This is a genomic window from Hallerella porci, assembly GCF_003148885.1.
In the GTDB taxonomy this organism is placed as follows: Bacteria; Fibrobacterota; Fibrobacteria; order Fibrobacterales; family Fibrobacteraceae; genus Hallerella; species Hallerella porci.
The window spans coordinates 1-55,616 of sequence record NZ_QGHD01000015.1 but is presented as its reverse complement, the minus strand read 5'-3'; the positions used below and the strand labels follow the sequence as shown (position 1 = coordinate 55,616).

The following is a 55,616-nucleotide window of genomic DNA, read 5'->3' as shown; positions in this document are numbered from 1 at the left end:
GTCACGCTTTCTTAATCAATTCTATTGACTAGAGCATCACTCAAGCACATCTCCAAATCCTTCAATAAGCCAGTCCGAATCTCGTTCGGAGTGTTGCTCAACTTCTCGTTGAGTGGTGCCAATTATAGAAAATTCAAATGTGGCGTCAAGGGCTTTTTTCGAGATTTCTTCTTTTTTTTGCTTATTTTTTATTTGCAACGACTATTTTAGGGGTGTTAACGGAGAAATTTCCGACTTTTAACCGTTTATTCACAAATTGTTTACTTTACCACTTGCGGGCTAATTAGAAATGAGAAATTAGTACGCACGGCTGCGCCGTGCTCCGCCTGCGGCAGAAATGGAATGGCGCGCCGTAGGCGCGCGGGGGAGAAGAGAACTTAGAGCTGAGAACTTTGATCTTAGAAAACTCTAAGCTCTAAAATCTAAGTTCTAAGATCTTGCATTTCCTCGCGCGAAGCGCTTAACTCTCTAATTATGCATTGAATCCACGCGGGCTTTCTCTTCTGCGAAAGTAAAAGGGAATCACTTTTCTCATTATAAAAGCTTCTCCGACGCTCCGATGAAGGTAGCGACGACCGTTTCTAAGTTCTCCGAGACTTCGATGAAGGTAGAGACGGAAATAGTTAGGAATTAGGTAGTACGCTCCTAACACTAAAATCGCTAAAGCGATTAGTGTTAAGGCATATTGCATTATTCGACGATCAAGCGAACATTTAAAAATGTTCAATTAAAAAGAATGGCGCCTTTGGCGCGAGGTTAGAACTTAAAGTCTAGTTAGAATCCTTTAAGCAACGGATAGAAATTGCATTGTCCTTGTCGTCATCATCATCAAATCTCGTGCGTATATCGCTGTTTTCCAAGTACATGCAGTAGGCGCTCCAATCCTCTTTTTCATTACTAGACCAAAAGCTAGTAAAACTGACATTGTAGAATCTACCACCGCTATAACTCCGGCGGGGATCGCAGAAAAACCATAATCGTCCGTTCCATTACCACTCTTCTCAAAATAGTTGCTCCAACCGCTCCTTGACTTGAGTGCTTTGCTAGCTTTATCTTCTCCACCCACAGCGACAAACAAATCTTCCCATTCATTTTTGGATGGCAAATGCCAACCTTCTGGGCAAATACCCCGCACCGTTTTAGGGAGAGTACATTCTACACGATCCCCACATGTCTGTGGATTATTTGCATCATTTGCCAAGGCTACAGAGTCAATCGCTGCCGCCCAAGTGTAAAGGCGTCCTGTTACATCGCATTTTGCAGAGTCATTATAAAAGCACCAAGATTTTCCTTTTAGACTTGTTGTTTGTATGCTGTCGGCGTAATTCAAATTTTCCGCCATCCACATTTGAGTCCCAATTTTTATTGTCTTGTATACTTTATTATCACGCTTGTCTATCATCGTGCCATAGGAAATATTCGGGTTTAAGCGAGATTCCTTTGGAACATCCCAACTCCAGCCATCTGTTGAACTAGAACTCTGTTCTATATTGATGCTAGAGCTAGAAAATTTTTCACTCGATGATGATACTTTTACAATGCTGCTTGAACTTTCTTGACTTGACGAACTCAATTTTTCGGCATCGCTGCTTGAACTTTTTTCACTTGAAGAGCTGACGATTTGTGCGCTGGAACTTGGCGCGTTTTCGCTAGAACTGGAAATGTCTGCGCTCGAAAGATTTGCGCTTGACGAACTTTCACTTTGGCTCGAGCTTATGTTCCATTCTGACGAGGAAATTTCTATAAACGGATTATCCGAAGACGATGAAATTTCGGGGAGAATTAAGGACGATGAACTAACTCCGTTTGGCGCTGCCCAAATTTCGTCTGCGCAAACGTAAATGCGATTTTCTGTTTTTACAAAAATAGAGTCGCCCGTATTTTCAAAAGAACACGGTTTTGCATCGTTCAAAGTTTCGATGACGTCAAAACCAAAAATATTCGAACCATTTGAATTATCCGGGCTGCTGCTCGAATCGTCGCATGCGGTAAACGCCAACATTCCCAGTGCAATCGCTGCTTGAAATCCTAATTGAAAATGTTTCATACAATCTCCCGTTTTAAGATTTGTAGAATTTAATGTAAGAAAAAAACAGGTTCGTCAAAAAATTAGAATAGACTCATCTCGAATTTCGTTCGGCTGTGTTAAGCGTCAAAAGTAAATTTGAAAAAAAATTGTCTTATAAACTTTGAAAATGTTTTTTGCGTTAGCGACTGACGCCCGGAGGGTTCGGATTTTGCGGCGCGAAGCGGCGCAAAAGCTGAACGGAAATTTTCGCCGCAAATCGCGGCGAAAATTATACCGCTAAGGAGCGACGGCGCGTGCGCCGGAACGCCCGCTTTTTCTTTTTAAAACATTTGAGCGATTAAGTCTTTGATTAAAATCGCAGCCATGACGAGGCTTGCGCACGAGATGAAGCGTTTGATGAATTTGTTGCCTTTTTTGCGTTGAAGGCGACTGCCGCAAAGGCCGCCGAGACAAGCGCCCGCTGCGGTGCACAAGGCGAGTCCCCATTCGACTTTGCCGATGATGATGAGGCCGATTGTGCTTACGAAAAGGAAGGTGGATGTGAGCGCATTTTTGAGTGCGTTGACGTGCAAAAGGTCGAGACCCGTGTAACGCGAGAGCGCAAAAATTTGTAAGAAGCCGACGCCGACTTGAACGATGCAGCCGTAAATGGCTACGAGGAAAAATCCGAGAAAGGCGAGGACGCTCATTTTTTCGGGTGGCGTTTCGGGTGGCTTTCCGAAGATGTCGCGTTTGAGATTGCTCATGATGACGACGAGTAATATGGCGAGAGAAAGAATGCCTTGAAATAAACGGTCGTCAATTTTGACGAGGAATAAAATGCCGAGAAGTGAGCCGATGAGAGTTGGCCAAAATAAGCGGAAATAAATTTTGCGGTTTAAAAGTCCGTGTTTGAATAAATTCACGGCGGAGGTGGAATTGCCGACGAATAAGCCGATGCGATTTGTGCCGTTCGCTATCGTTGGCGGAAGCCCGAGAAATATCATGACCGGAAGGCTGATGGTGCTGCCGCCGCCAGCGATGCTGTTGATTGCGCTCGCGAGTAATCCGACGCCGAAGAAGGCGATGTATTGATACCATTCATAGCCGAAAATCATTTGATTTCTGCCTGCAAAAAGTTTTTGTTTTCGAGGACCGTTTTGCGGTCTTTAAAATCGGGGGCGAATTCTAAGCACGCATCGAGTTCGGCGATTGCTTTTTGCAATTTTTCTTGGGCGTTTGATTTTTTGTTCCGCGATTCGGCGAAAAGTTGTGTGGCTTTTTGACGTTTTTCTTGGCAATAAGCGTTTTCAATTTCTTCGATGCCGCGTAATGCATCGCCGCGGAGATTGCTCGTTTTGAGTTTTTGATATGCGGATTTGGCTTCGTTCCACTTTTTATTTTGGGCGAATTTTTTGGCTTCGGCGAGAATTTTTTGCGGGTCGTGAGTTTTCCAATAATCGGCGGAAACGGAAGCGTTTTCTTGGCGCATGGCCGCGATTTTGAGAATTGCATTTTGCAAATTTAATGTGTCGATGTAATCGGGATAACGGCGAATGAGTTCGGAAATTTTTTGTTCGGCGAAATCAAAGTTTGCTTTTTCTTTGGCGAGGGCAAGGGCAGAATCCCGCTCCGATTTGACTTTTTGAAATGTGCGCGCATAGGCTAATTGTAATAGGGAATCAGCGAAATTTTTGAGGGAATCATTCGGCGAAGATTCGGCAATGGCGTCGGTGATGATTTTTACATCGGCGTAATCGGCGCGGCGCGCATTGGCGTTGACGAGATCGATGAAGGTGCGTTCTAATTCGCTCGCTTTAGCGGTGCGGTTTGTTTGAATTTTTTCGGAAAGCGATTGCGCTTGATGTTGCCATTCGTTCCAAAGCGGATTTAAGACGGAAAATTTTTCGACGATGACTGCGGCAGAATCGAGATTGCCCGCGACGTAGAAAGAATCGGCCCGCGACAGAGCTTCTTGGGCGAGGCGCGGAATTTCGACGTAAATATCGGCGACATTTTGCACGCGGACATTTTCATTTTCTTCGGGCAATTTCTCGGTAGAAATATTTTGCGTTTTAGATGAATCCATCGGCTGCGATTTTTTTGGTTCTGGAATTTTTTCTGCAGAATCAAACCCCACGACGGAACTCGACGAAGATTTTTCCATTTCCGAAGAAGATGAAATTTCTGTTTTTGATTTTTCGATGTCAATTTTTTCGCTGTCGTTTTCCGCAGAAATTTTTTCTGCCGAAGCGGAAACTTCGTCGGAAATGGCATTCGGATTTGTAGCCGTTTTCGTCCCCGCGCAAGCGGTGAAAAAGAAAATTCCGAGAAGAATTCCCAAGTGAATGTACTTCATCATCACCTCAAAAATTTATAATCCTTCGCCCGGTTCAATCGGAACGAATGCGTTGTCGCCCGTAAAGTCTGCGGGAAGTTCAAAATCGTCTTCGATTTTTTTCGAAGGAAGAATGGGTGCAAATGCCGACGAATCCGGAGCAAAGGCGGGCATCGAAAGCGACGTGACGATTCCAGTGTTTGCTGCACTTGCCGCTGCCGTTTCCATTTGCGCGGGAGATGTGTAACCCGGCACATCTAACAGCGGAATATTTCGAACCGTTTCGGATGCTGCATAAACCGGAAGCCCTGTCATCGGATTCACTTGAATTTCTCCGCGTTCCGTTTCTAAGCGCAGCGGAATTTTTCCTTTGGCGAGCATGGAAATGTCGAGGAAATCGACGCGCAAATTTTCTTTTCGAGTTGCGATGACCGCTTTTGCAAAATCCGCCCATTGCGGAAGACCACCCGAAGAGCCCGCGATGCGTGTTCTGCCCGATTTCAGCGGGCGATTATCGTCGAAACCGACGTAACTTCCGATGGCGATGACCGAGTCCAATCCGAAGCCGTTTTTCGTCGGAACGAATGTGGGAATGGCACCGAGGAAGGCGACGTTTTTATAATCGTTCGTCGTTCCTGTTTTTCCGAATGCGGGGAAGATGAGCGAAGTTTTTCCGGAGTCGGCTTGCATTTTAATTTTGTCGTATTGGCTGCGGGCAGTGCCGTATTGGAAAACGGAATGCAACATAACAGCCATCTGTTCTGTCACGGTATCCGAGAGAATTTTTTTCTCTTCGATGGTGTTTGTGAAAATTTCACGTCCATCGCGATTGAGAATTTTTTGCACTAAGCACGGTTCATTCCATTCGCCGTCTGCGCACTTGTAAATTTTTCCCGTGAGAAGTGTTTGATACGCAATCGTCATATCCGAAAGCGGGATTTCGTTTACGCCGAGAGGCATACTCATGACTTCGCGCAGTTTTCCGTGAATGCCGATTTCGCCCGCAAATTTGGCGAACGCAGCCATTGCCACGGTGCGTTTGAAATCAGGCCAATAGCGCAATTCTTCGGCAGAAGAATAATCGGTATCTTCGCGCGGAATTTCCATGAGTCCGTTTAAGCGGCGAATGTCCGAGAGATTTAAATTCGGATAAATTTCTTCGTCGGCGAGCGCTTCGGAGGCGTTTGCCAATTCCGGATTTGTCGCTTGCAAATCGCGCGCTTTGAGAATCGATAAATAACGCAAGAAATTGTGATCGAATTCTGCGAAATAATTTTTGTCCAATTTGCGATATTTCTTTTTGCCTGATTCGACGTTGCGACCGTAGAACATATTGCGCAGAGCACGTGCCGCAGCAGGACGATTTTCGTACAAGAATTGATCGACCAATTTTTTCTGCGCTTTGGAAAATTCAATTTCTTGTTTTGCGGTTTCATTTAAGTATAAACCGAATTTATCGCGTAAGCGTTTGCGGTAATCGTCGAAAGTTTCGTCTTCGCGTTTGAGGAATCCGTTTTCGCCAGCAACGCCTGCAAATTCTTCGTCCGAAAGTTTGTCTAAGAGATGATCCAAAAGCCAAATGCTCGCGATATTTTCGGAGCGCACCGCTGCCCATAAAATGCTCACGGTTTCGCCTTTATTTTTGTGATCCGGACGAGGGAAATAAAATTCATTTTCGTATTGGAATAAATTGAAATCGTTTTCGAGTTCATCTAAATAATGCCAATGATAATTGAGCGCAGCCCCGAAAAGGAGCGGTTTCCAGCTCGAGCCCAGTTGGCGTTTCGCTTTGAAAGAACGGTCGTAGCCCGTATTGTGAAATCCCGCTTGGCTTGCGACGACAGCGCCATTTTGAAGCGCAACTAATGCGCCTTGTAAAACCGGTTCCGTTTCAATGGCGCAAGGAACGGCACCGTTAACTTTTACCGAATCTTTGACGCTTACGAGAAGAACGGAGCCTTTGCCGAGACGCGGCGCTAAAACTTTTTTGATGTCGGCGTTCATCTGCGTCGCTAAACTTTGTAGCGATTCTTGATTCACGTGGCCTTGCAACTGCCCGAAGGAAAGATAAATGTCCGAGAGATTTCCTTTGGCATCGTAGAGAACAGAATCCACAGCGCCGTAAAGATAATCGCCCGTCCGCGCAAAGGCGGCGCGGTTCGGCTGATCTGATTTGGGGAGAGCGAAGCCGCCGAGTTTCACTTGCAAATTGGAAATGTTATTTTGCACGGCGCGTTTTGCTGCCATTTGATAATCCGCATCGACGGTCGTCACAATTTGCAGCTGCGCTTTGCGCCAATCCGAGATGCCTTCTTTTTCAAAAAGTTCTTGATAAAATTCCGAATCGAATTTTTCTTCTAAGCGAGAAAGTTGCGTCGAAAGAGAAAAGCGGAAATTGCCGTGATTAAATTCTAGCGGTTTTGCTAATGCCGAATCCATTTGCTCTTGCGAAATATATTCTTCGGAAACCATGCGTCCGAGGACATAACGCAACCGTTCTTGTCCGCGTTTAATGGCGCGGTCGCGACGTTCTTTTGTCCGCTGAATAAACGGGTCATAGTTGAATGGGCCTTTGACCGAGCCCGCGATGAACGCACATTCGGCGAGAGTTAAATCTTTGAGGTCTTTGTTGAAGAAATATTGCGCGGCGATGGCAACGCCTTTGCCCGTTCCCGAAACGTGAAATTGATTCAAATAAAATTCGAGAATTTCTTCTTTGGTAAAGAAATTTTCCATGCGAAGCGCATTGATCAATTCTTTCCATTTTGCTTTGATGCTGCGCTCTTCGCGCCCGTAAATATTTTTGACGGTTTGTTGCGTTAAAGTAGAACCGCCTTGTTGCATTCTGCCCGCGCGGATATTGTTAACCATCGCTCGCGTAAAGCCAGAAAAATCAAAACCGCCGTGTTGAAAAAATGCTGCATCTTCGGCGGCGACGAGAGCGTTTACAATGTTCTCAGGGATTTCGCCAAAGGGCACATAAATGCGGTGATTGACATCGAAGAATGAGCCGAGAAGGCGTTCGCCGTCGCGGTAATAAACCCGCGATTCGCCAGAAAGTTCCGAAAGGATATATTCGCGATTAAAAATGCCGTCGGGATCTTGCTTCGGCATGTATTTGAAGACAATCAAATAAGCGGGAATCAGGCAAAGCAGCCCTACGATAACGGCAGCGACTGCGATCTTTAAAAGCGTTTTTAGCAATTTCTTCATGTTTTTTGACCCAAAAAGCGTATAAAAAATAGATAAATGCAGTTTTTTCCCGATTTGAACTTGAAATTTTCGCAAAAAATAGCTAGAATTGTAGTCCCCCGAATTAGGGGAGGTGGCCGAGTTGGCCGAAGGCGCGTCCCTGCTAAGGACGTATAGGGGTAACCCTATCGCGAGTTCGAATCTCGCCCTCCCCGCTCTTAAAGGTCTCTGCTTTTCGCAGAGACCTTTAAGCTTTTAAAATTTTCCACTATTTTGTTCACGCAAAAACGGAGCCCCTTTCGGAGCTCCGTCGCTGGAGGATACGAAATCACCCGGAATTAACCGATAGCAACTTCGCCACGTTCTTCGGTGCGAATGCGAATCGTATCTTCAATCGGGATGATGAAAATTTTTCCATCGCCGATCTGATTCGTTTTCGCTGCCCGGATGATTGCATTCACAGTCTTTTCCACATAGGGTTCCGTGACCGCAATTTCAATCCGAACTTTCTTTAACAGGTTGACTTCGTTCAAAACGTTACGATACGTTTCGGTGTAACCGCCCTGATGACCGCAGCCGAGGGCATTCGTTACTGAAATCTTGTAGATTTCTTCTTTGTAAAGTTCCTGCTTCACCGCATTCAGCTTATCGGGTTGAATGTATGCAATAATCAACTTCATCATTTTTCTATCCTCCTACATATTTGTGAAGATTTGGAATCCGTTATAGGCTTCAGAACCGTGTTCGCCGATATCGAGACCGCGGAGTTCTTCCTTCTCGGTCACGCGGAGACCCATTGTCTTCTTGATGATGAGGAACATAATGCCGCTTGTAATCGTCACCCAGAGGAATACAGCGAGAACGCCGAGAGATTGGACGCCGATTTGTCCCAAGCGAGAATTTACGTTGCCGAGAGTTTCCAAGTTGCCGAAGATACCGACTGCGATTGTGCCCCATGCACCGTTAATAGCGTGGACAGAAATTGCACCGACCGGATCATCGATATGGAGAACTTGTTCAAAGAACATCACCGAGAGAACGACGAGGACGCCTGCGACGCAACCGATAACGATTGCAGCACCCGGAGAAACGACGTCGCAAGGAGCCGTAATCGCTACAAGGCCTGCCAAAGTTCCGTTGAGAGTCATGGAAACATCAGGCTTCTTACCGATTACCCAAGAAGTCGCCATCGCAACAATCGTCGAAGCTGCAGTTGCCAAAATTGTCGTCATCGCAACCAAAGACATCGATTCGTGAGCAGTGCCGTCCAAGGTAGAACCGCAGTTAAATCCAAACCATGCGAACCACAAGATGAACACACCGAGGCAAACGAGCGGCATATTGTGACCTTGAATAGCGCGAACGTGAATCTTACCGTCTTCGCCCTTCACATACTTACCGATACGCGGTCCAAGAATGATTGCGCCCATCATTGCAGCCCAACCGCCGACAGAGTGCACAACGGTAGAACCAGCAAAGTCATGGAAGCCAAGTTCCGAGAGCCAGCCGCCGCCCCAAATCCAGTGACCAGAAATCGGGTAAATGACAGCGGAAATCACGAGAGAGTATGCGAGGTAAGCGGTGAACTTTGTACGTTCCGCCATAGCACCCGATACAATCGTCGCAGCCGTTGCACAGAAGACGACTTGGAAGAACCAGTTCAAAAAGTCTCCCGAGCTGCTGATCATAAAGTCGCTAAAGCCGATGAACTTGCCCGCTTCGAGTCCCATCTTTCCATACATGAGACCCCAGCCGACGAAGAAGAACATAATGGCTCCAATGCAGATGTCCAATGCATTCTTCATCAAGATGTTGTTCACGTTCTTTGCGCGGCAAAGACCTGCTTCGACCATGGCAAAACCCGGTTGCATAAAGAACACGAGCATGCCGCACACAAGCAACCAAATCGCGGTTAAACTTTTGTGGAAGAGGTCATTTTCTTCGGCCTGTGAGGTCGTTGCGCCATCGTCAGCGGTAATCGCTACGATTTTGTCAGCGGTGAGAGCCGCTTCGGAAGCAGGAGCCGGAGCTGCTGCGACCTGTTCTGTTACCGCCGGCGTTACAGCGGTAGAATCTTCTGCAAACGCGGATGTGGCAGTCAGTGCCATAAATAGCACGAATAGCCATCCGAATAAGTACTTATGCATGATGTATCTCCTTTGGAAAGTTTTTCATCACGCACACCTTTATGCGAAAACCGTGCCAAATGCAAAAAACGGCGAAATTCGTTGAATTTCGCCGTTTCCGAGATGCTCTTTCGCAATTTTACAACATTTTTGTATTTCGATTGCGCAGAATTGTAAAATTCAATTTTTCCGTTCTAATCGTCGTCGGAATTTTCCGCCTTTTCCTTTTCCGTTTGACCGTTTTCGCCATTTATGTTTTCGCCATTTCCGTTTTCCGGATTTTCACTTTCCACGCTTTCTTCGGATTCATCCGATTCCGTTTCTAATTGCGGAGGTTCTTCGTTCGGCGCAAGACTCGCTGCGATTTCGGCTTCTTCCACTTGCTTCGCCGATTCTTCTAACGCTTCGGCTTCATCGTCAGCGTCTTCATTTTCTGCAGAAATGGATTCCGCATTTTCGGGCGCAACATTTTGCGTTTGCGATTCTTCGTTTGGCGCAGCACTTTCTGCGGAAGTTGGAAGATTCTCCGCGGGCGATTCCGTTTGAATATTTTGCGCTTCATTTTCGCCGTTCGGATTTTCGGCGGCTGCCGTTTCGGTTTGCGGATTTGCGCCTTCAGAATTTTCGGGCGGATTTAAGCTCGCTTCGACTGCCGCCAAATCCATTTCGCCGTTGAGCATCGCTGCGATATCGTCGTCGTTAATCGCTTTGCCGCGCGACGCTAAAAGCGAAGCTGTGCGCATGACTTGATCGAGAGTCGCCTTTTGATTATTGTTGCGGACCAATTCGCGTTCGCGTAATTTTTCCAAGATGCCCGTTTTATATTCGTGCTCGGGCTCGTAAATGCGGGTTTCGTTCGCCATTTCTTCGGCAAATTCCGCATTGTCTTTTTTACGATAAAGCCAAATCGCTCCGAAAAGTTCGCTCTGACGAAAGACGACGTCGTCGGTTTTAATCATTTCCATGAGCGCCATAAACGTCACCACTGTGACAATCGGCATCGGATCACGGCCGAGTAAATCTTCGAAAAGGACGCGGCCTTCGCGGCGAAGCGTGTTTGCGATGAATTGTTGACGGTCTTCAATCGTTACGTCGTCGAGTTCGATGTGATGCACATTTTCGCTGTTCCGCGATTTGAGCATTTTTTGGTAAGCGCGGAAAAGTTGCCAAATATTTGCGTCGGCGAGAGTATCATCTTCGGATTCGGTTTTTTCCATGCGTCCGCGATAGCAAACGCCAAAATTTCCCGATTCCATTTGCTGAAGTTCTTTCGCCACATATTTGTAGCGCTGATATTCGAGCATTTGCTTGATGAGCTCTTCGCGGGCGACGTCAATTTCGGTTTCGTCTTCGGCGGTGCGCTGATCTTTCGGCAAAAGTTCTCGCACTTTCATCGCCATGAGGCGACTCGCCATCAAGAGAAAATCCCCCGCTTGCGAAAGGTCCGCGCGGGTAATATCCTTCATCCATTCGAGATATTGGTCTGTAATTTCAGCGATAGAAATATCCGCAGGACTCACTTCGCTCTGCTGCACCAAATACAGCAAAAGATCCATCGGGCCATCAAATGCGCCGATATGAACTTCGTAGGATTCCGGAACTTCGTGCATTATTCCACCGTAACGCTTTTTGCCAAATTCCGCGGTTGATCCACATCGTTTCCGCGAAGAACGGCGATGTGATAAGCGAGGAGCTGTAACGGAACGCAAGTGATTAAAGGCATAAGAGGCTTTTCCACTTTGGGAACGATGATGACATCGTCTGCGTATTCCGAAAGTTCTGTGCAGTCTTCGGTTGTGATGGCGATAATGCGTCCGCCGCGGGCTTTGATTTCGCGAATATTCGAAAGCACTTTATCAAAAAGACTGTCTTTGGGAGCGATGACGACGACGGGCATTTTTTCGTCGATGAGAGCAATCGGCCCATGCTTCATTTCGGCAGCGGGATAACCTTCGGCGTGAATGTAGCTGATTTCTTTGAGCTTTAATGCGCCTTCCATTGCAACGGGATAATTGTAATGGCGTCCGAGATAAAGGAAATTTTTCGCATCGACATATTTCTTCGCAATTTCGCGGATTTTATCCGAAAGCTTTAAAGTTTCTTCGACTTGAGAAGGAATATTCGAAATGGCCCGCGCAAAGTCGATGCCTTGTTCCGCAGAAACGCGACGTTCTCTGCCGAGTAAAAGTGCAATCATTGCGAGAACGGTGACTTGCGATGTAAACGCTTTCGTACTCGCAACACCGATTTCGGGGCCTGCGTGCAAGTAAACGCCGCCGTCGCTTTCGCGCGCAATTGTCGAACCGACTGCGTTACAAATACCGAGGACAGTTGCGCCTTTTGTTTTGGCTTCGCGGAGAGCGGCCAATGTATCTGCAGTTTCTCCCGATTGCGAGATGACAAATACCAAAGTTCCCGGTTTGATAATCGGATTGCGGTAACGGAATTCCGAGGCATATTCCACTTCGACAGGAACGCCGGCGAGGTCTTCGATTAAATATTCGCCGACCATGCCCGCATAATAACTCGTGCCGCAAGCGGTAATGATAATGCGATTTAAATTGCGGAGTTCTAAGCGATTCGAATCCAAGCCCGCGAGCTTTGCCGAGCCCTCGGAAAGGAGTAAGCGTCCGCGCATTGTATTGCGAAGAGCTTCGGGCTGCTCAAAAATTTCTTTGAGCATAAAATGTTCGAATCCGCTTTTACTTGCAGCATCTGCGTCAAAGTCAATTTCTTCGACGCTGCGGTTTACCGTGCGACTCGAAACCGTGACGATTTCGTAGCCGCTGCGCTTTGCGATAACGACATCGTTATCGTCTAAGTAAACGACTTTTTGCGTGTAATCGACAATCGCCGAAACATCGCTCGCCAAGAAATATTCGCCTTGATCGCCGAGCCCTAAAACGAGCGGACTTCCGCGACGCGCTCCGATTAAAACATCGGGTTCGTCTGCGCAAAGAATCGCAAGGCCAAATGTGCCTTCGAGTTTTTTGAGCGCATCCAGAACGGCGCTTTTGATATCGCCGCGGTAAAGTTTTGCGATGAGATGGGCGACGACTTCGGTATCGGTATCCGATTGGAATTGAACGCCGTCGGCTTCTAAGCGGGATTTGATTTGCGCGTAATTTTCGATGATGCCGTTATGCACCACCATAATTTTCCCGTCATAGCTCACTTGAGGATGTGCGTTTTTTTCGGAAGGAATCCCGTGAGTTGCCCAACGCGTATGCGCAATTCCCACCGTTCCCGAAAGCGGATGCGCAAGCAGTTTCTTTTCGAGGTTAACGATTTTACCCGTCGCCTTTTCCATCTCGAGCTGATGATTTTCGTGAGCCACTGCAACTCCCGATGAATCATAGCCGCGATATTCCAAGCGTTTGAGCCCGTTCAAAAGAACGCTTACCGCATCGCGATTTCCAATGTATCCGACAATTCCGCACATACTCCCTCCGCTTATTTGATTTTTGCTTCAACCTTTGCGCAAAGTTCTTCGGCCTCGGCTTCGGTAGGCGCTTCTGCAATCACGCGAATCACCGGTTCCGTATTCGACGCGCGGACATGCACAAAACTCTTGTCTTTTCCGAGCCAAAGCCCGTCGCGTTTATCCGCCGTCCAATCCGAAAATTCTTTTTCGACTTCTTCGAAGATTGCCTTCACCGGCTTCTCACCGAGCGGGAATTTTTTCTTCGGCATCACATAGCTTGCGTGTTCTGCTTTGAACTTTTCAGGGCCGCCGTTATTTTCGGCCATCCAAGCGAGAACGAGAGAAGCAGCAACCAAGGAATCGCGGCCATAATGCACCGCCGGAAGAATGACGCCGCCGTTGCCTTCACCGCCGACAATGCAATTATTCTGCATCATTTGAATGCTCACATTGACTTCACCGACTTTTGCCCGAGAAAATCCCACGCCGAATTTTTCTGCGACATCTGCACTCATCCGCGATGTCGAAAGATTCACGCAAACGTCCCCTTTCTTCTTGGACAAAACCGCTTCGGTCGCAATCGCCAAAGTATATTCTTCGCCGATTGCATTTCCGTTTCCATCGACGAGAGCGCAACGGTCCGCATCGGGATCAACCGCAAAGCCCACCGCGCAATGATTTTCGCGGACAGCGTTTCCTAAGTCGAGAAGATTCGAAGGAATCGGTTCTGGTCCCCGCGGGAATGTGCCATCGGGTTCGCAGTGCACGCGCACCACTTCGCAACCGAGCGCTTCGAGCATCCGCGGAACAATATACGAGCCCGCGCCATTTACCGCGTCCACGGCGACTTTAAAATGTTTCTTCCGAATCGCTTCGACATCCATAAACGGAATCGCTAATGTATCATCGATATGGAAAGCGTCCGCATCTTTGAGCACTTCAACTTCGCCCATCTGACGATAATCCGGATAAATAAATTTGCCCGAATCCGCGATGGCAAAAAGATCTTTCACTTGATCGGGTCCAAGAAAAATGCCGCGTTCATCGAGGAATTTGAGCGCATTCCATTCGAGCGGGTTATGGCTTGCAGTAATGATAATTCCCGCATCGGCATGAAGACGCGTGACAAAAAGTTCAACGCTCGGCGTTGTCGCAAGGCCTACATCGATGACATTTGCGCCCGCGAGACGGCAAAGGCCCGAAACATACGACACAATTGCGTCACCCGTCGGACGGCTATCGCGCCCGATAACGATTTTGCGTGCTCCCGTCACTTCCAAAAAAGCTTTGACATGATTGGTGAGCACCGTCGGCGTTAAAGTGTCGCCTACGATTCCGCGAATTCCAGAAACAGAACGCATTAAAACAGACATAAATTTCCCTTCTTACTTTGAAAGTAAAAATAGAAAAGCAGAAGTTAATTGGGGAAGTTTTCGCGCGAAGCGCCGTTTTAAGAACTTAGAGCTTAGAACTTTAATCTAAAAAAAATACTAAGCTCTAAACTCTAAGATCTAAGATCTCATTCAAACCTGCGAGAAGCCATTTTACTCACCAAATGTGTCCTTGCACTTTTGCAAGATGGCATTTTACCCGCAAAATGGGTCATTGCACTTTTGAATGGTGACATTTTACTCGCCAAATGTGTCCATACACTTTTGAAAGGTGCCGTTTTACCCACCAAATGTGTCCATTCACTTTTGCAAGGTGCCGTTTTGCTCACCAAATGGGGCTCTGCACTTTTGCAAGATGCCGTTTTACCCACCAAATGCGTCCATGCACTTTTGAATGGTGACATTTTACCCGCAAAATGGGTCATTGCACTTTTGAATGGTGACATTTTACTCACCAAATGTGTCCATTCACTTTTGCAAGATGGCATTTTACCCGCAAAATGGGTCATTGCACTTTTGAATGGTGACATTTTACTCACCAAATGTGTCCATTCACTTTTGCAAGATGCCGCTTTACTCACCAAATGTGTCATTGCACTTTTGAAAGGTGACATTTTACCCGCAAAATGCGTCTATGCACTTTTGAATGGTGACATTTTACCCGCAAAATGCGTCTATGCACTTTTGAATGGTGACATTTTACCCGCAAAATGGATCCATGCACTTTTGAAAGGTGGCATTTTACTCGCAAAATGGGTCCATGCACTTTTGCGAGATACCATCTCACTCAGGAAATTCGTCCTTGCAATTCTGCGAGATGGCTTTCCTCATTTCTAACTCCCTTTTCCAAGTATTTTTCCCATTTTTCGTGTTCGGAAATTTTCATGAGGATGAATAAAATATCATTCGGTTGCAGTTCTACATTTCCTTTCGGCGGGAGGATTTTAGCGTCGCGGGTAATTGAAGTGATGACGACTTCATTTCCTAACTGCAAATTTTTGATGCATTTCCCCGCGCAAAATGAATTTTCCAGAACTTGAAACTCATACATTTCCAAATCGGCGCGACGCACGGAATGCAATTCGACCGAAAACGGAGAAATCGGGCGTTTGGGCACAGTCAATTTGAAAAGTTGCGCTACTTTCCCGAGGGAACTTCCCTGCAAAAGACACGAAATAATCACCGCAAAAAAGATAATGTTAAAAACGGACTCGCCCGATTCAATTCCATACGCAGCGGGATAAGTCGCAAGCACAATCGGGACTGCGCCTTTGATTCCGCCCCAGCACAAGAAAAATTTTTCTTTCCACGAATAATGAAACGGTAATGTCGAAAGGAAAACCGCAATCGGGCGCGCGATAAAAATCATAAGCGCTGCGATGAGAATTCCTTCTTTCCAAATGAGCGAAAAATGCCGCGGAAACGCCAAAAGTCCAAGCATTAAGAATAGCGCCATATTGCCAAAAGTCGAAACGCCTTCGAGGAAATTGCTCACGCCTCGCTTCGAAACAAAATCCGAATTGCCAAGCCAATAACCCATGAAAAAGACTGCGATAATTCCGTTTGCGCGGATTAAATCCGCCAAACCGTATGCGAGTAAAATAACCCCGATAATCAACACATAATAATAGCCGCGATTTTCGGATTTGAGATGATCAAAAAGAAACCGCGCCGCTTTGCTCACGAGAAATCCGACGGAAATTCCACCGACAAATTGCCAAACGAGCGATGTCAAAAAGCCGAGAGGAGTTGCTCCGTTTCCCGCTAAACTCCCGACAAATGTGAGAGTCAAAAGAATCGCCATCGGATCGTTCGCCGCACTTTCCACATTTAATGTCGCAGCGATTTTCCGTTGCAACGGATTTTGCCGCGTAATCAAAATAACCGCAGCGGCATCCGTCGAAGAAATAATGGCGCCGATGAGCATTGAAAGCATCCATTCATATCCCATGACGAAATGAACGGCTACGCCGAGCACCAACGCGGTCACTAAAACGCCAAAAGTCGCAAGGGTCATCGCGGGCTTCGCGACCAAATTTAAATCCGCCCGCGAAGTGCGAAAGCCGCCATCGAATAAAATGAAAATGAGAAGAATATCGGCAATGCGTTTCGTAAGCTGCGCATCGCTAAATTCAAAAAGCCCAAGCACATCGCTCCCTACAATAAGTCCTACCGCAAGGAACGCAAGCAATACCGGCACTCCAATTTTTTCCGAAATCTTTGTCGAAAAAATGGAAGCGATAATTAAAAGGGCAAAGAAGAAAAACATAATATTCAACTCAAAGGAAATGTTTTCGCTTTCAGAAATTTCTAAAAACTAAATACAAAATTTTCGAGTCGAAAATTCTCCTGGGAAATTTTTTACAAAATTATTTCATCTTGGTCAAATATGCGGGCACGGATCCGTTCTTGATAATGCAAGGAAGAATCCGAGAAATATCCCAATCTTCTTTGCGGATGCGGCGGCGCAAAAGGGCGACGAAAACTTCCATCAACATTTCGCAGTCGTAAACAGCGCGGTGCATTTCATCGTTGTTAATGCTCAATTTGATTTGACCTTTAATCCGCTGAAACATGTGCGCGAGATCGCCGAGTTTATGGCTTTTGAGTTCGGGCAAAATCGATTTGGAAATGCGAAGACTATCGACGATTGGATTTCCCGGCAAAAGTTGCGGATGCTTGGTGTAAGCGACGTGCAAAAAGCCCGAGTCAAAGTCTGCGTTATGCGCGATGAGAATAGCGGTTTGTCCGCAAAATACCGTGAACTTTTTGAGTACATCGTTGATAACGGGAGCATTTTCTACCATTTCATTGGTGATATGATTCACCCGAGTCGCTTCGTCGGGAATCATCATCGGCGGCTTTACCAAGCTCTGAAATGTGGAAATTTCTTTCGGACGAATGACTCCATTATCATCATAAACCGTAAATTTTACCGCACCGATTTCTACGATTTCATCCTTATCATTTTTGAGTCCAGTCGTTTCCAAGTCAAATGCAACAAATGTGGAATAAATCATTCTTTCTCCAATCTTTTTAATCTACAACCAAATCAAAGATAACTTAAAGAAATTGTCAATTTTGACAACGGCAAAGGAATTTTTGCTGCGTCCCAACTGTGCAAGGTAAAATGCGCTCCATACTGCACGCTGACTTTCCACGCGGGCACTTGCGCTCGTTTCGCAAGCCAACGCGTTCCCGGTTTTTCTTCGCCCGCCGGTCCGCGCGGCCCATCGAGCGCCATCGCGCAAACTTTTCCGCTTTGCAAAAGCCGTAACATTTCCCGAATCGAAAGCGATTCCCGCGAACTTGACCCGCGAACGACCCTGTACCCGAGGTCTGCGGAAATTTTTGCGAGCAATTCGCCATCGGCACTGGGCGAAATAAAAGCTGCAATTCCCCGCTTCCGAAACGCTGCCGCGCCTGCGAATAAATCCCGATGCCAAAGCGCTAAAACCCCCGCCGCATTCAAATTTTCCGAAATTTTCACCGAAATCCTCAAAGAACGCATCCAAAGTTCTATGATTTTGCAAAAAAATCGCCGTTTTAGAGAAAGTTCCGCCATCTTCACCTTGGAAAAATTAAAATTATTTCCTATAATTGGTTTCACCTGGCGACGTACCCAAGTTGGTAAGGGACGGCTCTGCAAAAGCCCCATTCCTCAGTTCGAGTCTGAGCGTTGCCTCGAAAAGAAAAGACGGATGCAAATCCGTCTTTTTTTATGCGTAAAAAAATCGCGTTGAAAATTTTACAAAGCTTTCCAGTAAATCAAATGGAACTGTCCAAGCCCTCTTCTAGCTTCCCAGTAAATCAAATGGAGCTGTCCGAGGGCTCTTCTAGCTTCCCAGTAAATCAAATGGAACCGTCCGAGGCCTCTTCTAGCTTCCCAGTAAATCAAATGGAACCGTCCGAGGCCTCTTCTAGCTTCCCAGTAAATCAAAAGGAACCGTCCGAGGCCTTTTCTAGCTTCCTAGTAAATCAAATGGAACTGTCCGAGACCTCTTCTAGCTTCCCAGTAAATCAAATGGAGCTGTCCGAGGGCTTTTCGGATTTTTAGGAGTTTCTTCTAATTTCTCATTAACAAAAAAGTCCGCGAAAGATTGCTCTTTCTGCGGACTCAAAACGGAAAACTTTTCCGAAATTATTTGTAGCGTTTGCCTTTGCGAGCGTCGAGGGTGACTTTCACGGTCTTTTCGCCTTCGATTTTCACCATCTGTTCTGCCATACGACCGTTGTTGCATTCTGCGCGAACCATGTGGTCGCCAGCGTCGAGGTTGTTCACAGTTAACGGTGCGCCATCGGTACGGTCTGCGTTATCGCCGTCCACATAAATAATGCACTTGCCCGGGAGAGTTGTAATTTCGACGTGGCCTTTCGGAATCACGGTGCCAAAATTAAATTGATTGCGCTTATCGTTACCCGGCCAAATATTCACGCGTTGATTCACCAATTCATAACCTTGATCGACGACGATTAAAGTCTGGCGTCCCGACTTGACCTGCATGTTTTCAATCGGGCTCTTGCCCAAAAGTTCGCTGCCGAGATACACTTCGCTGTTAGGCGGTTCTGTGATAATCGTAACGGTTGCAGCCTGTCCGCGAGGTGGCGGTTCTTCGGCAAAAGCAAGAGCGGCACAGAGCGAAAGCGATACTGCGCTAAAAGCAAAAAGTTTCGAAATGAATTTCATTTTAAGCTCCTTAAAATCGTTATTAAGATATAAAGAAAATCGCCCTTTGCGGAAAGATGCGATGTAAAAATTCCCTTATAAATTGTACTTTTTGGAGAAATGAAAGAACTTTATCAAAAATTGCGCACGTTTACCGGAAAAAATTACGGTTTATACAAAAGTCTCGTCGGAAAAATTTGGAATTTCGGCGATTTTGATTTGGAATTTATCCATGTGCAAGGCGATCCGTTTGCGCCTGCGTCTAGGCTTAAATTCAAAGCGCCCATTGAAATTTTGGGAATTCCTGCCGAATGGGGAAACTTCCCGACGAAGCGTCTCGCCCTCGCCGATTTTTTGCTCCGAAAAATTGCAAACGAAGTCAATTCCCGAAGCGAAGCCGCGAAAGAAAACGGTGAAAAATTTCTGCTGAATGTGCAGACTCCGGGCGAAGAAATTCTCGTCCGCAATTCTCTTTGGGTCGGCGGACCTTCGGAAAACGCAGGGAAAGCCATCGTCGAACTCATGCTTTCGGTGGATCTTCCGGGCGACAAACGCACGATTGATGTTTCTTCTGCCGCAGAAATTTTGACTTCGACGATTCCCGATTTGTTGATGAGTTTATACTTAAACTCCGACGCCGATAAAAAAGAAGCGCTGCGTTACATCGAATCTTTAGAAATCCGCGAAGCGTTGCTTGCCGAAATGCAAAAGCGAAATTTCATCGCCTTCGTTCCCGACGGTGCAATTCTTCCGCGAGAATCGGGCGCAAGCGATAAGCCCAAAGCGGGAGCTATTCCCTTTACTTCGCCCGAAGAATTGCGCGAAACTTTTGAAGTCTGCGGGAAAAAAATTTCGGGCATGGCAATTTCCAAAGGCATTACCATTATCGCGGGCGGCGCTTACCACGGAAAGTCCACGCTTTTGTCTGCGCTCGAAAGCGCTGTCGTGCCGCATATTCCTGGTGACGGACGCGAATGGATTGTGACGGAAACGTCGGCGATGCGCATCGCTGCAGAACCGGGTCGCATTGTCCGCGGAACACGCATTGCGCCCTTTGTGCGCGAACTTCCGTTCCACACTTCGACGGAAAATTTTGAAACGCTTTCGGCTTCGGGAAGCACAAGCGAAGCGGCGAATGTGATGGAAGCGTTGGAATTTGGTTCGCGGACTCTTTTCATTGACGAAGATGCTTCGGCGGTCAATTTTCTCATACGCGATGCGCGGATGCGGGAACTTGTCGGCGAAAAAGATGAACCGTTAATTCCTCTTTCGGATCGCGCGGACGAACTCAAAAATCGCGGTATCAATTTGGTCTTAGTCATCGGAGCCTGCGGCGATTATTTGCAAAATGCCGACACCGTTTTGGTGATGAAAAATTATAAACCATTTTGTGAAACGAAACGCGCCAAAGAAATTGCGCAAAAGTCATCCGTTCAAAAACCGCTTTCCAAGTTACCGCCGTTCGGAGAATTCCGTTCTCGGAAATTGCTGCAAATTGCCGAAGCGCTTCTCCCCGGCATTAAAACGCGTAATGCGGTGGAGCGTCAAGTAAAAGTGCGTCTCCGCGGAAAAGAAATGGCGATTGGTTATGTGCAAGCAGACTTGCGAGCGCTCTTCCCACACGCCGAAACGGCAACCTTGAGCGGACTTGGACTTTTCCTTTTAAACTTGCTGCAAAATGTCGAAGACATCCCCGCCGATGAAGCGATTCAAAAGTTGTATACGCAAATTCAAAATGTCGGCTTCCGCCGTTTGCCGCAAGGATTTTCCAAAGATTCGGAACTTCCGCGGAAAGAAGAAATTGCAGCCGCTCTTCTTCGCTGCAATCTTCCGATGACATAAAATCAAACGCATTAAAACGAATCCCCCGAAAGCTTATTTAGCTTTCGGGGGATTTTTGCAATCTGCAAATCGCTTTTTATTTATCTGCGTTTCTTGTAATCGGCTTCGACTTCTTTTTTCCAGTTGCGGTTGCGAGCCCTGCCTTTTCGGATATCGCTGATGACAGCACTTTCGGCGCGGCACATCACTTCGATGCCCATTTCATCATTTACAAAATTTGCCGCGCGGTCTTCGTCAATGCCGTAATGACGCGCGGTTTCGATTGCGTCAATGTTTGCTCCCAAGAAGATGAATTCCCAACCGTATTTTCTCTTTTGGCGTTCAACCATCGCGCGCACCTGTGCAGCATCGTAACGGTGACTCGAATTTTCGTAGCCGTCGGTCGTAATGATAAAGACGGTTTTTTCGGGACGGTCTTCATCGCGGGCGTATTTGTGCACATTTCCGATGTGATGAATAGCTCCTCCGAGCGCATCGACAAGAGCCGTGCTGCCGCGAACAAAGTATTGCTTGTCGGTCATGGGTTCGATTTTTTCAAGGTTTACGCGATCATAAAGCACTTCGGATTTGTCGTCAAAAAGAACTGTCGAAATAAGCGCTTCGCCCGGTTCCTTTTTTTGTTTTTCAATGGTCGCGTTGAAGCCGCCAATGGTATCGGATTCAAGCCCGCTCATAGATCCGCTGCGGTCCATAATAAAAACGATTTCGGTAAGTCCTTCCTTCATATTGAGCCTCTCTTTTTTGATGCGTTTGCGCAGAATAGCGCCGCATTTGATAGTCTCAATATAGGTTTGGAGATTCTCGCCGTGGTCTCCTGCCAGGCGACATTTTAAAAGGCGATTTTTGAATTAAATTGCACCGAGCGCTTTTTCTTTGCGCTTGATAAGTTCATCGTTAATGTATCCGATATCGTAAATTTGATGTTCGATAAAAAATTGAACGATAAGATCGGCATAGCTTGAATTTGAAAAGGCAAAGCCTGCGCGCGAAAGCAAATCTTCGGTTTCGTCAAGGTCAAGTTTTAACGATACGGCAAGGGCAAAGACAGTCGCTTTTTGCGGGCGATAATTTACGTCTTTTCGAATTTTTGCAAAATGTCTGCGGTCAAGTGTTGCGCGGGTATAAACCGTTTTATCGTCGAGATTTTTTTTCTGAATGTAATAGTAAAGTCGCTGTTGAAATGTATCGCTCTTCGCATCGAGACGTTCTTCTAATTCGCTTTCGATATTTTTGAGTTTTCTAAAAACGGGCGCTTCTTCAAGTGTGCATTTTTGGCATTTTTGATAAATTTCCGGAGCCCCGAGAACAGCGTTTTCATTTTCAAAAATCACAGATTTAATTGACTTTTCGTCGCTTTCAAAATTATCGTCGATGTAACGCTGAATCGCAAGAGAAAGTTTCTCGCTCGCCTTGATGGAATTATCATCGTAAAGCACCAAGAAAACGTTCAAAGAATTTTCATTTTTCAAAAAATCTTCGATGGAATCCTTGGCGATTTGAAGTGCAATTTTTTTGGGAAATTTATAAACGCCGCTTGACAAAAGTGGAAACGCAACCGACTTGCAACCAAGCGATAAAGCTTCTTGCAATGCGCGTTCATAGCAAAATCGCAGCGCAAATTTTTCGCCCGATTCGCCCTCATTCCACCGCGGAGAAACCACATGGATAATGTACTTGGCGCAAAGTGAAAATGCACTCGTATGCGAAACTTCACACACTTGCATCTTGCCGATTTTTTCTCGCGCTTTCAAAAGTTCATCATAGCCCGCCGCTTCATAGATGCAAGATTCGGTACTGCCTCCGCAAATCGGGAAAGGATTTGCCGAATTGACAATCGCATCAGCGCTCACTTTCGTAATATCATTTTGAATAATTTTTAACGGCATATTTCCCTCAAATTTTTATTAAAATAAAAAACTCCCACCCGAAAGTGAGAGTTTTAATTTATCGAAAAGATTTTGGATTAGTATTGCGCCTTCAAAGCTGCCGGGCATTCGACTTCACGATAAGTGTGATTCGGATTTCCTGCGGCATTCATCCAAGTTGCAAGGAACAAGCAACCTTCTTTCGCCACCGGATCGTTAGCAAAAGTAGAGTTGCACTTTTGAGTCAAGCACTGCTTACGCGCATTCGTAAGAGTTGCGCCCGATTTGCTATAGCCAACTTCTGATTCACAATCCGAAAGAAGTCCGCCGTATTGTTGACCCATAGCACCCCAGCCCATATTGGCGCAGCCATTATAAATGCCCACACCACCGCCAGGAATCATCACGTCAAATTGTCCCTGTTCCACATCCGCTCCGACATTCGACGCCATAACGACAAGAACCTTTCCTTTAAGTCCCTGATGCGGATCCTTCGTTTCATATTTACCTGTACCGTCGAAGGTAAGAGCGTAGCAGTGACCGCACTGCCCGCCGTTTGAAGCCGGAACCGCAGCAAAAGCGTATGCAAGATTATCGTTTACAATAATCGGCATTTGACTCTTACAAGTCGAAGCATTACCACCTTCGCAAACGCTTGTGGCGTTCAAATCCGTGATACGAGTAGAACCATTTGCATTGCAAAGTCTCGCTTCGTTGCCTGCGCCAGCGTTATTTGTCCAAGAGCAGCTTGGTTTGCAGCAATCCCAATAACGAGTTGCCCAGCCCGAACCGCTTGCGCCACCAGCGACATACTTAAGACCTGTATCGCCTCCCGTAGTCGTCGAAGAACTTGACTTCGCAGCCGAAGAACTAGAACGCGCAACCGAGCTCGAAGACTTTTGTTGTTGCTGACTGCTCGAACTCTTGACCGAGCTAGAAGACTGCGGTTGGGTACTGCCGCCCTTTGCTGTTACATTCAAAGTCAGAGCTACGGGAGTGCCATCGATAATCCAAGTTTCCGTCACTTCGCCGATTTGGAAACTTTCAGGAACGGTGCCGTTAATCGTGAAAGTCTTTGCACTCGCATCGTACTTGAGATCGTTATCGCTAATGAACCAAGCATTCCAAGACTGTCTAGACGGCTGCGCTTTTAAATTGCTGACGGAGACTTGGCTAATCTTTTGCCCTTGAGCTACCGTCTGCGTTAAGCTTCCGGAAATAGTCAAATCACCCTTCACTTCAACTTGTTGCTCGTTTTCGGAGCTAGAGCTCATCTGCGGCTGTTCCACAGAAGAAGAGGAAACCGTCGAAGACGAAGAAGCCGGAGCCGAGATGACTTTACCTTCTAAGTCCACCACCGAACCGTTATTCAGCTTCACGTAACCAGTCGTCGCATCAAATGTTCCGACGACATTGCCGTTGGCATCGCGGACTGTCATATCGGAATAGATATTACCCACTGCCGAAGGCGCGACCAATGTCGCTTCCGGATCTGCAGCAACACTCGAAGAGGATTCGATGAAGCCGTTGCTCGAAAGCGGTTTATCGCTCGGCTGAATTTCGTTGCCGTTCAAATCCACAATAGAGCCGTCTTCTTTGGTAATCGTTGCGCCATCTGCGCCCAAAGAACCGATGACGTTTTCGTTCAAATCGGTGACGACGCCGTTCTTATTGATAAGGAATCCCGCCGAAGAAATGCTCGGAAGAACCGTCGTATCTGCAGCAAAGATCACGCTGCCGTCTACACTGCTCACGACAGTGCCGTCGGCATTTAACTGTCCAACGACAGATCCGTTTGCATCCGAGACTTTACCCGTCGCCGGATCAATCGTAAAACCGCCCAAATAGTAGGGCAATTCTGCCGTTGTCGGGAGCGGATTTTCCGAAGGTCCCGAAGAAGAACTTTCGCTACAGTTCCACGCAAAAATCGCAAAACCGAGAACGATAAAGGGTAAATAACGTTTTTTCATAGATCCTCTCTGTTTCCCAGCACACTCACACCACTTTGTGAAACTTATTTACAAGCACCTTTGGCTCTCATATCGTCAGGGCATTCGCAGCCTTTGTCCGTACAATTCAGCGTTTCAAGTTCATCGCCTTGCTTGTAAGTGGACCAGTCTGTATGCCATGCGTAATTATTCGACTTTTTGGTGTTAATCGTTGTCAAGTAATGATCCAGCAAATATTGCGGGCATTCAACTTCTTCCCATTGGTAAGTCGGATTGTCTGCAGCCATATACCAATCAGCAAACCAGTGGCAACCGCGGAGCAAATTCGGAAGCCCAGCATTCCCAAAGGCATCATCGCACATCGTTTTCACGCAGGATTGATATGCCTCCAAACTCGCATCATAACCCAGCTTGCCTTGGCAATAAGTGAGAAAGCCGCCATATTGAGCGCCCCATTCAATGTTCTGACCATTCACTTGAATATTCAAAGCGTTAAAGATACCAGGTCCACCACCCGGAACCATCAAATCGAATTGACCATCTTTCACATCGTGGCCAATGTTAGAAGTCATAACGACAATGTGTTTGCCTTTAAGAGCTTTATGAGTTTCTTTGGGTTTATTCGAAGACGATTCGTCGTTAAAGCTTCCGTCATATTGCAAGTGGAAGCATTTTCCACAAGTCGTGCTCGAACCCGGACCTGCCACATAAGCATACGAAAGAGTATCGTTCACCGCAATCGGCGCCATATCGGTGCAAGTAAATACGCCCTTTGCGCCTGCACTAGATTCGCAAGCAGAAGTCGTGCCTTCATAGCCAATCCAGTATTGTTGAACATCGTGGCTGAGGGTAAAGGTAGGAACTTCTACATCATTGATATTGCAGTTACGAGCCGTTGTCATGCCCTTTTCATAACTTTCTTGGGTCGTTGTATCCGTTTTTCCTTCTTCGCCCTTAGCAATCCAAGAGCAGTGCGGTTTACAAGCATCCCAATAACGCGTGTTCCAGCCGCGCGTGCCGTTACCCGAAATATTTTTATAAGCGGCAACGGGGTATTCGCTAATATCTTTAAATCCCGAATTCGGATCAACTGGGGTAATGTTAATGGAGCTAGAGCTCACTTCTACCGCTGCCGAAGAAGTCGGAAGAATTGCCGAGGACATCGGATCGACGGAAGCCGAAGAAGTCGGGGCGACAATTTCGCTCGAAGAAGAAGTCGGCGCCGAGATGACATTCCCGTTCAAATCGATGACAGAGCCGTCATTTAATGTAATATAAGTCGTATTTGGGTCAAAAGTTCCGACGACATTGCCAGCTTCATCGCGCACGGACAAGTCCGAATAAATATTTCCCACAGGAGAAGGCGCAACGATAGTTGCATTCGGGTCTAAAACCGGAGCTGCCGCACTCGAAGACGACAATTCCACCGGATCGGAGCCGCTCGAAGAATCAGAGCAATTCCAAGTAAGCGCCGCTGCGCTCAAGATGAGCATCGCTTTTGTAAAAGGAAACTTCATAGGTACCTCAGTCCCGTCGGACTATTCAAATTTGACGCCTATAAAATACACCCAAATAGGTAAAACAAATGTAAAATTCTATAGACTGTGATTTAAAGCGTTCCGAAAGTGTTCACAAAATGAATTTCGACAGAAAAAATTGTTTCGAGACGAACATAAAATCAAATAAAAAATTGCAAGAGAAAAACAAAAACTTTTCATTTTATCTAGACAAAACTGTTTTTTTTTGTTACTATACAGCAAACTTTTTATAAAGGAGTTCAAAATGAAAAAGTTAATTTTTAAATCCAGTTTTGTCGCTCTCTCATTTTTCTTACTTTTGCTCACAAGCTGCGCAAGAACTTCCACAAACTTGAGAGAACAAAATATCAATCCCATTTCAAATTATACGGAATCCGATGTTTTGGCACTCGGATTATGGCAAGTCAAAATTTTAGGCCCCGTGTTTTTTGAAAAGCAACAAAAATGTTCCAAAGTTGATTTTATGCAATACGCTCAATTACGTTTTGCCGACACACAAGATGTAATCAATTTGATAATGCAAGAATCCAAAGTTTCTACCGGTTCTGGCAATTCTGTCGAAGTCAGTTACTCTTGTAAATATTACGGAACGGCAATTACTTACAAAGAATTAAACTTGGAAGAAGCAAAAGAATGGGGAAAACTCAAATGGTCCGTAAAAACGGATTCTGCCGCGAATCAAACCTCGAATGCTAACTCCAATTCGCCGACCTATTTGACTCCTCTAACAGAAAGCAACTCTCAACAACAACAATAAGCGTTTGAATTCACAATGACTCGTAGCAATACGAGCCATTTTTGTATAAAGCTCACAATTTCTTGACTTCTTAATTGGAAAAAATCTACGCCGAAGGCGCGCCATTATTTCCAATTGTTCATTGTGCATTGGCTAATAATGCATAATTGATAATGAAGAATTAACAATTATAAAGTTAGGCGCTTCGCTGCTATTTATAACAAGCGCGCCGCAGACACATCCGCTGTGTCATTCTGAGAGGAGTGCGGAACAAGGTGTCTGTGTCATCCTGAACGGAGAACCGTAGGTTCGCAGTGAAGGATCTAGCGTTTTTTTTCGCAGTGGGAACTGCTAGATCCTTCGCGTTGCTCAGGATGACATGCGGGGCATTGCGAAGGGATGACAAACTCTGTGTCATTCAGAGTGAAGCCGTAGAAAAGCATGAAAAATATGAAGGGAAGTGAGGAATGTTAATAACAAAAAGAACCGCTTTCGCGGTTCTTTTGTTACAATGCTTTGATTTCGTCGATCGTGAGGCCGGTAATTTGAGAAATGTCGGAAAGAGGATAGCCTTTATCGCGAAAACCTTTGGCGAGGGAATATTTTTCTTGCTGAATCCCTTTCTCTTCTGCGGCATTGACCATCGCCACGACGCGTTGTGCGCGGATGTATTCAATATCTTCGGTCATAGCAATTTCCTTTTCTTGTTTTTCGAGAAGGTTTTCGTTTTCGTCGTTTACTGCAATGCGGTTTAACGCTGCGGCAAAAGTTTCATCGGTGAACTGGGGAATCGTTTGCGAACCGGCATTTTTCAAAATGTAAAGCCATTTATCTTCGGCAGTTACAAGTTTGTTTGCAGTTTTCGAAAACTTTTGCAGTTCGTAGATAATATAAGAATTTTTCGGGGTCAGCGTTTTTAAGTTTCCGTGGTGAATTAAATTCTTGCTGTAGAGACTAAACTCGTCGCGGTATTCTGCGATTTCCTTGAGCTCCGGAATTTCAAAATCGCAAATCCAAATTGAATACAATTTCGGGAGCTCGTAGCGAGTCAATTTTTTCTTCAAATCTTCGAGAGTTTCGTTTTCAATTTTAGAATCGTTCTGTTTCTTTTTGGCTTTGATTTCTTTTTTCTGCAATTCGTCTTTTGAATTCAGAAGCAGCATTGCATTGTAAATTTGAATCCGATCCAAGTAATCGCAGTAACCCATCCGCTGCATTTCAATATCAATCCGTTCGTCATTTGCCGTGATCGCGTGAATGTCGAAGCGAACCATCAGCGGATGCGGAATGTTAATCGTAATTTCGCATTCGTGTTGGACTTTTTCGAGCTTTTGAATTTGCTCGGCTTTCTTCAAATGCAATGCCGCATTCAAGAAGCTAATTAACGCATCGTCACGGCCAAAAAGAGCGTGGAATGCGGTGTTGTATTTCGGGTCAAGATAATCTTGCCCTTGGAAAATGGAAGGAATTTTTGATTTTGCCATTTTGTTCTCCATAGAGTTTCAAACAGAGACATTTCTGCTTAAAATTTTCAAAATGACGCCTTTATCTTTAAACGCTTTAATCAGTAAAAATTTTCCAAAAGTAAAGAAGATTTTACTTAAAAATGAAAAAAGTTGAAATCAATGCATAATTGAAAATTAACAATTAACAATTATAAAGTTAGGCAGCTTCGCTGCAGTTTATAACCCGCGCACCAAAGGTGCGCCTAATTCTCAATTGTTAATTATGCATTGTTCATTGAAACTAGCGCTTCGCGCGGGAAAATGCAAGATCTTAGAACTTAGAGCTTAGAGTTTAGAATTTCTAAGATCTAAGCTCTCAGTTCTAAGTTCTCAAAGCTTCGCGCGGCTTCGCCGCATCAAATTTTACATTCCTAATTCCCCCTTTTTTCCCCTAAATTCCCCCTTTCGTCAACAAAAGCGACATTTTGACATTTTTAATTGAACATTTTTTTAATTTTAAGATAAAATGAAACGAATTGCTACGACAGTTGCTTTTTTAAGTTTTTCAGCGTTTGCGGCGTCGCTTTCGATTGACGATGCGATTGCAATTGCCAAAGAAAAAAATCCGCAGATTGTGGTGAACAAAACGCATTTAGAAAAAGCAGAAAGTCAAAAGACTTCTGCGCGGTCGCTTTTTATGCCGCAGTTGACTCTGGCGGGAAAAGTGACAAAAATCAACGACCCGATTATGATTGATTTGACGCCAGTGCGGACAGCGATTGTCGGGTCCAATTACGCATCCACTTATGCAAGCGTTTATGGGGTGACTGCTCCCACTGCGGGCGAAGCTACCGCTGATGCGATGGCAAAACAAGCGGCCGGTGCAGGCAACGCAAAATTTGCGGCGCAAGTTCCCGAAGATCAATTCAAAATTCAAGTGCAAGACGATTTATTCTTCAATGCGTCAGCGACTCTCATTTGGCCCATTTTTACCGGCGGAAAAATTTTCTCGGCTTACAAAGCTTCGACAGAAAATGTGGACGCTCAAAAATCTGCATTTAGCATGGCCGAAAATTCCATTTTATCACAAGTCTGCGGGCGTTATTTTACAATGCGTCTCGCCGAAGAAATGGTCGCACTCAGAACCGATGCGTTAAACACAATTCAAGTCCACGCAGATCAAGCGAAAAAACTCGAAGAAGGCGGTCAAATTTCGCGGGCAGAGCGCCTCCGCGCCGAAGTCGCTCTCGTCGAAGCGATGACGGAAAAGGATAACGCCGAACGCGACCTTTCGCTTGCACGTCTTGCTTTGGCAAATAGTTTGGGGTCAAACGATACCGCACTTGTTGCGACAACGCCGATTACAACTGTCGCTATCAACGGTTCGTTGGAAGATTACAAATCCCGCGCCACGCAAAATTATCCGGGCATTAAACAATTAGAACAAGAAAAAAAGCGCGCCGGGCGCGCCGTCACAGCAGCCCGCGGCGATTACTTCCCAACCGTCGCCCTCTTCGGGAAAAAAGAACTTTATACAAAAGACTTGACCATTCTTGAGCCCGAATGGGCCGTAGGCGTTGCCGTCGAATGGAATATTTTCCACGGCGGCGAAACCGTGGGAAAAGTCGCCGGAGCGAAATCGCAAGAACGCGAAGTTGAAAGTTTGGAACATCAAGCGGTGCAAAATATTTCGCTCTTGGTCGAGAAACGTTTCCGCGAATACGAACACGCCAAAAGTCAACTCGAAACATTATCCAAGACCGAAGAATTGGCAAAGGAATCTTTAGAAGATCAGCAGAAAGCGTTTAATGCGGGCATGGGCACAAGCCTCTCTGTCGTCGATGCAGAACTTTCGCTCGAACGTTTACGCGTCGCTACTCTCAAAGCCAATTACGATGCGATGATGGCTCTCGTCGGTCTTCTCGAAACTTGCGGTGAAGTTGAAAAAATCGGGCAATATCTGGAGAATCAAAAATGAAACGCATTCCTGAAATTTTTCTGCTCATAATTATTATCGCGTTAATCGTCGCAGCATTTGGTGCGATTAAACATTTTGCGCTCACGCCGACGCAAGAATTTTTGCAAGGTCAAATCGACGCCCGCCGCGTCATGGTCGCCGGGAAACTCGCCGGTCGCATTAGCGAATTTTCTGTCCGCGAAGGCGATAGTGTAACGAAAGGCGACCTCATCGCCGAAATTTATTCGCCCGAAGTCGAAGCGAAAAAGATGCAAGCCGACGGCGCTTACAAAGCCGCCAAAGCCCAAGCGAACAAAGCGCAAAACGGAGCCCGCAGCGAACAAATCGACGCAGCCAAAGCGACGATGAACCGCGCCATCGAAGCCGCAAAACTTGCAAAGACAACTTACGAACGCGTGCAGAAACTTTTTGACGAAGGCGTTCTCCCCGTGCAAAAGCGCGATGAAGCCGAAACCAATATGAATGCAGCAAACGCTCAAGTCGAAGCGGCAAAAGCGCAATACACTTTGGCGGTAAACGGCGCACGCAGCGAAGACAAAGCCGCAGCCAATGCACTCGTTCTCCAAGCGAACGGCGCCAAAGCCGAAGTCAACGCTTACTTAAATGAAACGAAAATTGTCGCGCCCATTTCGGGCGAAGTCACTCTCAAAATTTCCGAAGAAGGCGAAGTCGTCGGCGCAGGAATGCCCGTCGTCGCCATTACCGATTTAAAAGATGCGTGGGCAGTTTTCAACATCCGCGAAGACGCACTCAAAAATGTGACGAAAGGAAAAACTTTTGAATTATACATTCCCGCATTAGATAAAAATATTCCGATGACCGTTTACTATATCGCCAGCGCAGGAAATTATGCGATTTGGAAAAGCAGCCGCGAAAGCGGAGGATTTGATTTAAAAACATTTGAAGTACGCCTCCGCCCGAGCGCTCCCGTTGACGGATTACGTCCCGGCATGACCGCTCTCTGGAAACGTTAAGCGAGGCAAAATTTGCTGCGGAATTTTTTGGCAGTTGTCAAAGGCGCTTACCTAAAACGCGACCCGCTTCTCGCGCTACTTCTCTTCGTGTTTCCGCTTTTTCTTTGCCTCGGCATTTTGTCTTTGCTTTCATCCGAAACGCCGAGAAATTTACCCGTCGGCGTCGTCGCAGAAAGCGGCGGCGATTTGCCCGCGCGCCTTATCCGCGCAATTGATGCAACGCCCACCGCAAAAATTACGCAACGCTGCAAAAGTGTTTCGGAATGCGCCTCGGCGATGAAACGTAACGAAATTTTCGGATTCGTTTACATCCCCGCCGACTTAGAAAAGCACGCGCTCCGTTACGAAACTCCCGCCGTTACCGTTTACACCAACGGCCAATCGCTTTTAACGAGCAAACTCATCGTCAACGATTTACGCGTAGCGATTGCAACTGTCGGCGCAATTCTCGTCAAAAATTCCGTCGCCCCGCCGATTACAACCGAGCTCCATTTAATCGGAAATCCTTCGGGAAATTTTGAACGCTTTTTAGGAATCGGTTTAGTCGTCGCCCTCTTCCATGTGATTTCGATGATTGTGGGCGCATATATTTTCTCTTATCCCAAACGAGAACGCCAAACCAAAAAATGGTTTGTCGAAGAGGCGAAAAATTCTTTCGTCTGCGCTTTCTTCGGGAGATTTTTGCCCGCCTTTTTTCTTCTCGGTTTAGAATTTTCTTTAATGCTTGTGCTCGCACGAAATGAAATGCCCGCATTAGAAATGATCGACCACGTCGTTCTTTTTGGCGGAGCCTTTTGCATGATCGGCGTGTGTTTATCATACGGTGCAGCGATTGCGGGAATCGTCGGCGAAATGCGAATTGCTCTCAGTTCTGCTGCGGTTACAGGCGGCCCCGCTTTTGCTTTTTGCGGACAAACTTTTCCGATTTTTGCGATGCCCATTCCGATGCGTTTCTTTGCCTTTCTTCTCCCGATTACGCATTTTATGAAATTGCAATCCGCCTTTTTCTTCGGGCACGCAGGAATTGAGCGGGCGTTTCATTCTTTTGAAATTTTAGCCGCCGAATTTTTATTCTGGCTTGCGCTCGGCCTTTTAATGCAGCGTTTTCGTATCGCTAAAAATTTAAAGCAGGAAGAATTATGTTCCGATTCGTGAATCAATTTTTCCGCATTACTTTAGTCGAATGGCGCACGATGTTACGCGATCCCGCGTGCATGCTCATCATCGTCGTCGGCGTTCTTTTATACGCTTTCTATTATCCGTATCCTTACAAAGAAGAAGTTGCCAATAAAGCGCCCGCAGCTATTGTCGACGAAAATCATTCGGCAATGTCAAGGCAAATCATTCAGATGGCAAGTGCCGCGCAAGAAGATACAATCGTCGCAGTTCTCCCGCAAGAATCCGAAGCGCAAAAATTACTCGCTGACGAATCCATTTATTGCTACTTAAAAATTCCGGAAGGCACCGAAGCCGAACTCCGAAAAGGGAATAATGTTTCTCTCGGCGTTTATTGCCACGGCGCATTCATTCTTCTCTACGGAAATATTGCGACTTCTTTTGCAATGGTCGCAGGCTCCGTCGGCGCAACAACTCAAGTCAAACACATCGCCCTACGCGGCAATTCAGTTGCCCAAGCCAAAGCCATTCGCGATCCCATTCCCACACGATTCTTTCGTATGTTTAATCAATCGGGCGGCTACGGCATTTACGCGGTCAGCGCTGTGCTCATGATTATTTTACAGCAAACTTGTTTAATCGGCGTCTGCGTCATGGGCGGTGCCCGCAGAAATCGCAAATTCAAATTGCTAAAAAATTGTGAAGACACCGAAAATGCCCCGCTGATTTCGCGTTACTTTGGGCGTTCTCTCGCTTTCGTTTTGCATTATCTCGTCGCATTATTCTTTTACAAATTCATCGTTTATCACGTATTCGAATTTCCGAACCGCGGCGATTCTTGGCTCGTTTTCATTTTCGGGCTCATCTTCTTTGGCTGCGTCGTCAACATGGGAATGTTCTTTGCGCAATTCTTAAAATACCGCGAATCGGCTCTCGCCATTTTTGCAAGCGTTCCAATTCTCGTCCTTTTTTCATCGGGATTTAGCTGGCCCATTTCAAATATGCCCGTTTGGATTCGCGCACTCGGGCTTGCATTTCCTTCGACCTACGCCATTCCCGCTTGGCTCGAAATTCAAAATCTCGGCGCTACCTTTTCCGAAGTCGCCCCCGAACTGCTAAAACTCTTTTTACTTTCCTGCTTCTACTTGGTCTTAGGAATTTTAAATACGATAAGAAGAGATGAATTAGAAAAGAGGGGGTGTAGATGATGGCGCGCCGTAGGCGGGGGGGGGAAAGCGCGAAGGTTTCGTTTTTGGCGTATTTGACATTCCCGCGAAAGAAGTGATTAGTGATTAGTGGTTAGTGATTAGTGGTCAGTGATTAGTGGTCAGTGATTAGTGGTTAGGGAATTTAACCGCAGAATTGCATAGACACATTTGGCGGGTAAAACGGCATCATTCAAAAGTGCAATGACCTATTTGGCGAGTAAAATGGCACCTTTCAAAAGTGCATGGACACATTTGGCGGGTAAAACGGCACCTTTCAAAAGTGCATGGACACATTTGGCGGGTAAAATGGCACCTTTCAAAAGTGCATGGACACATTTGGCGGGTAAAACGGCATCATTCAAAAGTGCAATGACCTATTTGGCGAGTAAAATGGCACCTTTCAAAAGTGCATGGACACATTTGGTGAGTAAAACGGCACCTTGCAAAAGTGCAAGGATACATTTGGCGGGTAAAATGCCACCTTGCAAAAGTGAATGGACATATTTGGCAGGTAAAATGGCATCTCGCAAAAGTGCAATGACACATTTGGTGAGTAAAACGGCATCTCGCAAAAGTGCAATGACACATTTGGTGAGTAAAACGGCATCTCGCAAAAGTGCAATGACACATTTGGTGAGTAAAACGGCATCTCGCAAAAGTGCATGGACCCATTTTGCGGGTAAAATGGCACCTTGCAAAAGTGCATAGGCACATTTGGCGAGTAAAATGGCACCTTTCAAAAGTGAATGGACACATTTGGCGGGTAAAATGGCATCTCGCAAAAGTGCAATGACACATTTGGTGAGTAAAACGGCATCTCGCAAAAGTGCATGGACCCATTTTGCGGGTAAAATGGCACCTTGCAAAAGTGCATAGGCACATTTGGCGAGTAAAATGGCACCTTTCAAAAGTGAATGGACACATTTGGCGGGTAAAATGGCACCTTGCAAAAGTGCAAGGACGCATTTGGTGAGTAAAATGGCATCTCGCAGGTCTGAATGAGAACTTAGAGCTTAGAGTTTCTAAGATCAAAGTTCTAAGCTCTAAGTTCTCAAAACTACGGCGCGCCATCATCTACCGGCCTCATTGAATTCGGGGCGTTGCGGGGTGTCCCCGCAGAAGGGGTAGCGGAAAACGCGCGGCGGAGATTTTATTTGGCGATTTTGCCGCGCGGTTTACGCGAGGGGAAGGCTTTCCCCCTTGGATTTTTTCTGAATAAGATTCGGCGACTTTGGGCACAAAAAAAAGACGAAAGCGTTTGCCTTCGTCTTTTGCGTTTTGAATTTTTATTTCTTTTTCACGATGACTGCGTCTTGGACTTTTTTGCCTTTGAGCATTTCGGATTCTTGCGCGTTCGCTTTGCGGCGGGCGCGATTCACGAGCGCGTATTGGCCGATGCCCCACAAGTTCGAAATAATCCAGTAAAGCACAAGGCCCGAAGGCATCACTGCGCTGAAGAGGAACATCATGATGGGCATCATCCACACCATCATTTTTTGTTGCGCAGGATCGGTCATCGATGCCATCGATTGCTTCGTTTGGAAGTAAGTCGTGAAGACCATGACAATCGGGAGAATCGCAATTCCGTCGGGCATGATAAACGGAATCGTGATGCCGTTCCAAATGACATCCGAACGAGAAAGGTCGGTAATCCAACCGATAAACGGCATTCCGCGAAGTTCAATTGCACGACCGAAGACCATGAAGAGCGCGAAGAATACCGGCATCTGAATGAGCATCGGGAGGCAGCCGCCTGTGCACGAAGCCATCGGGTTGATGTGATTCTTCGCGTAAAGTTCCATAATCGCAGCTTGTTTCTTTTGCGGGTCCGAACGATACTTCACATTGATTGCATCGATTTCGGGTTTGAGTTTGCTCATCCCGCTTGTGGAACGCAACTGCTTTAATGTAAGCGGAGTCGTGAGCGTGCGCACGAGAATGGTGATGAGGATAATTCCTACGCCGTAGTTCGGGATAATGGAATAGAAGAATTTGAGGAGCCAAAGCAAAAAGCCGCAGAGAGCGACGAACCAAACATCGGCGCCGCACCAGCTCCAACCGCTGACGATAATTTTTTCAAATCCCAAATCAAAGCTTTTGATTTCGGACCAGCTCAACGGAAGAACCATGAAGTCAAATGCCAGCGTATCGCTTCCGTTCAAATTATCGGAAAGCGTAATGCGATAGGTGCCCGGGTCTTTGCTATCCGCATCTTTTCCCGTGAAATGTTCTGCCGAAAGTGTTGCTTCCGAAGCTTCGGGATATTTGATGACTGCGGCGACATATTTGCGGCGCATGCCTGCCCAAAGAATTTTTCCTTCTTCTTCATTAAACTTTTCGCGGTCGCGGACAGTTTCGCGTTCGACGCCCACCAAGTCATTGAAGACAACTTCGCTAAAGAAGTAACTGCCGCCGCCGAAGCTACGACCTTTCGGGAATTCTTCGGTTTCTTTCATGCCGCCGTCCCAAATGATTTCGTAATCATTCGGCTTAAAGCCTTCGAAAGTTACCGCTTGCTTAATCGAAACATCCGACTTCGAAACGGTATAGCGACGGATGACTTTGTTGCCGTTCGGATCTTTGAATGTAAAAGTCAAAGTGGTTTCGTTTTCGGCAAAGATGGAATCCGGAGTATTTTCGGGGAGAGCGAATAATTGTTCCGAAAGATCGACGCCGTCAATTTTAAGACCGAGCGCACCCTTGACGGTATCCGCAATGATTTCGGGGAAATTTCCTGCGGAATCCTTTAACGCTTTCACGACGATGCTTGTAATTTTTGCACCTTGATTATCGAAAACCGCCGAGAAATGATCGTTTTCAATTTTCACTTTTTTGCGGACAATCGGCGCTTCGGCAACGACAGCAGAATCTTTCGTCGTGTCAACAACTGCGGGCGCTGTCTGCGGAGCAAGAGTTACCGGAACAAGTTTCGAAGAATCTAACGGCGCTAGTTCTGGAGTCCGGAGAGAACCGCTGCGGACATTTTCCACTTGTTCGGATTTGGCTTTTTTAGAGGCTGCAGCTTGCGCTTCTTGAGCGCGGCTGGTAGACATTGTCATCGACCAAACGAACAGGCCGACGAGGAGAATAAGACCGATGAGGGTGTTCTTTTTCATGTGAGCTTCTCTTTCTTTGGCGGAACGGGATCGTAGCCACCCCGGGAAAAGGGATTGCAACGGAGCACTCGAAAAACTGCAAGATAGAAACCTTTGAAAATTCCGTGAGTCCGAATCGCTTCAACAGCATACTGCGAACACGTCGGTTGGAACTTGCAAACTCCGCGAAAAAAATATGGATGAATTTTCTGATAAAGACGAATGGGAAATATCAGGACTTCTTCGGCGATATGTTTCCACTTTCGCAGGCTCATACCCAGCCCATTTTCTCAAAAATTTTCCGAGACGCTTTGTGTAAACGTTCCGAAGTCATTTCCCCTTCTTTGTCATTGACGATAATCATCGCCCAAACGGGGGCAGGAATCGTCGGCGCTTTTCCGAAAAAAATCGGGCGCAAAATGCGGCGGCAACGGTTGCGATAAACGGCGCTTCCGTTCTTCTTCCGCGCTAAAAAACAAAAACGACAAACCCCATCTGGGCTTTCTATCCATTGCATCGTTAAAGATGCCGCATGGACACGCTTACCGTGATGGGCTATTTGTCGATAGTTAGACTCAGAACCGAGTCTAAAGGAGCGAAGACTGGGGATACCTAGCCTTACTTCTTGTAAATGGAATCACTAACAGTGAGACGCTTGCGACCCTTGGCGCGGCGACGGCTGAGAACAGCGCGGCCCCAGCGATCTTCCATACGAGAACGGAAGCCATGAGTGTTTTGACGCTTGCGGTTGTGCGGTTGGAATGTTCTTTTCATAGTTCTAAACCTTTAGGCAACAATCAGTTACCAGTTGAAAAACTTTTTTGAGTCCCAAAAATAGTAAACTTTTTTCTTTTCACAAGGGGAAGATTCGCAAAGAACTGCCTGCAGCCGCCGTTTTAAAGTGAATAACTTGTGGAAATGATGAAGAAATTGAAGATTCAAGAATTTTTTCATTTCGAATCCGAACCCTTTTTCGTTTCGCAGGTTTTAAAAACTATTTTTGCGAAAAATCAATTTTCCGAGGAAAACATGGAATACAAAGTAAAAGATTTGAGCATTGCTCTCGAAGGGCGCAAGGAATTGGATTTGGCAGAAACTGAAATGCCGGGACTGATGGCACTCCGCAAAGAATACGAAGGGAAAAAGCCACTCGCAGGCGCCCGCATTATGGGAAGCCTTCACATGACCGTGCAAACCGCGATTCTTATCGAAACATTGACGGAACTCGGCGCCGATGTGCGTTGGGTCAGCTGCAACATTTTCAGCACCCAAGATAATGCGGCGGCAGCAATTGTCGTCGGTAAAAAAGGAACTGTTGAAAATCCGAAAGGAACTCCTGTTTTTGCTTGGAAAGGCGAAACTCTGAAAGATTATTGGGAAAACACCGCCCGCGCTCTCGTTTGGGAAGACGGTGAAGGTCCCGATTTAATCGTCGATGACGGCGGCGATGCGACTCTAATGATTGTCCGCGGCGCAGAATTTGAAGACGCAGGAAAAGTTCCCGAATACAATCCCGCAACAGATTCCGAAGAATGGGGCGCATTCCTCGCAGTCGTTCGCGCAGAAATTGCAAAAGACCCGAAGCACTTTTCTAAAATCCGCGCCAAAGTCAAAGGCGTGAGCGAAGAAACGACAACGGGCGTGCATCGCTTATACGAAATGGCCCGCGAAGGACGTCTCCCGTTTGCGGCGATTAACGTGAACGATTCCGTCACCAAATCGAAATTTGATAATCTCTACGGCTGCCGTCATTCTTTGATCGATGGCATTAACCGTGCAACCGATGTGATGATGGCAGGAAAAATCGCAGTCGTCTGCGGCTACGGCGATGTGGGTAAAGGCTGCGCACAATCCCTCCGCGGACAAGGCGCTCGCGTTATCATTACCGAAATCGATCCAATCTGCGCACTCCAAGCGGCGATGGAAGGCTACGAAGTAAAGACTCTCGACGAAGTCGTTTCGTTCGCAGACATTTTCGTCACCACCACTGGAAACGTAGGAATCATCTCGGCTGCACAAATGGCGAAGATGAAGCACCGCGCTATCGTCGGAAACATCGGACATTTCGACAATGAAATTGATATGGCGGGACTCGCCAAAGTTCCAGGCATCCGCAAAAATAACATCAAGCCGCAATTTGATGAATGGATTTTCCCCGATGGCCATAGCATTCTCGTTCTCGCCGAAGGCCGTTTGTTAAATCTCGGCTGCGCAACGGGTCACCCGAGCTTTGTGATGAGCGCAAGCTTTACCAATCAGACGATTGCCCAAGTCGATCTTTGGCTTTCGGCAACGGGAAAAGAAACCGTCAGCGGTTACAAATACGAAGCTGGTAAAGTCTATCGTCTTCCGATGATTCTCGATGAAAAAGTCGCCCGTTTGCATTTGGAAAAACTCGGCGTTCATCTTTCTACCCTTCGCAAAGAACAAGCCGATTACATCGGCGTCAAAGTCGAAGGGCCGTATAAACCGGAATTCTATCGCTACTAAAAAACGAAGCCCCGCAAGGGGCTTTTTTTTTGCGAAAAATTTTTTGCTAATTCAAATGCGCGGGCGGTTTTGATGCGCTTTTGCGAATGTTCAATTCTTGCTTCGCCACTAAATTTTCCGCGATGCGCAGCACTTGTTCCGAAAGCCACATCCACGTCATCGAATCTTCGGTATAATCCGCTTCGCCATACATTTGAATGCGATGATCTTTTCGAAGGGCATCCACTTGCCGCATCGCCATCCGATCGTGCGCGGGATAAATTGCATACGTTACACCGCCGCTTTGATTTAAAATGCTAAACGCCGGAACATCCGAAGGACCGTCCGCGATGTAAATCATATTTTCAAAAGGAATGCGACGATTGCTTTTGGCAATTTGCGAATTGACATCAATCGTTTCAAATTTATTGGCACCTTTGTTGATTTCAAAAAGATAACGCGTTTTAGATGTATTATCAAGAGCGCTTGCGACCTGCGAAATTTCGCCGTCTAATGCTTTTTCGGCGGCGGTTAAAAATCCGGGTTGCGCCGGTTCTTCGATAAATTCACAACCAAAAATTCCATCGAGATATGGAGCGACAGCGCTTCCGCGAATCGTTTCGGCAAAGCCTGTGCTCACAACATAATGTTCTAATTTAATTCCCGCTTTTTGAAATTTTTCGTTTTCTTCCACGAGCGATTTTATCTTCGGAAAAAATTCAGGAAGTCCGGGGAAAAGTTCCAATTCTTTTCCGCAGTCGCGCAAAATTTGATTGGAAAGTCCGCGCATTTTTCCCGCTTTGACGTAAGTCAAAATGTGATTGAGATACGAAGTGTCACGGTTAATGTGAATTCCTTTTTTCGCATAAAATTCGGGGAGCGCATTTACTTCGTCCCAGAATTGTTTACTGTCAATTCCGTAGCGTTTAAAAAGCGGAACTTGCATATAATCGCGGATGAGAGTTTTATCAAAATCCCAAACCATCGCAATTACATTTTGTTCAAATGGTCTTGTAATCTCCATCCTTTCCTCTTAGCGATTGATAAAATAATCTTCGGGATTGACCGGTTCGCCGTCGATGCGAATTTCGTAATGCAAAACCGAGCCCGCTGTGCGCCCCGAACGGCCTGCGATTGCCACCGGATCGCCGCGTTTTACAACGTCACCTTGCTTGACTAAAATTTTATCCAAGTGCGCATAGAATGTGCGAATGCGATCGGAATGTTGCAGTTTTAAAGTTTGTCCAAATCCGCGATGCGCTCGGATTTCGATGACTTTTCCGGCACCCGTCGCGACAACGGTATCGCCTTCTTCGGCAAAAAAATCCACGCCGCGATGCGGCAATTCTTGATCCGTAAAATGATCGAACATCATCCCGAATCGATTGGTAATCGTGCTCGTTTTTTTAAGTGGACGCAGAACGGGAATCGCTTGTGCAAATGCAGGATTTGCGTTTAACGCATTGCGAAAAGTCGAATAGGTTTTATAAGTTTGAAAAAGCGCTTCGGTGCGTTCTTGCTTGTAAACAGAATCCGCGGAATCCGAATGAACTTCGGCAAAGATGCCGCCGATTTTATAAATACTGTCTTGATGCGAAGTCGTCCGTTCCAAATAATTTTCGGCGCTGTCATTATTCTCTCGCAGCACAGAAATATTTTCGCGAATCATTCGATTTTGCGCTTGCAAATTCGCAAGTGTTCCATCGCTTAATTTGTGATAAATTTGAAATGGAGAAAAGAATACAAATCCGCAAACAGCCACCGCAAAAGCGAGCAGCCAAAGAATCGGTCGCCAGAGAGAAATCTGTCGCGCTTTCGCAGTTTCGGTCTTTTCCGAAAAGAAATGAATATTGATTTTTTTCAAAAGGAAACCTTAGCGGAAAATTCCTTTTAAAATTTGCGGCGATTGTTTTTTCATCTCTTTAATGTGTGTGCGCATTTCAGAAATGCAGCCGACAAGTTCAACAACTTCGGGATCGTTTTTGAGAGAATTCAATGCATCATTTTCTAAAGCGGGCAAAAGTCTGCGACCCAACGCTTCGTACTTTGCTTTGATTCGCGTTTCTTCGGTTGCGATGCTTACTTTGTTGAGCACCGCACTTGCGCAATTTAATGCGCCGGATTTTAATTTATTCAAAGTTTCAGCCATCTTTTTCAAAGTCCTTTTTACAAACTTCCCATAAAATAATAGTTTTTATCGTGATTAAATTTATGGAGAAATTTTATGAGCCGTAAAGACCGTAGAAAAGCAATGCAAGACGCCAAAAATTTCACGCCCAAAAAGCGTAGCAAGATGAGCTCTCTCGGCGTGTCCATTCTTGCAGCCATTGTAGTCGTTGCCTGGATCGCCTTTGTCATGGCTCGCAACTAGGAGACGCTTCGATGAAATTCCAAATTGAAAAAGCCAAATTTTTGAACGCTTTGAATCTGGTAAGCGGAGCGATTCCGAATAAAGCAACCATTCAAGTTTTGAATAATTTTGCGCTTCGCTTAGAAGGCAATTCGTTAGAAGTCAGCGCAACCGACCTCGACCTCGGGATTCGCATTCGCGTCGATGTTCAAGGAGAACTCGATGGCGCTGTCGTCATCAACGCCCGCAAACTTTTGGATTTGGTCAAGAGTTTAATCGATCCGAAGATTGTCAATCTTTCGTTAGAAGTTGTCGACTATCTCGTTACCATTCGTTGGAGCGAACGCGGCAAAGCGTCGATCACCGGCTTTAGCATCGACGACTTTCCTCCGTTCCCCGAAATGGAAAACGGAACTTCTTTCCAGTTGGGAAAAAGCGAACTCGAATTTCTCGCAGGCAAAACTCTTTTCGCCACTTCGAACGATCCCACTCGCGCTAGTTTAAACGGCGCCTACATCGAAGTCAAAGACAATCAACTCGTCATGGTCGCAACCGACGGACATCGTTTGGGAAAAGCGTTCATCGATGTGGAAAATTGCAGTCTCGAACACGGAGTGATTCTCCCGCCGAAAGCAGTGCAATATGCGCTCAAAAGCATTTCTCCGGAAGCGACTTTAGAAATTCGCGTTTCGGACAAGAATCTTCTTTTCACGAGCGAAGGCGTTCAAGTCTTTTCGAAATTGATTGAAGGTCCGTATCCCAAATACGACGCAGTGATTCCTTCGAATTTCTCGCGGACAGTTCAAGTCAATCGCACCGATTTCATCAATAAAATTTCTTCGGTGATTTCGATGGCGAATTCCCGCACCCGCATGATTCGCTTGCAACTCGATGGCAATCAAATGGAACTTTCGGCAAATGATCCGAATGTCGGCGGCGATTCGACAGAAGCCATTTCGGTAACCCACGAAGGCGAAGGCGTTTACAGCATCGGCTTTAACGGTTCTTATCTTTCGGATGTGTTGAAGCTTGCTCAGAGCGACGATGTCATCTTAAAGATGAACGGTCCCGTATCCGCTTGCGTCATTGAACCGGTCGGTTCAGATATGAATTGCATGTTCTTGTTAATGCCGTTGCGCTTAGTCGAAGACTAAATTTTGAAAAGCGATTCACTTCGGTTTTAAAAGCAAAACACCCGCAACGCGGGTGTTTTTTTGTGAAAAAATACGCCGTATTTTTTCACGGCTAAAGAAAGTGGGCGAAAAAAAATCCTCTCCTTAAGGAGAGGATTTTTTTGATTTTTTGAAATTACTTCAAAGAAATCGGGCAGGCTTTTGCGTGCCAAATTTCCTTCGCGTACTGATCGATTGTACGGTCGGAACTGAACTTGCCCATGCGAGCGGCATTGAGGATAGCCATCTTTGCCCACTTGTCTTGATCCGTGTAAGCCTTTGCCACTTCTTCTTGACATTGGATGTAAGAACGGAAGTCAGCGAGGAGAAAGAACGGATCGCTCGAAAGGAGCTTGTCCACGATCGGGCGGAATGTTTCCGGATGATCCGGGCAGAAGAATCCGCTGTTGATGAGATCGAGAACACGACGCAGATCGTCATCCTTTTCATAGAAGTCGCGCGGACGATAACCCTTTGCCAAGAGTTCTTGCACTTCTTCAACGGTAAGACCGAAGAGGAAGAAGTTATCCGCACCGATGACTTCGCGCATTTCCACATTTGCACCGTCGAGGGTACCGATGGTGAGCGCACCGTTCATCGCAAACTTCATGTTGCCAGTTCCCGAAGCTTCGGTTCCAGCGGTCGAAATTTGTTCCGAAAGGTCTGCTGCCGGGATGATCTTTTCAGCGAAACTGACGCGGTAGTTTTCGAGGAAGACCATCTGGAGCTTGCCCTTGCAATCCGGATCGCTATCGATGATTGCGCCGACTGCATTTGCCAAGCGGATGATTTGCTTTGCCATCCAGTAACCCGGAGCCGACTTACCGCCGATCATCACGGTACGCGGAGTCACCTGCTTACCGTCCTTAATTTGGAGGTAAAGATGAATCACGTGGAGGATGTTCAAAAGCTGACGCTTGTATTCGTGAATACGCTTGACTTGAATGTCGAAGAGAGTGTTCACGTTGATATCGACATTCTGCGTGCGCTTCAAATAGGCTGCAAGACGCTTCTTATTTTCGAGCTTGACTGCCATAAATTCCTTGCGGAATTTTGCATCGTCTGCGAACTTTTCAAGTTTCTTGATTTCGTCAAAGTCCTTGACCCAACCGTCGCCAATCTTCGAAGAAACGAGAGCAGACATTGCCGGGTTTGCTTTGCGCACCCAACGACGCGGCGTCACACCATTCGTCTTGTTGTTGAACTTTTCCGGCCAGAATTCGTAGAAGTCCTTGAAGAGGCTTGTCTTCAACAAGTCGCTGTGAAGAGCTGCGACACCGTTCACTGCAAACGAGCCGACGATCGAAAGATAAGCCATACGGATCATCTTTTCGCTGCCTTCTTGAATGAGCGACATACGAGTCAAGCGAGCGGTATCTCCCGGCCACTTGAGCGCAACCTTTGCCAAGAAGCGCGAGTTGATTTCGTAAATGATTTGGAGATGACGCGGCAAGAGTTTCTCAAAGAATCCGACCGGCCACTTTTCCAAAGCTTCGGGCATGAGTGTGTGGTTCGTATACGCAAATGTATGCGTCACGATGTCCCAAGCTTCGTCCCATTCCAAGCCTTCTTCGTCGAGGAGAATGCGCATCAATTCTGCAATGGAAATCGCCGGGTGCGTATCGTTCAACTGGATGGCGACCTTGTCCGGGAAAAGCTTCCATTCGCCGTCATGCAACTTTTTGAAACGGCGGACAATGTCCTGCAAAGAAGCGGCGCAAAGGAAATACTGCTGGCGCAAGCGCAAGATTTTTCCGTTCACGGAGGAATCGTTCGGGTACAAGACCTTCGAAATCGTTTCCGAAAGTTCCATATCCTGGACTGCGGCCAAGTAGTCGCCATTATTAAAATAGGCAAGTCCGAATTCGTCGGCACTCTGCGCACTCCAAAGACGGAGGTTATTCACCGTGTTGTTGCGGTAGCCGGGAATCGGCGTGTCATACGGCAGAGCCAGCACGTAATCCTTCGTTTCCCAACGGTTGCGAAGCTTGCCTTTGTCGTCCGTCCAGGTCACCACATAACCGCCGAAAGGCACCTTAATCGCATTCGCCGGACGCGCGATTTCCCACGGATTCGGGAGACGGAGCCAATTGTCCGGCAATTCTTCCTGCTGGCCGTCTTTGATTTTCTGGTTGAACATGCCGTATTCATAGCGAATGCCCATACCCGTCGCCGGGAGTTCCAAAGTCGCCATCGAATCGAGGAAGCAAGCGGCCAAGCGTCCAAGTCCGCCGTTGCCAAGCCCCGCGTCCACTTCTTCTTCGCGAAGTTCTTCAAGGGTCATGCCCAGTTCGGCAACCGCTTCTTCCACAGCGCTTTCCACATCCAAATTCAAAACGGAATTGCCCAGGGTGCGGCCAATCAAAAATTCCAGAGACAGGTAGTAAACGCGCTTGACGTCCTTTTCGTAATAGGTTTCCTGCGTCTTGATCCAGCGATCGATCAGGCGGTCGCGCACAGCATATGCCACGGCCAAAAATTTTTCGTGTTTTGTCACCGTGTGTTCATCACGGGCAAGAGAATGGTGAATGTGATTATCAAAAGCGTTCTTGAAAGCCTGGACAGTATTTTCCAGAACTTCGGAATGTTTCTTGGACGGTTCTTTTTTTGCCATAAGTCACCTTTGCAAAGTTTTAAATTTTCCCCAAAGATAGAAAATTTCTTAAAATGCCGTTTACAAAACGGCATTTGCGCTGTAAATCGGGCAACGACGGCGTTTGGTTCTCTGTGCATCGACTAGCTCAGCAACCGGCGGTCCCTGAGTTTATCGAAGGGCAGGGACCAGTTGTCAAACCGGTCGAAGCGCACTAACCTAAGTTCAGAAAACCAGGCGAAAGGAAAAGTGATCCGTAAATAGTGGATAGTGGCCAGATAGACAATTCGGACTGACAACTGAAAACTAACAACTGATAGCTGACAACAAGTTATTCTAACGCAACCGATTTTCGATGGGATCGATTTTTTAGAAGAGATTTTTGTAAAAAAAAAAAAAAAAAAAAGAAAGAAATTGATCCGCTTTTGTTTACGCTTTACTACATTTATTTTCAACAATGGATTCTAAATCAACAATTCACAAACAGAAGGAAAACTATGAACCGCATTTTCAAAATTTTCGCCCTGGTCGCTGTAGCAGCAACCCTGTCCTTTGCCGGCGGAGAATTTCATTTCGGTGCCCGAGCCGCCGGAACATTCGGAACCTGGTGGGGAGATGACGCCGAAGACGTCCCTTGGGGATTCGGATTTAGCGCCGGTCTTACTAGCGGGATCGAAATTCTTCCCATATTCGCCGTCACTCCTGAAATCGACATCGCCCTCCGCCGTGTCTCCGATGACGATGTGACCGTTCGCCAATGGTATTTGGAAATTCCCGTTTTGGCCCGCGTGACCCCAATTCCGCAATTCTATTTGGAAGCAGGTCCCACCTTCGCATTCAACTTGTCCTCCGAAATCGAAGAGGAAGTCGGCGACGTAGAGGTTACAGCAGATCTCGACGACTATATAAGCACCTTTGAATTCGGCCTCGCTTTGGGTGCTGGCTGGTCCATCATTCCCAATTTGGACGTCAATTTCCGCTTGATGCTGGGCCTCACCTCTATTGCGGAAGATTACGAAGAAGATGGCTATTCTTATTCCCCGGATGTTCAAAACCTGCGTCTGTCCATTGGCGCGACCTACTGGTTCCTGTAACCAGAACCCCTATTTTGGGAAGCCCGCCTGCATGGCGGGCTTTTTTGTAAAGGAATTCGCTAAAACAACTTCGGCGAATGCTTCGGCAGGCTCAGGGACCGTTGGTTGGCGTGCTTCGACGGGCTCAGCAACCATGCTTCGACGGGTTCAGCAACCGCTTGTCGAACTAGTCGAACCAATCGAAGGGCGACAGGTTCACAAGAGTGGCGCATTCCCCCGCCCGAATTTTGCGTGAGGGATAGTTACCCGGATGGGCGGAGACGCTTGCGGCTCCGTTGCGGAAAGGCTTTTGCCTTGGAGCAATATAGCCCGACCCGCGAAAGCGGGGCACACCCAAAAAAGAACTCCCGCCAATGAGGGTCAATGGAACTTCAGGTAACGAAACGCGTATTTGGCCAGTTCCAGCGGCATTCCGAATATGAATTTTTTGCCCGACTGGAGATAGGACCGGATCAGTTTATACACGCGAATCTGGTCGTCGCGGGTCTGGGACAGCAAAAAGCGGCGGAACTTCATCAACCGCAAGTGCTTTTGCCCAAAATTTTCGCGGCAAAGTTTTTCGTAGAGGCGCAAGGACGATTCCGAAAGTTCCCCCGAGCGAAGCCCGTCGCCCACGACCGCCGAAGCTAAAAGCCCCGCGCGCATCGCCGTCGCAATGCCGCCGCCCGTCAAGGGATTTGTATGGTGCGCCGCGTCGCCGACAAGCAAGAAGCGGTCTTTGACAGTCCGTTCCAAATTGCCGGAAACGGGAATGAGTCCGCCAACTACGTGATTTTCTACGACTTTCGCATTCGGGAACAATTTTTTCAGCCAGTCGAACGCCACTTCTTCTATGCACTTGTCGGATTTTGTCGAAATCAAAAAGCCAGCACCGAAATTCGTCACGTTGCTTTTCACTTTCGGAAAACTCCAGATATAGCCGTCGTTAATGTAATCGACGCCCTGCCAAAAGGTGAGGTAATCGGGCTTTGTCAAAATCCCTTTGACTTGAATATCGACGCCAGTGCAAGTCATCGCCGGTTTCTGGAGGGTGTTCAAGCCGACCATGCGCCCGATGCGGCTTTCCACGCCGTCGGCGGCGATGACCATTTTCGCTTGGATGAATTCGGTTCCTCGGGAGGTTTCCACGGTTACTGTACGATAACCGTTCTGCACTTCGCCCACCGCAGAAGCCCGAGCGTTCGTCTCGACTTCCGCGCCGTCTTCCTCGGCCAAATGCGCAAGCCACGGGTCAAATTTTTCGCGGTTCAGCATCACGCCGACGCCCGGCATTTTGCAGTCGAGTTCCACACCGCCCGGACCGTAAACATAGAGCCCGTTCAATTCCGTTTCGATGCAGTCCGGTTCAATCGGGCCGAATTCTTCCTGGAGACGTTCCAATTTGGTGCTGGCTTCACCGCAACGCACAGGATAACCGATTTTTTCCCGTTTTTCAATCAGCAAAACCGAAAAGCCCTGCTTTGCCAAATTCCTTGCCGCAACGCTCCCGCCAGGGCCCGCACCGATAACCAGCACATCATAAGAAGACTTTTTCATTCTTCGACCTCCCGCAGCGTCAGCGCTCCCGCCGGGCACGCCTTGCAGCACAAACCGCAGCGCACGCATTTCGCATCATCGATTTGCAAATCCAGGCCAAACATATCCAGAGCCATCGAAGCGCACACTCCGACGCAGCCCGCGCATTCCAGGCATTTTTCCCGATCGTGATACAACTTTTTCATTCGGCTACCTCAAAATCTTCGGTGAAAAAAATCGCGAGCGACAGAGCGATGCTTCGCCAAGCCAGTCAAGGCGCAAGCGACAAGAGCCGTCATGGCAAAGAATAAAACGACAAGAAAATGAATTTTTAGAGGCAGCCATGATGGGAAATATAGAATCTATTTGTTCAAATAAGTCCCCCAAAGACGGTGACCCCTTTGAGTCTTTCAATCGCCTATTTTAAAATGCCGGAGCCAAGAAGACCAAAAGTCTCTTTTTTCAATGCGACTCGCCCGACATCGCCAAGGCATCTTTAAAGAAATTCTATATTTCTGCATTTCAGTGGGTTTTGTTCAAAAGCCCAAAGATTTTTTTGTTTTTAGGAGTTTTAATGGCTATCCAAAATTCAAAGCGCGGCATTTTGATCAGCATGACGCCCTATGAAAAGAGAATTGCCGTGATGGAAGGTGGAGATCTCGCTGAACTGGTTGTGGAAAGCGCAGAATCCAATCGTGTCCTCGGCAATATCTACAAGGGGGTCGTGCAAAAAGTACTTCCGGCGCTAAAGGCCGCATTTATCGACATCGGGCTTGAAAAGGCCGGTTTTCTTCATCAGGAAGACGCAATCGACCGCAACATCCTCCTTTCCCGAGAATATGGGGACAAGGACGACGACGAAACCGTGGGCGAGGAACTTTCCATCGACCAGATTCTCCACGAAGGTCAAGAAATTATGGTGCAGGTGGTGAAGGAACCTATCAGCACTAAGGGTGCCCGTTTAACAACTCATTTGAGTTTTGCGGGGCGCTTCCTCGTGTGCATGCCAAATACAAATTTTGTCGGCGTTTCGAAAAGAGAACGCGACCCGAAAAAGCGTCGTGAATTTAAGAAAGTCGTGCGCCGTTTAAAAGGACCCGATGTCGGTTATATCGTCCGCACAAACGGTCTTTCAGAAAGCGAAATTGAAATTTCCAAGCAGATGCGTGAACTCGAAAATAAGTGGGAAGCGACGAAATACAATTTCGCCCATCAGCCCGCCGAAACTTGCATCTTTAAGGAATCCGATTCGGTCGCACAAACTATCCGCGAATATTTCAGCGATAACACCGACTACGTTTATGTCGATGACCGCGATGAATATTTTGCTATCCGCGAAGAATTGCAAAAACTTTCTTCGGACAAAATCAACAAAGTCAAACTTTGGAGTTCGAAAGAAAGTCTCTTTGAATATTTCAAAATCGAAGACGATTATGCGCGTTCTCTTCAACGCTCGGTTCCGCTGCCTCACGGCGGAAACTTGGTCATCGATCAGACCGAAGCACTCGTCGCAATCGATGTGAACACCGGACCCAAAGTTCACGGCAAAGACCAAGAAAAAATCATCTTTGAAACGAATGTGGACGCTTGCTACGAAATCGCAAAGCAGCTCCGTTTGCGCGATATCGGCGGACTTGTTGTCATCGATTTTATCGATATGGAACTGCAAGAAAACCGCGATGCTCTCTTCCAAGAATTCCGCAAGGCAATTCGCAAAGACAAAGCGCCGATTACGCCGACTCCGCTTTCGCAATTCGGCCTCATGGAAGTGACCCGCAAACGCGTGCGCACAAACTTGATGACCGAAAAAACCGAAGTCTGCCCGATTTGCCGCGGCACCGGTCACGTGTTCCGCTTAGAAACAACCCTTTCGGCAATTGACCGCTGGCTTTCTCGTGCTCGCACAAAAGGCCGCATGAAAAATGTCAAAATGGTCGTGAGCACTCCGATGGTCGATCTTCTCTGCAACAACATGGCGCGTATGTTCCACTATTTGGAATACAAGCATGAAATGAAGCTGGAACTCGTCGAAGACGAAAAGATGTTCCCGAATCAGTTCTACATGTTTAACGAAAAAGACGAAGATATTACAGAAGAGTTCAATTTTGCTTAAGCATAAAAAGTCCCGCAAAGCGGGACTTTTTATTTGAATGGGAGAAATCATTCGGCGGCTTTGCCGCCGAATTTCATTTTAAATTCTTAACGAATTGACTTGCTACTTTTTCTGCGCCCTTTCAAATCGTAAAATTTCTGCGATTTCATAAGCTGCACCGTTCCTGTTTTCGTGACATTTCCACGGCGGAAAATCGCCGTCGTCGAATCTTTTGCAGACGAATCCTTCTCGGCTTTCGACGATGAAAATTCAAACCAATCAACGTTCACAAAACTTCCGGTGATTTGCATTTTCAAAATTTGTTCGCCCGCAGCGAGATTGACTTTGCCCGCATCAATTTCTTGGTAAACATTCCACGTCGAATCCGTCTTTGGAATTTTTATCGTATCGGTAATCGCTTGATCGTTTACCAAGAATTGCAAACTCGAAGTTTCCGAGCCGCTCGCGATATTCAGCGTCAATTGATAAATTCCCGCAGTCGGTACATTCACCGTGTATTCAAGCCATTCGCCCGCAACCGTATAACCTAACGCATACGTTTTGAGCGATTCATCGATTGCGACAATATCCACGCCGTCTTGGCGGTAAGCGCCGCCTTTATTTTCGCTATCCGAATCGTAATACGATGCATTGCCTTTGCCCGAGCCTGTTATATCATAATTTTCGGCTTCAATTTTTCCCGGGATTTTTGCTGCGATTCCGCCGAAAGGTTCTTGCGGAATCACGACTTGAGAAACTTCGCCGACAAGAGTCATGATGCAATCTTTATTCATCGTGACCGAAACGCTTCCATTTATCACTTCTAAATCACCGTCGTCGTGGACATTTTTCGTTTCGTTCGTCGTGTAAACGCGGAATTTGCTCACATTCACATTCGGCACATTCACGGTTACCGTTTTATTTTGCGTGTAATCGCGATTGATGAGAACGACGATGATCGAGTCGCCGCCTTTGCTTTTATACGCCGACGCATACACATTTGTCTCGGGCTTTTGCGTTGCCGAAATGCGCACAGCGCCCGGGCGAATAAATCTTGCAAATTGCGAAAGGACATAACCGCGTTTCGAAATTTTTCCGACTTCGTTTGTTGGAATCGAAAGCTTATTGCTAAAATCCGTTTCCATGATTAAGCCGTAGCAACGGCGAATATACCACCAAGTATATTGGCTGAAATTTCCCACAGTAAAAGCGCGATGAATTTCGTAGCCCACATCTAATGCGCGGACCGTATCTTTTTTCGATTGATTTGCTTGATCGCCTGTGACCATGACCGTTCGCCAATAATTTCCGCTGCCTTGACTTTCGGTATAATGTTCCGTCATCCAACGTTCTACATTTTTGCTATCGGCTAACGCATACTGAAAAAAAATTATCGGCTGTATTTGCTTCGCTCGCATAAAAATGCGCGCCTAAAATGTCCCAATTTTTTAATGCGGCGGCGTCATTTAAAACTTTATCGTAAAGCTTTTTCTGATACGCAAACGATTCATTCGAAATGACTTTTGTGCCGTGCTTGCGCAATTTATCGCCGTAGCCTTTGGTGTAATTGTAAATTTCGTCGGCGCTCCAACAAGCCCATTCACTGCACCAGTCGGGTTCATTGCTAATCGAAATTGCATACAAAGGAACGCCTTGATTTTTCATGTATTCAGCAAAGCTATTCAAATAATCCGTATAATTTTGATAATCCGAAGCTGCTACATGTTGATTTCCGCTCGCATATAGCGAAGTCCACGGCGTCGCATACAAAAGAAAATCGTCGCCCGCATATTTTTTAGCCGATTTCGCCGCCGAAACTTCGTTTCCAAATTGACTCGATTTTTCATTCACCGGAATACGAAGCGTGTTAAGCCCGATTTTTCCTTCGCCCACGCCGAATGCAATCGCTGCATCGGCATCGGACAACCCTTTTCCGCCTTGCCATGTATTGTGCACCATACCGCCAAAGCCGCGGATGACTTGATGTTCTTCGTCGATATTCACATCCACCGTCGAAGCCATCGCTGTCACCACGCACAAACTCATACCGATGAAAATTTTCTTTGTCTGCAATTTCATTTTCCGTCCTCCTTATTCGGTAACACGAATCCGTTTGACAAAGCCGTTGCGTTTTCCGCGGACAAGGTAAATGCCCGAGCGATGCACTGCATTCCGCACTTCATCGGAAATTTGAGAAACAGAAGAGCGAATTCCGAGAATGCGATTTCCGTTGACATCGAAAACATCGAATTGCGTTTCGGCGCTATTGCCTTCGAAATTCAAACGGTTTATAATTCCCGTTGTCGCGGTATCGCTCAATTCAAACCAATCGACATTCACATAGCTGCCGGTGATTTGCATTTTCAAAATTTGTTCGCCCGCAGCGAGGGTCACTTTGCCCGCATCAATTTCTTGATAAACATTCCACGTCGAATCGGTCTTTGGAATTTTTATCGTATCGGTAATCGCTTGATCGTTTACCAAGAATTGCAAACTCGAAGTTTCCGAGCCGCTCGCGATATTCAGCGTTAATTGATAAATTCCCGCAGTCGGTACATTCACCGTGTATTCGATCCATTCGCCCGCAACCGTATAACCCAACGCTTTGCCGCTTCCGCCGAGAACAATGTCAACGCCTTCGTCTTCACGGAATTTTGCGTCGCCTTGATTTTCTTTTTCGTTGTCGTAATACGCTTTGCGTGCGCCGCCTTCGTCATAATTTTCCGCTTCAATTTTTCCCGGGATTTTTGCTGCGATTCCGCCGAAAGGTGCCTGCGGAATTTCCGGCTTGACTTCATCCGCAAAGCTCCATTCTAAAATTCCCATCGTCGAATCGGCAGAGCCTTTGAAGACGAGGAAAAGTTGATCGACGACGCCATCCAAATTCGAAACTTCGCATTTATTTTCGGCATATTGATTCCAGCCCGATGTTTTTTCGAGAGCGCAAGTGCCCGCGAGTTTTCCTGTCACCGAACCTTTCCGAATTTCAATTTTATTGCCATCGGCAACGCTTGCCGCTTTCACTTGGAACGCTTTTGCGCCGTCCCCGAAGTCAACTCCCGAAATGCGAATCCACGATTCTTTCGAAGCGTAAGGCGTTAAAATATGCTTTGCAGCAACTCCCTTTGACCAATCGGATTTATTCCAATCAGTGCGGCTGCGCACATTGCGTTGCATCGAACTGGTGAGCGCAGGATAGGTGCGATAAGGATTAAAGTTTTGAATTTGCTTCGGACCTTCATTTGTGAAAGTAAGCTTATTCATTTCGTCGCCGTTATAGGTAAATTCATCAATGCTCACGCTCCGATGAAATGCCGGCGCAGGATTTGCTTTTCCTAAAGATATCGGATGTTCTGCCGCTTGCACTAAGCGTCTATCGTGATACACGACATACCATTTGCCTTTAAATTGCGCGATACCGTGATGATTATTATTGTGTGCGTTTATATTTTGACCGTTTACATTCGGGTTATCCATAAAGATTCCCTTGTAAGTATAAGGTCCCATCACATTTTTCGAGGTGCCGTAAGCGATGCGCAAATCCGAGGTACTATACGACAAATAATAAGTATCTCCTTTTTTATGAATGTACGAAGCTTCCATCGCTTTAGGGCCTGCAATTTTCAGCTGCGTTTTAGAAGACACATCAAAACCATTCACCTCTTTATTGAATTTATAGATGTTAAAAATGTTGTTATTGTTTTCTGCTGCAGGGCGCGAATCTGAATTTCCTCCGCCAAAAGTAAAGTAACCCTGACCATCATCATCAAAGAAAATAGCCGGATCAAAACACCAACCAATGCCATCGCAATCCGCAAGGCCACCGCCCCAGTTGTTGATGAGTTTTTTGTTATTGGGAATTGGATTTGTGTAAGGTCCGTTGATTTGATCGGCGACAACCAAACCGACGCCACCGCCACCGCCATCGGGATAAACGATGTAGAATTTTCCATCGGGGCCAATGTCAATTCCCGAAGCCCAAATATCGTTAATGTTATCGTATTCGCGTTTTGCTTCAAGAATAATGCCGTAATCAATCCAGTTTTTCATATCGTAACTGGCAAGAGCATAAAGCGATTTAATCGTATAGTTACTATCACCCGCAAGATCATCCGAATCGGTAATGATATAAAACATGCTATCATTTGCAGTCGCCGCAGGATCTGCTAAATAATGATAATTGACAATCGGGTTATCCGCAAACGCACAAACCCCAAAACCCGCAGCAAGCGCTGCAACAGAAACGATTCTGCAAAATCCCATAGCGGCTCCTTTTCATAATCCACCATTTATAAATTATTCCGTTATCAAAAAAATTTTCACCCGTCGAAAAGGATTTTATGGATAAAATGTCAATAAGCTCGGCAAGGCATTTAACATGTCAAATTCGTTCGCTAGATTTTGGAAATGACATTTCTCGGGGAAAATTTGTTCACCGAATTTCTGGAGATGACATTTCCCAGGGGAAATATGTCCGCCGGATTTTTGGAAATGACATTTCCCAGAGGAAATTTGTTCACCGGATTTTTGGGTATGACATTTCCCGGGGGAAATATGTTCGCCGGATTTTTGGAAATGAAATTTCCCAGAGGAAATTTGTTCACCGGATTTTTGGGTATGACATTTCCCGGGGGAAATATGTTCGCCGGATTTTTGGAAATGAAATTTCCCGTGTCATTCTGAGCGAAGCGATATATGAAACTTGGAACTTTAGTTCCTTAGTTGAATTAAGCCCTTTGGGGTAGAATCTAGCAGTAATTTTCAGCGTCAAAAAATTAAAAGAAGAGATTTTGCATTCCAGATTTGCCCAAAAATTTTCAAACGGCCAAATTTTGCAACAAAATAAGGCTCCAAATTTTCAAATGGACAAATTGTGAATTCACAAATTTCGCACATTAAAAAGTGCGAAATTCCCAATCATCCATTATTGACTTATCCATTTTCGGGGCAAAAAAGTGTGAAAAATGGCCATTTTTTCCTCTTTTTCGGGTTTCGAGCGTTTAAATACAATGGACTTCTTTTTTGCAGAAATATTTCTGTTTGGGTCCATTGGAGAAACTATGACAAATCAAAATTCTCGTCGCAGTCACGATGCATTCTTTCGCTGGCTTTTTGCCGATGAAAATCATTTGCGGGCGTTATTGAAACTTTCCGCGAAATCCAATTTGGAGATTCAACAATTTTTGGCAGCGGTTGATCCGAACACATTTGTGCGCATTCCCGATTCCTATTCGAATGTGGACGAAACGGGCGAAGCCGATTTGGCGTTTCGGGTGAATGCCATTTCGGGCGACCACGCACTCGTCGGCGTTTTGCTCGAACACAAATCCGGGCCTGACGCAAATACGTTGGCGCAGATGGGAAAATATGTCAATTCGGTGATGAACGCTTACGCACAATCGCACAGCGCAACGCAAATTCCGACAGTCGCCATTCTTTT

The 55,616-nt window shown here is 46.4% G+C and carries 47 protein-coding genes and 2 tRNA genes; 16 read left to right on the top strand and 33 right to left on the bottom strand.

Annotation, left to right across the window (positions count from 1 at the left end; translation table 11 throughout):
* Positions 1–784: 784 nt before the first annotated feature.
* The 4 genes from B0H50_RS13650 to B0H50_RS08125 all read right to left on the bottom strand — a co-directional run bounded on the left by B0H50_RS13650 (position 785) and on the right by B0H50_RS08125 (position 7,559).
* A complete protein-coding gene (locus tag B0H50_RS13650) occupies positions 785–2,047 on the bottom strand; it encodes an FISUMP domain-containing protein (protein WP_233244648.1) in 1,263 nt (420 codons plus the stop codon).
* A 302-nt stretch (positions 2,048–2,349) separates the two neighbouring features.
* The gene (locus B0H50_RS08135; RefSeq protein ID WP_109587539.1) at positions 2,350–3,126 is read right to left on the bottom strand and encodes a sulfite exporter TauE/SafE family protein; all 777 of its coding nucleotides are present in this window, start codon (positions 3,124–3,126) and stop codon (positions 2,350–2,352) included.
* Positions 3,123–4,370, bottom strand: a complete 1,248-nt coding sequence (locus B0H50_RS08130) for a hypothetical protein (RefSeq protein ID WP_106198892.1) — start codon at positions 4,368–4,370, stop codon at positions 3,123–3,125. The genes B0H50_RS08135 and B0H50_RS08130 overlap by 4 nt, the downstream gene beginning before the upstream one ends.
* Before the next feature lie 12 nt (positions 4,371–4,382).
* Positions 4,383–7,559 (bottom strand): transglycosylase domain-containing protein, encoded by a 3,177-nt coding sequence (locus tag B0H50_RS08125; protein ID WP_106198924.1) that lies wholly within the window; start codon positions 7,557–7,559, stop codon positions 4,383–4,385.
* Between the two features lie 106 nt (positions 7,560–7,665).
* Here B0H50_RS08125 and B0H50_RS08120 point away from each other — a divergent pair.
* Positions 7,666–7,753 (top strand) — tRNA-Ser (locus tag B0H50_RS08120).
* 123 nt (positions 7,754–7,876) lie between these two features.
* Here B0H50_RS08120 and B0H50_RS08115 read toward each other — a convergent pair.
* The 5 genes from B0H50_RS08115 to glmM form a co-directional block, all read right to left on the bottom strand.
* Positions 7,877–8,218, bottom strand: coding sequence for a P-II family nitrogen regulator (locus tag B0H50_RS08115; RefSeq protein WP_106198925.1), 342 nt, complete (start codon positions 8,216–8,218; stop codon positions 7,877–7,879).
* Positions 8,219–8,233: 15 nt separating this feature from the next.
* Positions 8,234–9,685 carry an ammonium transporter gene (locus tag B0H50_RS08110; RefSeq protein WP_173314751.1) on the bottom strand — a complete coding sequence of 484 codons (1,452 nt, stop codon included), beginning with the start codon at positions 9,683–9,685 and terminating at the stop codon, positions 8,234–8,236.
* Positions 9,686–9,858: 173 nt separating this feature from the next.
* The gene (locus tag B0H50_RS08105) at positions 9,859–11,274 is read right to left on the bottom strand and encodes a segregation/condensation protein A (RefSeq protein WP_109587537.1); all 1,416 of its coding nucleotides are present in this window, start codon (positions 11,272–11,274) and stop codon (positions 9,859–9,861) included.
* On the bottom strand, positions 11,274–13,106 hold the full coding sequence (gene glmS / locus B0H50_RS08100; protein ID WP_106198895.1) for a glutamine--fructose-6-phosphate transaminase (isomerizing): 1,833 nt from the start codon (positions 13,104–13,106) through the stop codon (positions 11,274–11,276). The genes B0H50_RS08105 and glmS overlap by 1 nt, the downstream gene beginning before the upstream one ends.
* 11 nt (positions 13,107–13,117) lie before the next feature.
* Complete coding sequence (glmM, locus tag B0H50_RS08095; protein ID WP_106198896.1) at positions 13,118–14,461, bottom strand: phosphoglucosamine mutase; 1,344 nt, start codon at positions 14,459–14,461, stop codon at positions 13,118–13,120.
* 198 nt (positions 14,462–14,659) lie between these two features.
* Here glmM and B0H50_RS08090 point away from each other — a divergent pair, with 198 nt between their 5' ends.
* Complete coding sequence (locus tag B0H50_RS08090) at positions 14,660–15,316, top strand: hypothetical protein (RefSeq protein WP_109587536.1); 657 nt, start codon at positions 14,660–14,662, stop codon at positions 15,314–15,316.
* Here the strand turns inward: B0H50_RS08090 and B0H50_RS08085 are convergent.
* The 3 genes from B0H50_RS08085 to B0H50_RS08075 all read right to left on the bottom strand — a co-directional run bounded on the left by B0H50_RS08085 (position 15,267) and on the right by B0H50_RS08075 (position 17,969).
* Positions 15,267–16,748, bottom strand: a complete 1,482-nt coding sequence (locus B0H50_RS08085; RefSeq protein WP_106198898.1) for a potassium/proton antiporter — start codon at positions 16,746–16,748, stop codon at positions 15,267–15,269. The genes B0H50_RS08090 and B0H50_RS08085 overlap by 50 nt on opposite strands.
* A 100-nt stretch (positions 16,749–16,848) precedes the next feature.
* Positions 16,849–17,499 (bottom strand): 3'-5' exonuclease, encoded by a 651-nt coding sequence (locus B0H50_RS08080; protein ID WP_106198899.1) that lies wholly within the window; start codon positions 17,497–17,499, stop codon positions 16,849–16,851.
* A gap of 32 nt (positions 17,500–17,531) precedes the next feature.
* Positions 17,532–17,969, bottom strand: a complete 438-nt coding sequence (locus B0H50_RS08075) for a DUF374 domain-containing protein (protein ID WP_158256495.1) — start codon at positions 17,967–17,969, stop codon at positions 17,532–17,534.
* A gap of 122 nt (positions 17,970–18,091) precedes the next feature.
* Between B0H50_RS08075 and B0H50_RS08070 the strand changes: the two genes are divergently transcribed.
* Together B0H50_RS08070 and B0H50_RS08065 are read left to right on the top strand one after the other, a co-directional pair.
* Positions 18,092–18,164: transfer RNA gene (locus B0H50_RS08070), tRNA-Cys, on the top strand.
* 36 nt (positions 18,165–18,200) lie between these two features.
* A complete protein-coding gene (locus B0H50_RS08065; protein WP_109587535.1) occupies positions 18,201–18,536 on the top strand; it encodes a hypothetical protein in 336 nt (111 codons plus the stop codon).
* Positions 18,537–18,620: 84 nt separating this feature from the next.
* Here B0H50_RS08065 and B0H50_RS08060 read toward each other — a convergent pair whose 3' ends face one another.
* A complete protein-coding gene (locus tag B0H50_RS08060; protein ID WP_106198902.1) occupies positions 18,621–19,166 on the bottom strand; it encodes a PEGA domain-containing protein in 546 nt (181 codons plus the stop codon).
* 99 nt (positions 19,167–19,265) lie between these two features.
* Between B0H50_RS08060 and B0H50_RS08055 the strand changes: the two genes are divergently transcribed.
* Entirely contained in the window at positions 19,266–20,987 is a 1,722-nt protein-coding gene (locus tag B0H50_RS08055; protein ID WP_106198903.1) for an ABC-ATPase domain-containing protein, read from the top strand.
* 80 nt (positions 20,988–21,067) lie between these two features.
* Here the strand turns inward: B0H50_RS08055 and B0H50_RS08050 are convergent, their stop codons facing one another.
* From B0H50_RS08050 to B0H50_RS08035, 4 genes are all read right to left on the bottom strand, one after another.
* Entirely contained in the window at positions 21,068–21,712 is a 645-nt protein-coding gene (locus B0H50_RS08050; protein WP_106198904.1) for a vWA domain-containing protein, read from the bottom strand.
* A 123-nt stretch (positions 21,713–21,835) separates the two neighbouring features.
* Entirely contained in the window at positions 21,836–22,873 is a 1,038-nt protein-coding gene (locus B0H50_RS08045; protein WP_106198905.1) for a macro domain-containing protein, read from the bottom strand.
* Positions 22,874–22,950: 77 nt separating this feature from the next.
* Positions 22,951–24,822, bottom strand: coding sequence for a hypothetical protein (locus B0H50_RS08040; RefSeq protein ID WP_233244646.1), 1,872 nt, complete (start codon positions 24,820–24,822; stop codon positions 22,951–22,953).
* Between the two features lie 44 nt (positions 24,823–24,866).
* Positions 24,867–26,318, bottom strand: coding sequence for a glycosyl hydrolase family 5 (locus B0H50_RS08035; protein ID WP_233244645.1), 1,452 nt, complete (start codon positions 26,316–26,318; stop codon positions 24,867–24,869).
* 265 nt (positions 26,319–26,583) lie between these two features.
* On the opposite strand from B0H50_RS08035, the gene B0H50_RS08030 reads away from it, so the two are divergent.
* Positions 26,584–27,096: a hypothetical protein gene (locus tag B0H50_RS08030; protein WP_106198906.1), complete on the top strand. Its 513-nt coding sequence runs from the start codon at positions 26,584–26,586 to the stop codon at positions 27,094–27,096.
* A gap of 485 nt (positions 27,097–27,581) precedes the next feature.
* Here the strand turns inward: B0H50_RS08030 and B0H50_RS08025 are convergent, their stop codons facing one another.
* Positions 27,582–28,559 carry a PD-(D/E)XK nuclease family transposase gene (locus B0H50_RS08025; RefSeq protein WP_158256496.1) on the bottom strand — a complete coding sequence of 326 codons (978 nt, stop codon included), beginning with the start codon at positions 28,557–28,559 and terminating at the stop codon, positions 27,582–27,584.
* 487 nt (positions 28,560–29,046) lie between these two features.
* On the opposite strand from B0H50_RS08025, the gene B0H50_RS08020 reads away from it, so the two are divergent.
* From B0H50_RS08020 to B0H50_RS08005, 4 genes are read left to right on the top strand one after another with little or no spacing between them, the layout of a single operon-like run.
* Positions 29,047–30,498, top strand: a complete 1,452-nt coding sequence (locus B0H50_RS08020) for a TolC family protein (RefSeq protein ID WP_109587534.1) — start codon at positions 29,047–29,049, stop codon at positions 30,496–30,498.
* Positions 30,495–31,472, top strand: coding sequence for an HlyD family secretion protein (locus B0H50_RS08015; RefSeq protein ID WP_106198909.1), 978 nt, complete (start codon positions 30,495–30,497; stop codon positions 31,470–31,472). Before B0H50_RS08020 ends, B0H50_RS08015 begins: the two co-directional genes overlap by 4 nt.
* 27 nt (positions 31,473–31,499) lie before the next feature.
* Positions 31,500–32,627: an ABC transporter permease gene (locus tag B0H50_RS08010; protein WP_158256497.1), complete on the top strand. Its 1,128-nt coding sequence runs from the start codon at positions 31,500–31,502 to the stop codon at positions 32,625–32,627.
* Positions 32,612–33,796 carry an ABC transporter permease gene (locus B0H50_RS08005; protein WP_106198911.1) on the top strand — a complete coding sequence of 395 codons (1,185 nt, stop codon included), beginning with the start codon at positions 32,612–32,614 and terminating at the stop codon, positions 33,794–33,796. The genes B0H50_RS08010 and B0H50_RS08005 overlap by 16 nt, the downstream gene beginning before the upstream one ends.
* Before the next feature lie 206 nt (positions 33,797–34,002).
* Here the strand turns inward: B0H50_RS08005 and B0H50_RS13335 are convergent, their stop codons facing one another.
* From B0H50_RS13335 to rpmH, 6 genes are all read right to left on the bottom strand, one after another.
* Positions 34,003–34,158 carry a hypothetical protein gene (locus B0H50_RS13335; protein WP_158275895.1) on the bottom strand — a complete coding sequence of 52 codons (156 nt, stop codon included), beginning with the start codon at positions 34,156–34,158 and terminating at the stop codon, positions 34,003–34,005.
* Positions 34,159–34,170: 12 nt separating this feature from the next.
* On the bottom strand, positions 34,171–34,746 hold the full coding sequence (locus B0H50_RS08000; RefSeq protein ID WP_146193711.1) for a hypothetical protein: 576 nt from the start codon (positions 34,744–34,746) through the stop codon (positions 34,171–34,173).
* A gap of 336 nt (positions 34,747–35,082) precedes the next feature.
* Positions 35,083–36,912, bottom strand: a complete 1,830-nt coding sequence (yidC, locus tag B0H50_RS07995) for a membrane protein insertase YidC (RefSeq protein WP_109587532.1) — start codon at positions 36,910–36,912, stop codon at positions 35,083–35,085.
* On the bottom strand, positions 36,909–37,166 hold the full coding sequence (yidD, locus tag B0H50_RS07990) for a membrane protein insertion efficiency factor YidD (protein ID WP_106198914.1): 258 nt from the start codon (positions 37,164–37,166) through the stop codon (positions 36,909–36,911). Before yidD ends, yidC begins: the two co-directional genes overlap by 4 nt.
* Entirely contained in the window at positions 37,163–37,501 is a 339-nt protein-coding gene (locus B0H50_RS07985) for a ribonuclease P protein component (protein WP_106198915.1), read from the bottom strand. Before B0H50_RS07985 ends, yidD begins: the two co-directional genes overlap by 4 nt.
* An 8-nt stretch (positions 37,502–37,509) precedes the next feature.
* The gene (rpmH, locus tag B0H50_RS07980; protein ID WP_106198916.1) at positions 37,510–37,665 is read right to left on the bottom strand and encodes a 50S ribosomal protein L34; all 156 of its coding nucleotides are present in this window, start codon (positions 37,663–37,665) and stop codon (positions 37,510–37,512) included.
* 255 nt (positions 37,666–37,920) lie between these two features.
* Between rpmH and ahcY the strand changes: the two genes are divergently transcribed.
* Positions 37,921–39,381 carry an adenosylhomocysteinase gene (ahcY, locus tag B0H50_RS07975; RefSeq protein WP_106198927.1) on the top strand — a complete coding sequence of 487 codons (1,461 nt, stop codon included), beginning with the start codon at positions 37,921–37,923 and terminating at the stop codon, positions 39,379–39,381.
* Between the two features lie 46 nt (positions 39,382–39,427).
* Here ahcY and B0H50_RS07970 read toward each other — a convergent pair whose 3' ends face one another.
* The 3 genes from B0H50_RS07970 to B0H50_RS07960 are packed head-to-tail and all read right to left on the bottom strand — an operon-like array spanning position 39,428 to position 41,509.
* Positions 39,428–40,384 carry an HAD family hydrolase gene (locus tag B0H50_RS07970; RefSeq protein ID WP_173315006.1) on the bottom strand — a complete coding sequence of 319 codons (957 nt, stop codon included), beginning with the start codon at positions 40,382–40,384 and terminating at the stop codon, positions 39,428–39,430.
* 9 nt (positions 40,385–40,393) lie between these two features.
* Positions 40,394–41,224 carry a M23 family metallopeptidase gene (locus B0H50_RS07965; protein WP_106198917.1) on the bottom strand — a complete coding sequence of 277 codons (831 nt, stop codon included), beginning with the start codon at positions 41,222–41,224 and terminating at the stop codon, positions 40,394–40,396.
* A gap of 9 nt (positions 41,225–41,233) precedes the next feature.
* Positions 41,234–41,509 (bottom strand): hypothetical protein, encoded by a 276-nt coding sequence (locus B0H50_RS07960; protein WP_106198918.1) that lies wholly within the window; start codon positions 41,507–41,509, stop codon positions 41,234–41,236.
* A gap of 75 nt (positions 41,510–41,584) precedes the next feature.
* Here B0H50_RS07960 and B0H50_RS13330 point away from each other — a divergent pair, with 75 nt between their 5' ends.
* A complete protein-coding gene (locus B0H50_RS13330; protein WP_158275894.1) occupies positions 41,585–41,731 on the top strand; it encodes a hypothetical protein in 147 nt (48 codons plus the stop codon).
* An 11-nt stretch (positions 41,732–41,742) separates the two neighbouring features.
* The gene (gene dnaN / locus B0H50_RS07955; RefSeq protein ID WP_106198919.1) at positions 41,743–42,864 is read left to right on the top strand and encodes a DNA polymerase III subunit beta; all 1,122 of its coding nucleotides are present in this window, start codon (positions 41,743–41,745) and stop codon (positions 42,862–42,864) included.
* A gap of 154 nt (positions 42,865–43,018) precedes the next feature.
* Here the strand turns inward: dnaN and B0H50_RS07950 are convergent, their stop codons facing one another.
* Positions 43,019–45,496: a glycogen/starch/alpha-glucan phosphorylase gene (locus tag B0H50_RS07950; protein WP_109587531.1), complete on the bottom strand. Its 2,478-nt coding sequence runs from the start codon at positions 45,494–45,496 to the stop codon at positions 43,019–43,021.
* A 476-nt stretch (positions 45,497–45,972) separates the two neighbouring features.
* Between B0H50_RS07950 and B0H50_RS07945 the strand changes: the two genes are divergently transcribed.
* The gene (locus B0H50_RS07945) at positions 45,973–46,569 is read left to right on the top strand and encodes a porin family protein (protein ID WP_109587530.1); all 597 of its coding nucleotides are present in this window, start codon (positions 45,973–45,975) and stop codon (positions 46,567–46,569) included.
* Positions 46,570–46,929: 360 nt separating this feature from the next.
* Here B0H50_RS07945 and B0H50_RS07935 read toward each other — a convergent pair whose 3' ends face one another.
* Positions 46,930–48,105, bottom strand: coding sequence for a geranylgeranyl reductase family protein (locus B0H50_RS07935; protein WP_109587529.1), 1,176 nt, complete (start codon positions 48,103–48,105; stop codon positions 46,930–46,932).
* Positions 48,102–48,290, bottom strand: coding sequence for a 4Fe-4S dicluster domain-containing protein (locus B0H50_RS07930; RefSeq protein ID WP_073303573.1), 189 nt, complete (start codon positions 48,288–48,290; stop codon positions 48,102–48,104). The genes B0H50_RS07935 and B0H50_RS07930 overlap by 4 nt, the downstream gene beginning before the upstream one ends.
* A gap of 368 nt (positions 48,291–48,658) precedes the next feature.
* On the opposite strand from B0H50_RS07930, the gene B0H50_RS07925 reads away from it, so the two are divergent.
* Entirely contained in the window at positions 48,659–50,197 is a 1,539-nt protein-coding gene (locus tag B0H50_RS07925) for an Rne/Rng family ribonuclease (protein WP_109587528.1), read from the top strand.
* Between the two features lie 86 nt (positions 50,198–50,283).
* Here B0H50_RS07925 and B0H50_RS07920 read toward each other — a convergent pair whose 3' ends face one another.
* From B0H50_RS07920 to B0H50_RS07915, 3 genes are read right to left on the bottom strand one after another with little or no spacing between them, the layout of a single operon-like run.
* On the bottom strand, positions 50,284–51,594 hold the full coding sequence (locus B0H50_RS07920; RefSeq protein WP_233244643.1) for a carbohydrate-binding protein: 1,311 nt from the start codon (positions 51,592–51,594) through the stop codon (positions 50,284–50,286).
* Entirely contained in the window at positions 51,539–52,255 is a 717-nt protein-coding gene (locus tag B0H50_RS13645) for a glycoside hydrolase (RefSeq protein WP_233244642.1), read from the bottom strand. Before B0H50_RS13645 ends, B0H50_RS07920 begins: the two co-directional genes overlap by 56 nt.
* 12 nt (positions 52,256–52,267) lie before the next feature.
* On the bottom strand, positions 52,268–54,439 hold the full coding sequence (locus B0H50_RS07915) for a family 43 glycosylhydrolase (protein WP_106198922.1): 2,172 nt from the start codon (positions 54,437–54,439) through the stop codon (positions 52,268–52,270).
* A 797-nt stretch (positions 54,440–55,236) separates the two neighbouring features.
* Here B0H50_RS07915 and B0H50_RS07905 point away from each other — a divergent pair.
* Positions 55,237–55,616 (top strand): Rpn family recombination-promoting nuclease/putative transposase (locus B0H50_RS07905; RefSeq protein WP_199191892.1); only part of this gene is annotated, 380 nt, incomplete at its 3' end.

Bases quoted from the DNA above. Each gene is read 5' to 3' on its own strand.
- B0H50_RS07950 (WP_109587531.1), bottom strand. From the start codon at position 45,496: ATGGCAAAAAAAGAACCGTCCAAGAAACATTCCGAAGTTCTGGAAAAT.
- glmM (WP_106198896.1), bottom strand. From the start codon at position 14,461: ATGTCTGTTTTAATGCGTTCTGTTTCTGGAATTCGCGGAATCGTAGGC.
- B0H50_RS08045 (WP_106198905.1), bottom strand. From the start codon at position 22,873: ATGCCGTTAAAAATTATTCAAAATGATATTACGAAAGTGAGCGCTGAT.
- rpmH (WP_106198916.1), bottom strand. From the start codon at position 37,665: ATGAAAAGAACATTCCAACCGCACAACCGCAAGCGTCAAAACACTCAT.
- B0H50_RS08065 (WP_109587535.1), top strand. From the start codon at position 18,201: ATGCGTAAAAAAATCGCGTTGAAAATTTTACAAAGCTTTCCAGTAAAT.
- B0H50_RS07920 (WP_233244643.1), bottom strand. From the start codon at position 51,594: ATGCGAGCGAAGCAAATACAGCCGATAATTTTTTTTCAGTATGCGTTA.
- B0H50_RS08110 (WP_173314751.1), bottom strand. From the start codon at position 9,685: ATGCATAAGTACTTATTCGGATGGCTATTCGTGCTATTTATGGCACTG.
- B0H50_RS08055 (WP_106198903.1), top strand. From the start codon at position 19,266: ATGAAAGAACTTTATCAAAAATTGCGCACGTTTACCGGAAAAAATTAC.
- B0H50_RS07935 (WP_109587529.1), bottom strand. From the start codon at position 48,105: ATGAAAAAGTCTTCTTATGATGTGCTGGTTATCGGTGCGGGCCCTGGC.
- B0H50_RS08030 (WP_106198906.1), top strand. From the start codon at position 26,584: ATGAAAAAGTTAATTTTTAAATCCAGTTTTGTCGCTCTCTCATTTTTC.
- B0H50_RS13650 (WP_233244648.1), bottom strand. From the start codon at position 2,047: ATGAAACATTTTCAATTAGGATTTCAAGCAGCGATTGCACTGGGAATG.
- B0H50_RS07970 (WP_173315006.1), bottom strand. From the start codon at position 40,384: ATGGAGATTACAAGACCATTTGAACAAAATGTAATTGCGATGGTTTGG.
- B0H50_RS08060 (WP_106198902.1), bottom strand. From the start codon at position 19,166: ATGAAATTCATTTCGAAACTTTTTGCTTTTAGCGCAGTATCGCTTTCG.
- B0H50_RS08130 (WP_106198892.1), bottom strand. From the start codon at position 4,370: ATGATGAAGTACATTCACTTGGGAATTCTTCTCGGAATTTTCTTTTTC.
- B0H50_RS08085 (WP_106198898.1), bottom strand. From the start codon at position 16,748: ATGTTTTTCTTCTTTGCCCTTTTAATTATCGCTTCCATTTTTTCGACA.
- glmS (WP_106198895.1), bottom strand. From the start codon at position 13,106: ATGTGCGGAATTGTCGGATACATTGGAAATCGCGATGCGGTAAGCGTT.
- yidD (WP_106198914.1), bottom strand. From the start codon at position 37,166: ATGAGCCTGCGAAAGTGGAAACATATCGCCGAAGAAGTCCTGATATTT.
- B0H50_RS13330 (WP_158275894.1), top strand. From the start codon at position 41,585: ATGAGCCGTAAAGACCGTAGAAAAGCAATGCAAGACGCCAAAAATTTC.
- B0H50_RS07915 (WP_106198922.1), bottom strand. From the start codon at position 54,439: ATGGGATTTTGCAGAATCGTTTCTGTTGCAGCGCTTGCTGCGGGTTTT.
- dnaN (WP_106198919.1), top strand. From the start codon at position 41,743: ATGAAATTCCAAATTGAAAAAGCCAAATTTTTGAACGCTTTGAATCTG.
- B0H50_RS08015 (WP_106198909.1), top strand. From the start codon at position 30,495: ATGAAACGCATTCCTGAAATTTTTCTGCTCATAATTATTATCGCGTTA.
- ahcY (WP_106198927.1), top strand. From the start codon at position 37,921: ATGGAATACAAAGTAAAAGATTTGAGCATTGCTCTCGAAGGGCGCAAG.
- B0H50_RS07930 (WP_073303573.1), bottom strand. From the start codon at position 48,290: ATGAAAAAGTTGTATCACGATCGGGAAAAATGCCTGGAATGCGCGGGC.
- B0H50_RS08135 (WP_109587539.1), bottom strand. From the start codon at position 3,126: ATGATTTTCGGCTATGAATGGTATCAATACATCGCCTTCTTCGGCGTC.
- B0H50_RS08050 (WP_106198904.1), bottom strand. From the start codon at position 21,712: ATGAAGGAAGGACTTACCGAAATCGTTTTTATTATGGACCGCAGCGGA.
- B0H50_RS07925 (WP_109587528.1), top strand. From the start codon at position 48,659: ATGGCTATCCAAAATTCAAAGCGCGGCATTTTGATCAGCATGACGCCC.
- B0H50_RS08035 (WP_233244645.1), bottom strand. From the start codon at position 26,318: ATGAAGTTTCCTTTTACAAAAGCGATGCTCATCTTGAGCGCAGCGGCG.
- B0H50_RS08005 (WP_106198911.1), top strand. From the start codon at position 32,612: ATGTTCCGATTCGTGAATCAATTTTTCCGCATTACTTTAGTCGAATGG.
- B0H50_RS08025 (WP_158256496.1), bottom strand. From the start codon at position 28,559: ATGGCAAAATCAAAAATTCCTTCCATTTTCCAAGGGCAAGATTATCTT.
- yidC (WP_109587532.1), bottom strand. From the start codon at position 36,912: ATGAAAAAGAACACCCTCATCGGTCTTATTCTCCTCGTCGGCCTGTTC.
- B0H50_RS08040 (WP_233244646.1), bottom strand. From the start codon at position 24,822: ATGAAAAAACGTTATTTACCCTTTATCGTTCTCGGTTTTGCGATTTTT.
- B0H50_RS08080 (WP_106198899.1), bottom strand. From the start codon at position 17,499: ATGATTTATTCCACATTTGTTGCATTTGACTTGGAAACGACTGGACTC.
- B0H50_RS08115 (WP_106198925.1), bottom strand. From the start codon at position 8,218: ATGAAGTTGATTATTGCATACATTCAACCCGATAAGCTGAATGCGGTG.
- B0H50_RS07945 (WP_109587530.1), top strand. From the start codon at position 45,973: ATGAACCGCATTTTCAAAATTTTCGCCCTGGTCGCTGTAGCAGCAACC.
- B0H50_RS08105 (WP_109587537.1), bottom strand. From the start codon at position 11,274: ATGCACGAAGTTCCGGAATCCTACGAAGTTCATATCGGCGCATTTGAT.
- B0H50_RS08125 (WP_106198924.1), bottom strand. From the start codon at position 7,559: ATGAAGAAATTGCTAAAAACGCTTTTAAAGATCGCAGTCGCTGCCGTT.
- B0H50_RS08020 (WP_109587534.1), top strand. From the start codon at position 29,047: ATGAAACGAATTGCTACGACAGTTGCTTTTTTAAGTTTTTCAGCGTTT.
- B0H50_RS07960 (WP_106198918.1), bottom strand. From the start codon at position 41,509: ATGGCTGAAACTTTGAATAAATTAAAATCCGGCGCATTAAATTGCGCA.
- B0H50_RS13645 (WP_233244642.1), bottom strand. From the start codon at position 52,255: ATGAAATTGCAGACAAAGAAAATTTTCATCGGTATGAGTTTGTGCGTG.